Raw genomic sequence first — 57,671 nt, forward strand, 5'->3', positions numbered from 1 at the left:
ATCAAAACTACATGTTGTAGAGTTTCCATTAGCATCAGTAACTTCAAAAGTATTCGTTGTAGTACCTACAGGGAATAATGATCCAGAAGGTAAACCAGCAATTTGCGTTGTTGTTACAGTTCCCGAAGCATTATTATCAGTTCCTACAGGGGCAGTATAGTTTACTACAGCACCATCGGTACCCGCATCCACATTTACGTTTATAGGATCAGGACATGTAATTGTAGGATCTTCGGTATCCGTAACAGTTACATCAAAACTACATGTTGTTGTATTACCGGCAGCATCTTCTACTTGAAAGGTTACAGTTGTTGTTCCAACAGGAAACAGCTCGCCAGACGCAATGCCATTAGTTCTTGTTGTAGTTACATTAGGACAATTGTCAGTGCCCACAGGTGCGGTATAAGTTACAATAGCACCATCCGTACCAGTATCCACATTTACGTTAATAGGATCAGGACAGGTAATTGTAGGATCCTCATTATCAACTACTGTAATAGTTTGTGTACAACTTTCAGTATTTCCTGAATCGTCTGTAACAATCCAAGTAACGTTAGTTTCGCCTATTTCAAACTCGAATGTAGCAGGATCAATATCAGTACCATCTACCTGCGCCACAACAGTAGCTACCGAACAGTTATCATTAGTAGTTGGTGTACCAAGTGAAACAGAAGTAGTACAATTTCCTATGGCATCATCTGAAGTATTAGCTGTTATATTAGCAGGACAAGAAATAGTAGGATTCTCATTATCTCCTTCATCAGTTATTGTTGTACTTACTGAGGTAGTACAATCTAGGTCGTCAATAATTGTAATTGTATAATTTCCACTAGCTAAATTAGAGAAAGTTCCAGAAGACTGAAAATTTACTCCATCAATAGAATAAGAATATGGAGCAGTACCATCTACACCCTCAGCAATTATTTCACCTGAAGATGTACCTATACAGGTAATATTAGTTTGAGAAGAAATATTACCAGAAATTAACTCAATTAATTCTACAGTATTCGAGTTTTCTGATACATTTGGTAAAATACAACCAGTGCCATATGTACCTGTGTACGTTAATGTTGCAGTAAAACTCCCTTCAAAAGGAGCAGCTGCTGTATAATCAAAAGTACCATTTAATGTATTTGAGGTTCCAACCGAATTACCATTTAAAAAGAATTCCCAAGCGTAAGAGTCTGCCATTGATGAACATCCACCTTGATCTACAGTACTTGAGTAGTCAATACTTGTACATCCACTTTGAGATATTGTAGGAGCTATTTCTGGACACGGTAAACAAATTGTAGGGTTATTAAAATCTATTGAAGCTGTATTACAAGATGAATCTTGATAATTAATAGTCGATGTTCCTGAAGGGTTAACACCACACACAGTTGCATTACCTTCAATAGTATAATTTAATGTTATAGTTTCATTAGATACACTGTTAAGATCCCAAGAAAGTGTTTGACCTGAAACAGAACCAGAACCTCTACTAGTTGTTATAGAACCCGGAACAACGGTATAACCACTTTGGATAATATCTGTAACTAAAGCTTGATTAGGTAATTGTGTAGCAGCGGCAACTAACTGACCTAAGATTGTGTTATAAATGGCTGTTAAATCTGCGTTATTTTCTGTAGTAAAAGCACCAGCATTTTGCATTTGGTCAAGAGTACTAACACCAATAGCTTCGGTAGTTCCACTTACACCGCCAATTAAACCTATGGTATAAAAATTTTGATTAAAAACTTCACCACCAACGGTTGTTGTCCATGAGTTTTGAGCAGCTTGAATTGCATCAGTTTGACATTCGGTAACAGTTGTTATGCTAGAACAAAAGTTAAGATCATTATCATAAGTTGGAACACCATCAGATAGTAGAATAATACTTCTACTTGTTTTACAATCAAAAGTACCGTTATTTGTTAGTTCGTTATCAGCAACAATTACAGCTTGCTCAGTGTTAGTGAAACCTGTTGTTATGATAGTATTTATAGAAGTTTCAAGGGCAACCTGTCCACTGCTATCAACTAAAGGCACATCTAAAGTAGCGGTTGTTGCATAAGTAACCAGTGCCAGTCTATTAAGTCCTGTTGGGTTATTAGCAGGCAGAAAGAAACGATTTATGAAATCTAAAGCAGCATCTTGTGCGGCTTCAATCGGTAATGGCGTTGTTGGATCACCATCATCATCATCCATACTACCAGATCTGTCTATAACAAGAATAACTTCTTGAGGTTGTGTAGGCGGATTACCAATAATTTCTAAAGTAATATCAAATTGATTACAATTATCTGCGTTCTCAACAGCGTATTTATTTACTATAACCTCTTGCGAAAATATTGAGTTTATTGAAAGAACAAAACACATTACAATAAGCCACTGTAATGGATTTTTTTTGGGGATTCTATGAAATAGTAATTTATTTTTCATAAAGCTTTTTTTAAAGTCTTTAAATATATAACTGGTAGTATATTTAATTATTCTTCAGATGGGTTAGATATATAAGCGCTTAAAATAGTTTCCGCACCATTAGAAGTACAACCTTCAGATTTTGCATTAATCTTTAAACACGTCCATGTGTTGTATGGAGTTCCATTTGGAACTTCAACTTTAACATAGAGTTTTTGAGAGCTACCACTATTAACTGTAACAGAAATTTCTTTTAAATTTGAATTAAGATTTTCCGGTGTTAAAAATGTAACATCTAAGTCAGGACTTATATTTATTCTTTTTGAATTAACAATATTACTTTTTTTGCAGGGTTGTTCTGTTTTGTTTGAAGTAATCGTGTAAGTTTTTGAAGTGTTAGAAGTGTTTTTTAAATCTAAAGTGAAAAATGTGCCATTTTCTCCAATAGATTTTACACTTCTGTTTTTCTCAACGCTAAGTTCTGCGTTACAATCCGCTATATTTTGTGAAAAACCTTTGTTGCTATATGCGATTAAGCTTATTAAGCATAGTAATAGAGTTGTTGTTTTTCTCATGACTATATTTTGTTACTTATATTAAATTTTTTATTTTTTGATAATTAACCAAAAATTAACCATAATAGTTGGTACTAAACCTACTATTCAAAACAAAAGTCGTAACGTTTTTGAGGGAAAAACAATGTGAAGTAATCGAAACTATTAAAGCCTCACTACAGTTTGAAATTTGATTTGGGGTCATTTTTTCTAATTTATAGGTCTCGCAAATAGACATATATCTACAATGTTTTTCAAAAAAAAATGTCAAAGCACTGTTTTATTCGATAAGTTGATTTTTATTTCCTTCTTACCGACGATATGCACCATTTATCGATTAATAGAATATATAATATTCTTATATTTAATAATAAAGGTACAGTTTTGCTTTACTCATTAACTTATGTTTATTTAATTAGCAAAGAAATTGAATTTAATCGATAAAAACAACATTTTATCGAATAAAAACGCTTTTAATCGAAATCAAATGAAAACAATTATAGTCGTAAGACATGCAAAATCTTCATGGGAGTATGATGTAATCGACCATCAAAGACCATTAAAGCAAAGAGGAATTAATGATGCAAACTTAATTGCTAATAAGTTGGCAACGTTAAATCTTGATATTGATAGTGTGATAATAAGCGACGCCACAAGAACTAAATTAACTGCAGATATTATATTACCAAAACTAAAAGTTAAAGAACATATAGTGTCTTTCTCCCATAAGTTATATGATTTTTCAGGAAATAATCTATTAGAGGTTATTAAAACTTGTAAGAGTTCTATTGATACTTTAATGATTTTTGGACATAACCACGCAATTACGACTTTTGTTAATACTTTTGGAGACACTTATATAGATAATGTGCCAACTTGTGGAGTTGTAATTATAGAATTTAATATAAATAAATGGTCAGCACTTAGTCCTGGAACTACACTAAAAACTATATACCCTAAGAATTTAAGAGACTAACTACTTTTTCTAAACCTAAATACCATACTTGATATAGCCTAAAACTTAACCAAATTTTAATAGGTATTGATTAATATTTTACCCCTAAATAGAATATATTTGTTAATGAAATAACTTCATACAAATGACCAAATTAGAAAATCCTGAAAATAGATATATCAATAGAGAAATTAGTTGGTTACAGTTTAATGCTAGGGTTTTACAAGAAGCAAGTGATACTGGAGTACCTCTAATAGAACGATTACGCTTTTTAGGAATTTTTTCTAATAATTTAGATGAATTTTTTAAAGTAAGGTATGCTACAGTAAAACGTATTGTAGAAGCTGGTAAAGGCGGAAAAAATGAATTAGGTGGTATAAAAGCAAAACAACTACTTGAAATTATAACTCAAATAGTAATTAATCAGCAGGCTGAAAGTATTAGGGTTTTAGATGAAATTGATACCTCTTTAAAACAAGAATGTATTTACATTATAAATGAATCAAAACTCAATGAAAATCAGAAAACTTTTATTAGAGATTATTATTTTCAGAATATCAGTACAGCACTTGTTACTATCATTTTAAATGATTTAGTCGTTTTACCAAATTTAAAGGATAGTGCCGCATATTTAGCAGTAAAAATGGAAATGAAAGATAGCACAAAACAATTTGCGCTTGTTGAGATTCCAAAAACGGTAGATCGTTTTGTAGTTCTCCCTAGTGAGGATGAGAAAAGTTATATTATAATGGTTGATGATTTATTGAGGTATTGTTTAAGCGATATCTTCAATATTTTTGATTATGACACGATTTCTGCTCACATGATCAAAATAACACGTGATGGGGAATTAGATTTTGATAGTGATTTAAGTAAAAGTTTTGTAGAGAAAATTTCTGATAGTGTAAAGCACAGAGAAGTTGGAGAGCCTGTAAGATTTGTATACGATAAAACTATTGAAAAAGATACACTAGAGTATCTTATGCAAAAAATGGGTATTGATAATACCGATAGTATAATTCCAGGTGGGCGATATCATAATAAGCGAGATTATATGGGCTTTCCAAGCCTAGGTAGAAAAGATTTGATGTATGATAAAATTACACCTTTAAGAGTTAAAGGATTAAGTTTAGAGACTAGTATTTTTGATGCTATCTCTAAGAAAGATTACATGGTGCATGCTCCTTATCATACATTCTCATATATAGTTAAGTTTTTAAGGGAAGCTGCTCTAGATCCTAAAGTTAAAACCATAAAGATTACCATATACAGGCTTGCTCAAATTTCACATGTTGCCAGTTCTTTAATTAACGCTGCTATTAATGGTAAAACTGTTACAGTATCTATCGAGTTACGTGCTAGATTTGATGAAGAAGCTAACATCCATTACGCGCAACAAATGAAAAAAGAGGGCGTTAATTTAATTTTTGGAGTACCGGGTTTAAAAGTACATTGTAAAATGTGTGTGATTGAACGAGAAGAAGGCAAAAAACTTAAACGTTATGGGTTTATAAGCACAGGTAATTTTAATGAATCTACTGCAAAAATATATACTGATTATACGCTGTTTACATCAAAATCATCGATATTAAAAGAAGTAAATAAGGTTTTTAATTTTTTTGAAACCAATTACAGAATTTATAATTACAAACATTTAATTGTATCTCCTCATTACACAAAATCTGGGTTCTTTAAGCTAATTAATCAACAAATTGAAAAAAGTAAGAATGGCGAAGGCGGTTATATAAGGCTAAAAATGAATAGTTTGTCTAGTTATGATATGGTAGATAAGCTTTATGAAGCTAGTAACGCAGGTGTGAAAATTGATATGATTACGAGAGGTATTTGTTGCTTAATTCCAGGAGTAAAAGGACTTAGTGAGAATATTAGAGTGATAAGTATAGTGGATAAGTTTTTAGAGCATCCTAGAGTGTATATTTTTGGGAAAGATGAAGATATTAAAGTATATATCTCCTCAGCAGATTGGATGACCCGAAATATTGAAAATAGGGTAGAAGTGAGTTGTCCCATCTATAATGAGGAAATTAAACAAGAAATAATTGATAATTTTGATTTATGCTGGAGTGATAATGTAAAAGCTAGATTAATCAACACAGAAAATGAAAATGAATATCGTGTAGATGATAATCCAAAAGTAAGGTCGCAAATTGCATTGTATGATTATTATCTTGAAAAGTTAAAGAATTAGTATGCTTTCAATAAAAAAATATGCAGCAATTGATATTGGTTCAAATGCTGTGAGACTTTTAATTTCAAACGTTATTGAAGAAAAGGGCAAACCCGTAGTTTTTAAAAAAAACTCATTGGTTAGAGTGCCTATTCGTTTAGGAGCAGATGTGTTTATAAAAGGTAAAATTTCTAAAGAAAATACCTTACGTATGCTAGATACCATGCTAGCTTTTAAACTACTCATGAAATCTCATAAAGTAGTAAAGTATAAAGCATGTGCCACTTCAGCAATGCGAGAGTCTAAAAACGGTAGCGAAGTTGTAAATGCTATTTTAGAACATTCTGGTCTTAGTATCGATATTATTAATGGAGAGGAAGAAGCAGCTATTATAGCTGCCACAGATTTAAATAAATTTATTGATCCAGAAAAAATTTATTTATATGTTGATGTAGGTGGTGGTAGTACAGAGTTTTCAGTAATTAGAAACGGAGAACAAATAGCATCTCGTTCTTTTAAAATTGGAACAGTTCGTTTATTGAACGATATGGTAAAAAAAGAAGCATGGTCTGAGCTTAATCAATGGATAGATGAAAATACCAGTCAATATGAAAAAATAAGTGTTATCGGTTCTGGTGGTAACATCAATAAAATATTTAAGGTGTCTGGTAAAGCTTTAGGTAAACCACTTACATACTTTTATTTAACTACGTATTACAATACGCTTCAAAGTTATTCTTACGAAGAACGCATTACAGAATTAGCATTAAACCAAGATAGGGCAGATGTTATTATTCCAGCAATGAGAATCTACCTATCTGCTATGAAGTGGAGTGGTGCTAAACACATCTATGTACCAAAAATAGGATTAGCCGATGGTATCATTAAAAGCGTATACTTTAATACGGTTTCTAGTAATACACAGTAAAATTTTGCAATTCAACTACAATTTCTATGGTGTTTTAAATTTATAATATATATTCGTACGCATATATTTATTACAAAATATAAACCCAAAACTATTAAAAATGAAAAGATTAGCACTATTAGCTTTTTTACTTAGCCTCTGCTTACAAGGATATTCACAAGCTGGAACTTACGGTATTCGTGCAGGTTACACCATCTCTAATTTAGATTTTAAAGATGCGCCAACTATGGATAATAAACATAGAAACAGTTTTTATATTGGTTTTTATGGTGATTTTAGATTGTCAAATGCTATTTCAATTGTACCAGAACTTCAGTTTTCTCCAGAAGGCGCAAAAGCTGAAGTATTACATTTAGATTTAATACAAATGCCAGTATTTTTTAAATTTAAATTAAATGAAAAATGGCGCTTAGGTGCTGGTCCACAAGTCGCATTAAAATCTCATAAAACTGATGATGGTTTTAGTAACTTTCACTATTCAGCCATTGGTGGATTAGAATATAAATTTAACCAGATGATATATGTAGATGTTAGATATAGCTACGGCTTGTCTAATATTTTTGATGACAATTTAGGTATTGAAGCTATTAATACAAATATTCAATTAGGTATTGGTTATCAGTTTTAACCATGTATCGTTTCTGAAGTTCCAAGATTAGACATGATTTTAGCTTCATAATCAAGAAGTTGCTGCCATTTGGCGTCAACTTCTTTTTTATTACCATATTGTCTCGCAAATCCCAAAAACATAGTGTAGTGGTTAGCTTCACTCACCATTAAGTTTCTATAAAAAGTACTTAACTCTTTATCTTCTAGCTCTTCTGATAATAGTCTGAAACGCTCACAACTTCTCGCCTCAATTAATGCAGCATAAAGTAATCGGTGTACCAGTTGTGTGGTTCTACTTCCACCTTTTGGAAAAAACTTTAAAAGCTCAATTACATAGTAATCTTTTCTATCTCTACCCAAAGTCCAACCGCGCTTAATTATGATGTCGTGTACCATTTTAAAATGGCTAATTTCTTCTTTTACTAAAGCTGTCATTTCCTGAACCAAATCGGTATACTCAGGGAAACTTACTATTAAAGATATAGCAGTACTCGTTGCTTTTTGCTCACAAAAGGCATGATCGGTTAAAATATCTTCAATATTTTTTTCTACAATATTTACCCAACGTGGGTCGGTTGGTAATTTAAGTCCTAGCATCATCTATCGTTTTAAAATTAGAATTTCCGTGTGCATCAATACTTATCTTATAATATGTTTTTTTATCACTGCCAAGTACAGTATTAGAGGTAATTAATATTAGCTTACCTGTTTCTAAAGATGCTAATTCATCTACACTAATACCATTGTTTAAGTAGTGTTTTATATCCATTTTGTTGTGATAGTAATCCTCTAAAACCATAGACTTAATAACATCTTTGTAAATAAGTTTATCATCTTTATACACTGTAATTTCAGAGTCTACGCGTCTAAATTTGTGTAATATTTTAGTGGTTGTTAATTTTGGTGCATCTAGTAATGCATTCATATTCGTAAAGTTTTTAAGTTTTACGCGATAGCCATTACTTAAAATAGTATCATTTTCTACTTCAGCATAATGTTCTGGGAAAATATTTGTACTATTTAGGTGTTGTTCAGCGTTATTGAAAGCTTTGACCGATTTTTTTAAAGATTCTTGTTTTGTGAGTCTACCATCACAACTAAAAAACCAGATACATCCAATACAAACTAGTAATAAACTGTATTTCATAACTAAATATCTAAATCAAAAGTTTTTCTTAGCGCTTCAATAGCTTCATTTTTCTCCTTTAATTTCTCAAACTTGTCACGAGGTGTGTATGCATATTTTTTACTAACAGCCTCATTAACCGTAATAGAGAGTTTAATATCATAATTGTTAAGCGATTTTCTTAAAAACCCCATTAACTCGTATTGTTGGCGCTCTAATTCTACCTTATTGGTATCACTAGGAAATACTAGGTGTACTGTTGTACCTTCTACTTTAGGTGTATCAATGGCAAGTATAGAAGCTAAATTATGTTTGCCATCATTTTGCATTTTAGTGGTAAAAGCATTCCAGTATTCAATGAATGCACTTTCGGTAAAGTCTTCCTTTGGTAATTCTTTTTCATCAATAACAACCTCCATTTGTTTAATTTGATGTTCTTTTTTAGCACGAATGCTACTTAAAGATAAACCAGAAGTACGTTTGGTATCTTGCTTTAACTCAATCTTTGGAGGCGTTTTTACTTGAAATTTTTCTAAAACTTCGGCTTTTTTTGATGGAGATGGTGTAGTCTCAACCCTCTCTTCCTTTTGTATAGTCTCTGGGGCTGTAACAGTTGCCGTTTTAGGTGTACTTACAGGAATAGGTGTGATACCTTTTTTCTGAAAATAAGAAGCAGGAATTATGTAATGTTTACGGTTTTTTTTTTCTCCATCAAAAGTGATAGAGGCAAGCTGCATAAGGCATAATTCAACTAATAAGCGTTGATTTTTACTGGTTTTGTATTTGAGGTCGCAATCGTTGGCTAATGCTATACCTTTAAGTAAAAATTCTTGCGAGGCTTTTTGCGATTGCTCTAGGTACTTTTGTTTTATTTGATCGCCTACTTCTAGCAGCTCAATAGTGCTTTCGGTTTTGCTTACCAGTAAATCTCTAAAATGCGACGCTAAACCACCAATAAAATGATGTCCGTCAAAACCTTTTGATAACGTGGTATTAAATTGAATTAATAATTCGGGAATTTTATTCTCTAATATTAAATCTGTACTTGTAAAATAGGTTTCGTAATCTAGTACATTTAAATTCTCTGTAACGGCTTGTCTGGTTAGGTTTTTGCCCGAAAAGCTAACCACACGATCAAAAATAGAGAGCGCATCTCGCATGGCGCCATCGGCTTTTTGTGCAATAATATGTAGCGCATCATCCTCGGCAGTAACCCCTTGTTCTTCGGCAATATATTTTAAATACGCTTTAGCATCTTTTACCGTAATACGTTTAAAATCAAAAATCTGGCAACGCGATAAAATAGTAGGTATTATTTTATGTTTTTCAGTAGTTGCTAAAATAAAAATACAGTGTTTTGGTGGCTCTTCTAGTGTTTTTAAAAATGCGTTAAAAGCAGCCTGAGATAGCATGTGTACCTCATCAATAATATACACTTTATATTTACCTACTTGTGGTGGTATTCTAACTTGATCGGTTAAACTTCTTATATCGTCAACCGAGTTGTTTGATGCTGCATCTAGCTCAAAAATATTGAAGGCAAAATCTTCATCTTCACTTTCGCTACCGTCGCTATTTATCATTTTTGCCAAAATACGCGCACAGGTCGTTTTACCTACACCCCGCGGGCCTGTAAACAATAAGGCTTGTGCTAAGTGATTATTTTCAATAGCATTAAGCAATGTATTTGTAATAGCCTGTTGCCCTACAACATCCTTAAAGGTTTGCGGGCGGTACTTTCTGGCAGATACAACAAAGTGTTCCAATTTTGCTTAATTTAAATCAGCATCTTATGATGCTAACGACTATGTAACAAATTTAAAAATTCAGTTTTTAAATATGAATTTTGAAGTCATAATTTCATAGATAGTTATTAACAAAAGGCGGGATTATAAAATGGATGCTTAGCTTGACTTTGTCAGAAAAAATGTCGAACTTCGTTTAACGTTGGATATAAGTTATTAAAACGGACGTATGTCCAGATAAGTTACAGGGCATTAAAAAAAGATACTACATATGAATAAAATACTGACAATATCTCTGTTTCTGATTGTCACTTTAAATTGCTATTCGACAGAACAGATATCGGATTTGCTAATAGTTGAAAATGATACGCTTTATTTGAAATCTTTTCCTCTTGAAAAACTCGATTTTGAAAAATCACCATTTTCATATGGAGAATTTAATTTTCCACATACTGGATGTTGGAGAGGGTATTGTGCGACTTGGAAAATCATTGATAATAAGCTGGCATTACTGGAAGTTGTGAAGGTTGATTCAACAAAACAAAAATTAGACCTCGTTGATTTCTTTAAACAAAACAATTATTCACCAAAATTTGTAAAAGGATATGTTTATGCTGATTGGTTTGACTCTAAACTTTTAATTTATTCATCGCCAGACTATTGTAGATATGCTGAATTGTATCTTGAAGAAGAATACGAATGGACAAAGAATAAGGATAATTTACAATTGGTATTTGAAAAGGGAATTTTGAAAGAGAATAATATAGTTGAGTTTGACTCTTATAAAATTGGAGACAATTTAAGCTTTGATTTTTCTCATTTTCCTCTTGGACTGATTAAAAAGAAATCGTTGAAACTAAAGGCAACAATAACTGAAGTGGGAAATGATATGGTTTCGGTTAAAATCTATTCCTATGACACCAAAAAGAGAAAAGAAATAGAGCAGATAAGAAAATTTTTTGAAAATATGGTGGATACCGATACCATACTGACCAATCCTAGATATTGGAAAAAACAAGAATAACGCCTTGTAACACCGTATAAAAATAATTGCGGTTTAGTTCCTTAATTAAAGGTCATTGCTTGTTTTGTTACGTCTGATTTTCCTTCGGAAAATTCTCGCATACAAACCCGCAACTATTCTTACACATAAACGTTAAACGAACCTCCCAAAAAAGTATAACATATAGAATTAAGCACAAACCATAGCAAATACACCCGCGTTAAGGATTGAAAGGTATATTTGAAATCCCCGACGTAGGAGGTTTGAGTAGTGAAAGCCTGACCCCGACGAAGGAGGGTAACCTGCCTGCGATACCGCAGGTAGGCAGGCGCCCAATTTTTTTTATTTATTAGGGTTTTAAATTATAGTAATTGTACTTTTGCGCATAAGTAAATCGCCTTATCGCTTTTGTACCGAATATATTTGGTACTTAAGAGGAAAGTCCGAACACCGAAGTGCAACGCAGTGGCTAACAGCCACCAGCCGAAAGGTTAGGAAAAGTGCAACAGAAAGTATGTACGGGTAATGCCGTAGTGAAACCAGGTAAACTCTGTGTGGTGCAATGCCATGTATACCAGCGTTTGAAAGCGGCACGCTTGATTGCTGGAGGGTAGGCAGCTAAAGTTTGCTGGCAACAGTAAATGTAGATAAATGATAGGGTATTCTTGTTTTTGTGTTAGGAGTACCTAAAACAGGTTCAGGATGAACAGAATTCGGCTTATAGATTTGCTTAAATATAATAAACCCTTCCCGATAATTTTGGGAAGGGTTTATGGTTAAAAAAGGGTTGGTTACTATATGTTTTATCCTTTTTCTGGCATGTATGATAAATCTGTTCGCATCATGCCTCTGTGTTCTACATATTGGTCTATATAACTCATTAGTTTGTTAAATACTTCGTAACGATCTGGACCTAAAACGTCTCTATTCATTTTAGATGTTGTGGCGCTATCTACTTCGTCTACAGCAGCTACAGATACTAAATAGTAGTTTTTCATGGTGCCAAATCCTGTATGGTATATATTGTAATATTCTTTTGAGTTTTTTTCTTCAAACATGGCTTTAATAGCTTTCATACTCTCTTTTACCTCGTCTTTGTTTTCTGCTTGGTAATGTAATTCGTACCATACACGATAGTTTTGATTAGAGGTATCTGTACCTTCGGGCGCTTTATAACTTAACTCATCTACACTATGTATTATATACGAACCATTTGCGGTGGTGTAGGATTCTATACGTTTAACCATATCTTTAAACGTATCTCCCATGGTTTCTACCATAGCAGCCATAGGTTTTTTGTCTAGTTCTGCCATATTATCTATGGGCGTAATGTAATAGTATGTAAAATCGTCTTGCGCTGCTGTAAGCCATTGTGTTTCTACATTATGTGTTTCACAGGCTTTATTAAATTCTTTTACAATTTTTTCGTAGGCCATTGCTTTTGATGGTTTTACATTGTCTTGAAATACTGTAAACATTTGTTGCGCTGTTACATGTAATGTAAAAACACTGATTACTACTAGTAATAAAATTGATTTGATGGTTTTCATAATTTATGGTTTTAAAAGTTAGAATTAAAAATTAAACCATAACTGTACTCAAAAAAAAATGTTTTTTGATTTTTTGAGCAAAGATTTTGTAGAGTACGGGACTCTTAAGGAGATGACTAAGTTACTGAAAAAAAGCTAATTATAGTTAACATATGTTAATTCTCAAACATTTTTAAAAAAACTAAATGCACTACTTCCATAGTTTTTTTGGTGCGAGAAGTGAGATAACTGCGATAAGTCTGTATGCTTAGAGTGTTCTATTATTAATATTCCTTCGTTGCCTAACATATTATTTTTAAAAATAAGTTCTGGTAGTTTTGCAAATTGCTCATCTGAGAAGTTATATGGCGGATCTGCAAAAATAATATCTGCTTGCTGTTTAGCGTTTTCTAAAAATTTAAACACATCACTTTTTATAGTGTCAATAGACATGTTAAATTTTTCGGCAGTTTCATTAATAAATTTAATGCAGCCAAAGTTTTTATCAACACAGGTAATACGTTTTGTACCTCTAGAGGCAAATTCGTAACTTATATTACCAGTACCCGCAAATAGGTCTAAAACTGAAATTTCATCAAAATAATACGTGTTATTTAAAATATTGAATAGGGATTCCTTAGCCATATCTGTAGTAGGGCGTACAGGTAATTTTTTTGGCGCTACAATTTTTCTACTTTTATGTGTTCCTGATATAATGCGCATTAAAAGCTATTTGCTATAATAAAATTAGAATATTTAGAATCTCTATCGTTGGGAATAGTAATGTTACCTTGGTGTAAAGAAATATTCCTGATGTATTTATAAGCGATGTTATATAAATCGTCTTCAAGAGCAACATTTCCTATTAAAACAAGATGTATAGTTTCGGGATTATACCCAAGCTGCTCTATTGTAAATAGCAGGTAATAGATAAAATCCTCTGGATTATCATACTCAAAAGTATTGTAAAGATTTAGCTTGTTGCGTTCTAAGGCAATTATTTCAAAATGATGCGCCGTTATGTGTGCATACACTTTGCTAGTGCTATTTTCTTTTTCAAGTTTAAGTACTTCTTCTACTAATAGTGTAGAATAGTGTTTAAAGGTAAATTCTCCAAAAGCTTCGTAAATGTAATTATTAACATTTATATAGGGTACGTATACATTTACACTATCATTTACTTCTAGAGTATCATAGCATAAGACATCAGATTTTAGAATCTTAGAATTAAATTTTAAATAATCGGCTAAATAGTCTGCATTAAATAAAGGTTTAGGTACTAGTGTAGATAATTCGTTTTCATGAATCACTAAAATATCATCAAATACAGTTTTAAGGTAATCTCTAATATCAAAATAATGCATTATCCGCTCTAGAGCTTCATAGGGATTATTTTTTTTATCAAAAGGGATATGCTCAAAATTTGTAATTGAGTTTGAAGCTGTATTTAGGACACAAAAAGAAAGTCCACTCAAACTAATTTGAATGGACAACTTTTTATCTGTAATTGTATCTAAACTTTTAGTCTTTTTTAGTGCCATAAGTTTTTGGCCAGTTACCTATAGTTTTTATTTCATCCATAGAACCAACTTTAATTTCATCTCCATTTACGGCTTCTACAGAAAGCACTTGGTTTTCTTGCATTACCAATTCTTTTGGTTGATCAAAAAGAATAATATCTTTTTTTACTGAAGCTTCAAAAACAGGAATATTAATGTCGTTTTGTTCTAAATAACCAGCTTGTAATTTAAACTTAGCGCCTGCTTCACCAACAGGAACATTCATCATCGTTTTGTACCTATCAGAATTTTTGAATATAGAATCTTTAACGGATCTTGTACCTAAAGTATCAATTATAACAACATCTTTAGTCATAGTAGTTAAACCAAACCTTTTATTCGCTTCTTTATCAATAATACTCGAATCTCTACGTTGTGTTAATGTAAATTCTGCAGTATCAATAAACTTTACTAAGTTATCCCAGTTGCCTTCAAATTTACCAGTAACAGTTTTATGGGCTAATTGTGCTTCTCTAATATCTTCTAAACTTTTAATAACTTCAGCATAACGCTTTTCTTTCTCTTGGTTAAAAAGAATAGGGTTGTAAATAGACATAAATGTTAAATACCCTAAAGCAAAAATACCTATCCATAACACAAGCATTAATACTGGTCTTAATTTGCTTGGTATAAATTTGTCAATAAGTTTTACTAATCCAATAGTAACAAGTATTACTGCAATAACTCCTATAATAAACATCATAGTCTTAAAATTTGTTTAAAGTTTTTTAATGGTCTCTCGCAAATCTACAATTTTTTTTCAATGGTTAAAACTATACTTAATAAAAATCATTTCTATATTTGAATAATTTCTAAATCCTTTTTTCTTTTTTATGACTTCGGCAGAATTTTATTCTCTAGTAAAACAACATTTTCCTTTTCAGCCTACCATAAAACAAGATATTGTTTTACAGCAACTGTCTCAGTTTATATTTAGTAAAGCATCAAATTCTATTTATTTGTTAAAAGGTTACGCAGGTACTGGTAAAACTACTATTGTGAGTACCATTGTTAATAATTTATGGAAAGCAAAAATGAGTGCGGTGTTATTAGCGCCTACTGGTAGAGCTGCTAAGGTAATTTCTAATTATTCTAAAAAAGAGGCATTTACCATTCATAAAAAAATATATTTTCCAAAAAAAAATTCTGGAGGTGGTGTAAAATTTGTGTTGCAACCCAATAAGCATAAAAACACCATTTTTATAGTAGATGAAGCTTCAATGATTCCCGATACGCCAGGAGATTCTAAATTATTCGAAAACGGTTCTTTATTAGATGATTTAATGCAGTATGTATATTCTGGTTTTAAATGCAAACTGTTACTTATTGGCGATACCGCGCAATTACCACCAGTTAAATTAGATATAAGTCCAGCTTTAGACGAGAATAAGTTGGCATTAAATTATAATAAAGAAGTCACTAAAATGGAGTTGGACGAGGTTGTGCGACAAGAGGCAGACTCTGGTATTTTAATAAATGCTACAGCCTTACGAGAAACCTTGGCTAGCAGTTTTTTAGATACTTTTAAATTTGAATTACAGGGGTTTACAGATATTGTACGATTAGTAGATGGTTACGAAATTATGGATGCCATTAACGACGCCTACAGTAATTTAGGTAATGAAGATACTGCTATTATTGTACGTAGTAATAAGCGTGCCAATATGTATAACCAACAAATACGAAGCAGGATTTTATTTAATGAGCATGAGCTAAGTTCTGGCGATTACTTAATGGTAGTTAAAAATAATTATTTTTGGATAAAACCTACTACAGAAGCTGGTTTTATAGCAAACGGCGATATTGTTGAAGTACTAGAAATTTTTAGTATTGTAGAATTATATGGTTTTCGCTTCGCGGAAGTAAAAGTACGTATGGTAGATTACCCAAAAATGAAACCTTTTGAAACCGTATTGCTTTTAGACACTATTACTGCAGAAACACCATCTCTATCTTATGAGGATTCTAATAGATTGTACCAAGAAGTAATGAAGGATTTTGAAAACGAAACCAGCAACTATAAAAAATTTTTAAAAGTAAAATCCAATAAACATTTTAATGCATTACAGGTTAAATTCTCGTATGCAATAACTTGTCATAAATCGCAAGGTGGACAGTGGAATACGGTTTTTGTAGAACAACCTTATTTACCCAATGGTATAGATGTTGATTATTTACGATGGCTTTACACCGCAGTAACTAGAGCAAAAGAAAAATTATATCTTATAGGATTTAAAAATGATTTTTTTGAAGCGTAAAATAATTATAGATTTTAGTAGCAGTAAAGAGTTTGTATAGTTCTTATTAAGTTTAGTAATTACATTTAAAATATTTTAATGCGTTGCTAAAAATTGGGCTTTTTACTTTATCAAAAAAATAGTTGTAGATTGGTTTACACAAAAATTAACAAAATAAAGTCCTCTTTAAGGATTTAGTAGTTTATGACACCAGAAACAGTACTTAGTATTTGCTTAGGCATTGGGTTATCAGCTTCCGTCGGTTTTCGGGTGTTTTTACCTTTATTCGCATTAAGTTTAGCAGCTTACTTTAATGTTTGGCAGCTTAACGAATCTTGGCAATGGGTAGGAGGGATACCAGCACTTATTACATTAGGTGTTGCAACCTTAGTCGAAATTTGTGCCTATTTTATTCCTTATATTGATAACTTATTAGACAGTATTGCAGTGCCTTTGGCTGCCATAGCAGGTACAGCTGTAATGTTATCTACAGTTGCAGATTTAAGTGAAGTTACCACTTGGGCTTTAGCTATTATAGCAGGTGGTGGTACTGCAGCAGCTATTGCAGGTACATCAGGCACCACACGATTAGCATCTACAGCAACTACGGGTGGTTTAGCAAATCCTATTGTAGCAACACTAGAAACAGGTTCATCGGTAGTAATGTCTACCCTTTCCATTTTTGTACCTATTGTGGCTATTATTCTGGCAGTTGTTATTTTAGTTGTTATTTTTAAATTTTTTATCCGTTTCAAAACAAAGAAGAAACCAATTGGATAAATATTTGGTATTTTTGATATTTCAATTTATAACCGTTACATGAAAATTATTTCGATGATTCCTGCGCGTTATAGCGCATCTCGATTTCCAGGTAAGCTCATGCAAGATTTAGGAGGTAAAACTGTAATTCTCCAAACGTATCAAGCTACTGTGGCCACCAATTTATTTGATGATGTTATTGTAGTTACCGATAGCACTGTTATTTATGATGAAATTGCTACTAATGGAGGTAAAGTAATGCTTAGTAAAAAAGAGCATGATTGTGGCAGTGATAGAATAGCAGAAGCTATTGAGCATCTAGATGTTGATGTTGTGGTTAATGTACAGGGAGATGAGCCATTTACCGACGAGGTTTCTTTACGAAAATTGATAGCTGTTTTTAAAGAAGACACTAAGAAAGAAGTGGATTTAGCATCTTTAATGGTACACATTTCTAATGAAGATGAGATTAAAAACCCAAACACGGTAAAAGTAGTTTTAGATAATAAAAATTTCGCGTTGTATTTTTCTCGAAGCCCAATACCATATCCTCGTGATACTTCGGTAGCTGTTAAATATTACAAGCACAAAGGTGTGTATGCTTTTAGAAAAGACGCACTTTTAGACTTTTATCGTTTACCAATGTTAACCCTAGAAGCTTCAGAAAAACTTGAACAATTACGATATTTAGAATACGGGAAACGTATTAAAATGGTAGAAACATCTGTAGAAGGTGTTGAAATTGATACGCCTGAAGATTTAGAACGCGCAAAGAAACTATGGAAATAGATTACAGTACTATAAAAGTAATTGGTTTTGATGCCGATGATACACTTTGGGTAAACGAAACGTATTTTCGTGAAGCAGAGCTTGAGTTTGCTAAATTACTGTCTGGGTTTGAAACGCCAAATAAGATAGACCAGGAGCTTTTTAAAAAAGAAATCGGAAATTTACCATTGTATGGTTACGGTATTAAAGCTTTTACTTTATCTATGGTAGAGTGTGCTTTAGAGCTTTCAAACTATACATTACCAAATGCAACTATTGAAAAAATTCTGAATATTGGTAAAAACATGTTGAATAAGCCTGTAGAATTACTTGATGGTGTAGAAGAGGTTTTAGAGCAATTATCAAAAAAATATAGATTGATTTTAGCTACCAAAGGCGATTTGTTAGACCAAGAGCGTAAGTTGGAAAAATCTGGTTTAACTACTTATTTTCATCATATTGAAGTTTTAAGTGATAAGCAAAATGCTAACTACTCAAAGCTTTTAAATCATTTAGATATTAATCCTTCAGAATTTTTAATGGTAGGAAATTCATTAAAATCTGATGTTTTACCGCTAGTAAATATTAAAGCTAAGGCTATACATGTTCCCTTTCATAACACATGGGCGCATGAGATGGTTACCCAAAAAGAAACAAGTGGAAAAAAATATGAAACAATTAACACCTTGCGAGACCTTTTAAAAATGGTGTAGCAAACAAAATAATAGAATACTTTAAAAAATTTTAAATACGTAAATTAAAATAATACTATTTTTACGTTTTGTAAAAGCAACAATACTAAATGAGTTATAAAAACTTTCCAATGGTGCCAAGAGTTATTTTTGGCAGAGGTAGTTTCAATCAGTTAAGTGAATTATTATCCCCAAATCGCTTAAGTAATGCTGCACCATTTATCTTTTTGGTAGATGATGTTTTTAGAACTGAAATTAACGTAACTTCTAGAATACCTATTTCTTATCAAGATAGAATTGTGTATGTATCTACAAAGGAAGAACCTAAAACATCTCAAGTAGATGCGTTGGTAGAAGATATCATATTAACTTCAAAAGAAAGACCGTCAGGTATTATAGGAATTGGAGGAGGTTCCATTTTAGATTTAGCTAAGGCCGTAGCTATAATGTTAACTAATGAAGGTAATGCTGAAGACTACCAAGGTTGGGATTTAGTAAAAAATAAAGCCATATATCATGTTGGTATTCCAACAATTTCTGGAACAGGTGCAGAGGTTTCAAGAACCACAGTTTTAACAGGGCCAACGCGAAAGTTGGGTATAAATTCTGATTTCACCCCATTTGATCAAGTCGTCTTAGATCCAGAAATGACAAATGGCGCTCCTAAAGAACAATGGTTTTATACAGGAATGGATTGTTTTATTCATTGCGTAGAGTCATTAAAAGGTACTTACCTAAATGCGTTTAGTAGAACCTATGGAGAGATGGCTTACAACATCTGTAAAGAGATTTATTTAGATGGTAAATTATCAAAAAAAGAAGCGCAAGATAAGTTAATGATGGCCTCATGGCATGGCGGGATGAGTATTGCATATTCTCAAGTAGGTGTAGCGCACGCCATGAGTTATGGTTTATCCTATTTATTAGGTACTAAACACGGTATCGGTAATTGTATTGTTTTTAATCATTTAGAAGAGTTTTATTCTGAGGGTGTAAAACTTTTTAAAAAAATGGTAGAAATTCATAATATAAAGTTGCCAACAGGAATTTGTGCAGATTTAAGTGATAAAGATTTAGATACTATGATAGGTATTGCTTTAAGTTTAGAACCATTATGGGAAAATGCTGTAGGTAAAAATTGGAAAAAAATAATTACGCCTAAAAAACTCAAAGCACTTTATATAAAAATGTAGTATGAAGCAAAGGCTGGCTAAATTTATTTATTTCAAATTACTGGGTTGGCAAGTTGATGGACACTATAAAACATTTCAAAACGATATTAAAAAAGCAGTAATTATTGCTGTACCTCACACAAGCTGGCACGATTTCTATATTGGAGTTCTAGTTAGAGAAGTATTAGGTATAAAAGTGAATTTTATAGGTAAAAAAGAACTTTTTATGTTCCCTTTTGGTTTTTTTTTTAAAGCCTTGGGCGGTATACCTGCAGACAGACAAAACCACCAAAATAAAGTAGAGGCTATTGTAAAATTATTTAAAGAAAATGATACATTTAGAATTGCTTTAGCACCAGAAGGTACAAGAAAAAAAGTAGATAAATGGCGTACAGGCTTCTATTACATTGCTAAAGCAGCTAAAGTGCCAGTAGTGATGTTTACTTTAGATTTTAAAAATAAACGAAACACGTTTTCAAAACCATTTTATCCCACTGAAAATGTAGAGTGTGATTTTAAAATTTTAGAAGGATTTTTTAAAGACGTAAAAGGTAAAATTCCAAAATATTCTTAATTAAAAACAAATAGTGGCATACATTTTGATTTATAAATTGTGAGGTTAATGAAACATAAAGTAAACAATTAATTGTCCCTAAAAAGAAACATAAACCTATTGTAAAAAAGCTACTTTTATTTAAGGTAGCTTTTTTAGTATTTATAAACTATAACTTACAAAATTGTTTTTATAAAGAATTAGCTTTGTTATTAAACTAAAAAAGCTGATGAATAGTCATCAGCTTTTTTTGTAGCGAGAGGGGGGCACGATCCCCCGACCTCCGGGTTATGAATCCGACGCTCTAACCAACTGAGCTACCTCGCCATTTTGAGGTTGCAAATATATAAACAATATTAATGTACACAAACATAACTCGTGTAAAATATTATGAAAAATAATTGTAAAACTTACCAATTAATGTATATATTGAGCAATACAAAATTTAAACACTTTCATGGACGATAAAACAAAATTTGAAATAGAATTTCCTATACAAGCATCCCCTCAATTATTATATCAATACATATCTACACCATCGGGTTTATCAGAGTGGTTTTCAGACAATGTTAATTCTAGAGGCGAGTTATTTACCTTTATTTGGGATGACAGTGAAGAACAAGCAAAATTGTTAAGTAAGAAAAGTGGAGAGCGTGTAAAATTTAGATGGGTAGCTGATGAAGAAGACGGTGCATCTTGTTATTTTGAAATAAGAATTCAAGTTGATGAAATTACAAAAGATGTATCCTTAATGGTAACTGATTTTGCGGAAGATGATGAGGTTGATGAAGCAAAAATGCTTTGGGATAATCAAATTTCTGACTTAAAACAAGTGTTAGGTTCTGCATAAAAAACATTATTTTAATTTTATATTTGTCTCGAATTTATTTCGGGACTTTTTTTATGGTAAATTTTAACGGAACACTATTAGAGAATACTACAAATATTTCTATAAATAATCGTGGATATACTTACGGTGATGCACTTTTTGAAACGTTAAAAGTGGTTAATGGAAAAATTCTTTTTTGGGAAGATCATTATTTTAGATTAATGGCTTCAATGCGTATTATGCGTATGGAAATACCGATGAATTTTACGATGGAGTTTTTGGAGCATCAAATTTATGATACTTTAGAAGCTAATCATTTAGAACAAGATAATGCAAGAGTTAAACTTATTGTTCATAGAAATGAAGGCGGTTTGTATTTACCAAAGCAAAACGCTATAGGTTACAACATAAGTGTTAAGCCGTTAGAGGATGCTATTTATAATTTAAGTGAAACTACCTATGAAGTAGACCTCTTTAAAGACTATTATGTTGCACCTACATTACTTTCAACTTTAAAAACAAATAATAAAGTTATTAATGTTGTAGGAAGTATTTTTGCTAATGAAAATGGATTTGATAATTGTTTATTGTTAAACACAAATAAAAATGTAGTGGAGGCATTAAATGGAAATTTGTTTTTAGTTAAAGATAATTACATAAAAACACCACCACTAATTGATGGCTGTTTAAAAGGCGTAATGCGAACTCAATTAATTAAGATTATAGAAAAAATGGAAGGTTTTGAATTTTCAGAAACATCAATTTCTCCTTTTGAGCTTCAAAAAGCAGATGAACTTTTTATAACAAATATTATTACAGGAATTCAGCCTATTTCAAAATACAGAAAAAAGAGTTTTAAAATTGAAGTTGCAAAAACATTACTTACTCGGTTAAATACTGCAGTAAGGTTAGCTTAATTATAATTTGGATTTTCTGGTGCATTAGACCAAATGCTATATTCGCCACCAAGCTCTAACATTTTTTCTTTCCAAAATGATGCATAATCTTTTTCAATGATATTTTTTTCGTAAATATTTTCTGAAACTAGCCATGAATTGGCTTTAAGCTCATTATCTAACTGGTTAGAATCCCAACCAGAATACCCTAAAAAGAAACGAATATCATTTTCATCGATTGTATTATTAGTAATTAATTCTGCTACTCTTTTAAAATCGCCTCCCCAGAAAATACCTAAAGAAATTTCTATACTATCGGGAATAAGCTCTGGTACCTTATGAATAAAATAAAGATTGTCTTGCTCTACAGGGCCACCATTGTATACTTTAAATGCAGCTTCTACTTCAGGTATTAGGTCGTTTATAGTATACTCTAAAGGCTTGTTTAATATAAAACCTATAGAACCTTCTAAGGTATGATCTGCTAATAAAACTATAGAGCGATTAAAAGAAACATCTCCAATTATAGCTGGTTCTGCAATTAACAAATCGCCTTTTTTGGGGCTAGTGCTCGTCATATGTTAATTATTTAATAAACTAAAACTAACATTATTTTATTAAAAAAGCAACTTTTCTAGTATGGATATAAAAAAAATGCTTCCCATTATGGAAAGCATTTTTCTATTTTTCTAAACTAATAATTAGTTTACAGCACTTGATAAATCAGATCCAGCTTTAAACTTAACAACGTTTTTAGCTTTAATTTTTATTGTAGCACCAGTTTGTGGGTTTCTTCCTTCTCTTGCAGATCTTTTAGAAACTGACCAAGAACCAAAACCAACTAAAGAAACTCTATTTCCTTTTTGTAAAGCACCTTCTATTTCTATAAGTGCACATTCTAAAGCTTTCTTAGCAGCTGCTTTAGTGATTCCTGCGTGTTCTGCCATTGCATCGATTAAATCTGTTTTGTTCATAATTTAAATTTTAATTATTAATAAATTGGTTAAACTTTATTGTTAAATCCTATACAAATTTATACGGATTATGCTTTCATGCAAGTAATAGCAAGGGAAATACAGGGTTTTGTTGATAACTTATAGCATTTGTTAATAAAGGATGTGTTATTTGTCGATTTTTTGTAAAATCAGTGATACAAAGGGATTAGCGCATTTTAGCATCGGTTTCAAATTTATACCCATTTAGGAGTGCTTTTACATCCATAAGTTTTTTTCCTGGAAGCTTAAGTTTTGTAATATTAATAAACCCTTTTTTAACAGCTACTTTTAAAGTTTTCTTGGTAGAGATTATGGCTCCTACTTGGTAATCATGCTGCTCAATTTCTTTTTCAGCCTCATATATCTTAATATTTAGTAGTTCAGTCCCATTTATTAATTCGCACCACGCTGCAGGATAAGGGCTTAATCCTCTAATTTTATCATAGATTTTAGTAATAGTATCACTCCAGTCTATCTTACAATTGTCTTTATTAAGCTTATAAGCGGTTTTAATGTCGCTATTATCAATTTGCGGTGTAGTTGTAGCACTATCATCTTTTATAGCTTCTACGGTTTTTAAAACTAGTAAACTACCCAAATGCATTAATTTATCATGAAGACTTCCTGCGTTTTCATCTGGTGCAATAGATATTTCATTTTGAAATATCATGGCACCAGTATCAATCTTTTCATCAATAAAGAATGTAGAAACACCAGTTTTTGTTTCACCATTAATAATTGCCCAATTAATAGGAGCTGCACCACGGTAATTTGGCAGTAATGATGCATGCAAATTAAATGTACCATATTTTGGCATTTCCCATACCACCTTTGGTAACATTCTAAAAGCAACAACTATTTGTAAATTTGCGTCTAGAGCTCTTAATTCACTAACAAAATCTTTGTGTTTTAGATTAGTGGGTTGCAATATGGTTACTCCTTTATCCTTAGCATATTGTTTTACAGCACTTTCATTAAGTTTTCTTCCGCGTCCTGCAGGTTTATCTGGTGCTGTAATAACACCTACTATATTATATCCTTTTTCTACAAGTGTTTTTAGAATGGTAACCGCAAAATGTGGGGTTCCCATAAACACAATTCTCAAATCTTTCATTAGGTTTTATATTATAAATGACTTAATTTATATGTATTAGTTGTTGTAATTGTAATAATTTTGTGTTCTAAAAGTAGTTTTAAAACATGTTTAGTTTCGCTATCCTCACAAGCAACCAGTTTGGTAATTTCTCGTGATGATTTATCTCCATTTTCTAAAAGTTTAATAATAGCATCTTTTAAATTTTCAGATTTTTTATTAGGCGTTGTTTTGTTTTCAATACAAACTGTGCAAATGCCACAGGGTTTAGTGTTTTTTTCTCCAAAGTAATTAAGCAATTGCATGCTTTTACATACATAGGTATCATTAATGTAGTTAATTACCGCATTTACTTGAGTTTCTTTAAGTTTATTTTGTTGTTTGATAATATGTGCAATTCTATTTATGGTTTTATCATCTTCTCTGGGTTCTATAAACGTGATTTGAGCATCGGTTTTTGAGTGATTTAGCCTAATAAGATTATCTTTTTCTAATTGTTTTAATGTTTGTATAAGTTGATGCTCTGAGATAGATGCTTTTTCTGCAATTTTTGACGTACTGATATCTACATCGTGATCAAAAATGCCGCCATAAGAGCGAAGTATAGATTTAATAGTTATACTATATTCAGGATGTTTTTCTATATATTTAAATATGGTAACGTTAGTACTTGTAAATTTAATTGCAACTTTATTTTTAAATTTTTTAGACATTGCTATAATGCTATTTCTATCTAAAGCCAGTAACGAATTATAACAAAGGATGGTATTAAAATTATAAGTTTTACAAAAATGACCAAAATCAAAATCAAAAGTTAAATGTATACCTTCACCATAAGATATCTGGAAGTAGTTACAAAGTTTTCTGTAAACATGTTTTATAGTATCTACAGATGCTAACACGTTTAAAAACTGATTTTTCACAAGATTCTCATCGTTATTGTTTTTCAAAATAATAGCAAAAGCGCGTTCTCCATTTCTCCCAACTCTTCCAGCTTCTTGAAAGTAACTTTCTATACTTTCAGGTAAATTTAAATGAATAACCGTTTTTACATCAGGTTTGTCTATACCCATACCAAATGCATTGGTAGCTACCATAACTTGTTTTTGGTTAGTCATCCAACTGTTCATATTGGTATCTTTCTCGGTATTATTAAGGCCTCCATGGTAATACGTAGCTTTTATATTTTTTGTGTTTAAAAATGTACTAACCTCAATTGTAGCTTTTCTACTTCTTACGTAAACAATAGAAGGGTTTTTATATTTTTTTAAAATGCGCTCAAGACGATAATATTTATCTTCTTCATGTAAAACCATATAGCCTAAATTAGGTCTATAAAACGATTGTTTATACACTTTAGGTTTTATAAAATCTAGCTGCTTAATAATATCATCAACAATTTTAGGTTTTGCGGTAGCAGTTAAAGCTATAATATTGGCAGAAGGTTTTAATTCTCTAATTTTTATGATATTACCGTACGAAGGCCTAAAGTCATTTCCCCATTGCGATATACAATGTGCTTCATCAACCGCTATAAGGTTTACTTGCATTTGTCGTATGCGGTCTTGCACTATTTCCTGTTGTAAACGTTCGGGCGATAGGTACAAAAATTTATAGTTGCCATAAATACAATTGTCTAAAAGTGTGTCTAATTCTTTTTTTGATATACCGCTAGTTATTGCTAAGGCTTTGATGCCTTTAGAGTTTAAATTTTCTACTTGATCTTTCATTAAAGCTATTAATGGCGAAACCACAATACATATACCATTTTTAATCAGTGCCGGTATTTGAAAACAAATAGATTTACCACCACCTGTTGGTAATAAAGCAAACACATCATCACCTTCTAAGACAGCATTAATAATAGCTTCTTGGTTTTCTCTAAATGCAGTAAATTTCCAATAGCGTTCTAGTATGTTTATAGGGTGTAAACTCACTATATACTTAAGGTTTTTAAAATAAAATCTGTACGTGCTTCAACAGTTCCAAAAGGGACATTAATAGGTGTGTAATCTAAATTTTTATAGGTTTGTAACAGGTAATCATGAATTTTTTCGGCTTGCGAAAAACTTTCATAACGTTCATTATCAATTTTATATATAGCTTCCCAAGGTTTTAGTATAAAAACACTGTTGTAGGTAAGCGTTTTAGAGGTTGTAATAAAATTATCTGGATAAGTATCTCCAATGTAGTCCATGTAGGCTAAAACATCAGGAATACCTCGGTCAAAAAAAACTGTCTCAGTATTCAGTATTTCAGAGGTGTTATATTGATTAACTCTACCTTTTAATAGTAATTCGCTAAATAACAAAGGATTAGTTAAAAAAAGTTGATCTATACCTTCCTTTTGTGCATCTAAAATAACTTGTCTGGAAATTTCTTCTAAACAGTTATAATTTCTTTTTATGAGTTCATTAATAATTGTAGATTTTCCTGTTCCAGGTCCACCTGTAATAACAATCTTTTTTGGATTCAATATGAATTATATTTTAAATGTAAAATTCGGAATTTAACTGCTATAAAAAAAATGGAAATGAAACCTTATATTTGCAGCTCAAAAAAATGACGATGAGCGAGACTCCTAATCAAGACGAATTTTACAAAAAACTTAAAACACAATTACTTGATACTACATTGTGGCCTAGTGAGTATTTATATAAATTTATAGTGAAAACTAATCCAACAGAAATTAAGAAGATTGAAGGGTTATTTAATAATATTGGTGCAGTAATTAGCACTAAGGTGTCTAAAAATGGAAAATATACAAGTATTTCTATAAATGTTAGAATGAAAAACCCAGACAATGTTATTGCTAAATACAAAGAAGTTGCCGAAAAGGTTGAAGGTGTTATAAGTTTGTAATTTTTTTAAGCAACCTTACATGAGTTTTTGCATCTAACTAAAAACATCAATCATGAAAAAAATTATTTTAGGCTTTGTTTTAATTCTTTTTAGTTTTAGTTGTGAATCTACAGACGGAGTTTCTGATGGTGAATACTCCATAGATTTAGACACCCGTGAAATAGGAGATGTAAGCGTTCCAGATCCAGGTAATGGCAATGGAAATAATACACCTGCTGGGAAAATAACTGCTGGTGAGTGGAATGATCTTTCTAATTGGGAATTTTGGAATACGTTAATTAACTCTCAAGATTACAATAAATATAAAAATAGTTGGAGTTTTAATACAGCTCAAAGAATTGCAGTAAAGGTTTTGAAAACTAATCAAAACCCTTTTAATAATGCTAGAGTTTCTCTTTATAAAAATGATGAATTGCTCACTGAAACAAAAACAGATAATTTAGGGGAAGCAAATTTTTTTATCAATATGTTTGATTCTTCAGGAGAATCAACTAAACTTATAGAATACTCTATCAACATTAACGGTATAGCACAAGAAACTGTTTTAAGTTTTGGTGAAAGTGTACATACCTTTATACTAAATAAAAAAGATGACGCTATAGAAAATAAAATAGAACTTGCTTTTATGGTAGATGCTACGGGATCAATGTCTGACGAGCTTGAATTTTTAAAAAATGATTTAACCGATGTCATCAATAAGGTTAAAAATAGTAATGAAGGTAGTACCATTAATACAGCAGCTGTATTTTACAGAGATCATGGAGATGCTTATGTTACAAAGCGCTCTGATTTTTCAGCATCAATTAAAACAACTTCACAGTTTATTAAACAACAGTTTGCGAATGGAGGTGGAGATTATCCCGAAGCTGTTGATGAAGCTTTGCTTGAAACAGTTAATGATTTACAGTGGAGTAATACCTCTAAAACTAGAATTGCATTTTTATTACTAGATGCGCCGCCACACGATAATATACAGGTTAGTGCAAACCTAGAAAATGCAATTAAAGCATCAATAAAAAAAGGGATAAAACTTATTCCTATTGTGGCAAGTGGTATAGATAAAAACACTGAATTTTTAATGCGATATTTTGCTATTGCTACTAATGGTACCTATGTTTTTATAACTGATGATAGTGGTATAGGAAATGATCATTTAGAACCAACTATAGGAGCATATAAAGTTGAGTTTTTAAATGATTTATTAGTGCGTCTTATTAATAAATATGCTAAATAAGTATTAACATTTTTTTTGTGTAGTCTGTTTTTTCGTATTTTGCGGCTTACTTCATAGAATTTTAATACTACACTTTTATTTTGATAGATAATTTAGAATACAATACTGAGCGAGAACATTTAATTATTCCTGAATATGGGCGTCATCTTCAAAAAATGATAAACCATGCAAAAAGCAGAGAAACTAAAGAAGAGCGCGAAAAATTAGCAAAAGCCATTATATCTGTAATGGGTAATTTGCAACCACATTTACGAGACGTTGCAGATTTTCAACATAAGCTATGGGATCAATTATTTATTATGTCTAATTTTGAATTAGATGTAGATTCTCCATACACAAAACCATCAAAAGAGGTGCTTTCTGAGCGTCCACAGCCCTTAAAATATCCGCAAAACCATCCTAAATATCGTTTTTATGGCAACAATATAAAAACGATGATTGATGTTGCAAATACATGGGAAGAAGGCGAATTAAAAGAAGCCTTGCTGTATACCATTGCAAACCACATGAAAAAGTGTTTTTTAAATTGGAACAAAGATACGGTGGAAGATATTGTAATTTTTAATCATTTATACGAGCTTTCTAATGGTAAGATAGATTTGAGAAATTCAGAAGAGGATTTATCAGATTCTAATAGCTTAATGCGTTCTAAAAGTAAGTATAGTAACAATAATAATAAAAAGAAAAAGAATTCTAATAATCGTCAAAGAAAACGCTACTAAAACTACCTATGGGAACATTTAAAATTGAAGGAGGTCATAAGCTAAAAGGCAGCATACAACCTCAAGGAGCAAAAAATGAAGCACTTCAAATTCTTTGCGCAGTTTTACTTACGCCAGAGCAAGTTACCATAACTAACATTCCTGATATTATTGATGTAAATAAGCTTATTAGTTTGTTAAAAAAATTGGGCGTTAAAGTTGAAAAACTATCAAAAGGCACATATACTTTTAAAGCTGATGCTGTAGATTTAGATTATTTAGAATCTGATCAATTTAAAATTGATGGTAGAGGTTTACGAGGTTCTATAATGATTGTTGGCCCTTTATTAGCAAGATTTGGCAGAGGTTATATTCCAAAACCAGGTGGTGATAAAATAGGGCGTAGACGTTTAGATACTCATTTTGAAGGCTTAATAAAACTAGGCGCTAAGTTTGGTTACAGTAAAGAAGATCAGTTTTACGGGGTAGAAGCAAAAAAACTAAATGGCACTTACATGTTACTTGAAGAAGCCTCAGTTACTGGTACTGCAAATATAGTTATGGCTGCAGTTTTAGCCCAAGGGCAAACCACAATTTACAATGCTGCCTGTGAGCCTTACTTACAACAGCTATGTAAGATGCTTAATAGAATGGGGGCAAAAATTAGCGGTGTTGGCTCAAACATGTTAATTATTGATGGTGTTGAAAGTTTAGGCGGTACCGATCATAAAATGCTTCCTGATATGATTGAAATAGGCAGTTGGATAGGTTTAGCAGCAATGACGAAAAGTGAGCTTACTATTAAAAACGTAAGTTGGAATGATTTAGGAGTTATACCAAATGTATTTAGAAAATTAGGAATAACTGTTGAAAAACAAGGAGATGATATACATATTCCTGCACATACAGATGGCTACGAAATTCAAAGTTTTATAGATGGATCTATCTTAACGATTTCTGATGCTCCATGGCCAGGGTTTACACCAGATTTACTAAGTATAATTTTAGTAGTAGCTACACAGGCTAGAGGTAGTGTATTAATACATCAAAAAATGTTTGAAAGTCGTTTGTTTTTCGTGGACAAATTGATAGATATGGGCGCAAAAATTATCTTGTGCGATCCTCATAGGGCAACCGTTATTGGTCATGATTTTAAATCAACCTTAAAAGCTACTACAATGACGTCTCCCGATATTAGAGCAGGAGTATCACTGTTAATTGCTGCATTGTCAGCAAAAGGTACATCTACCATCCAAAATATTGAACAGATTGATCGTGGTTATGAAGATATTGATGATCGTTTAAGAGCTATTGGTGCAAAAATAGAACGTGTTAACTAAAATTTTAAACCCATGAAAAAAATAGTAACGGTACAATTGCTATTATGTATAATGTTATTTTCTTCTTGTATTGATAAAAAAGAAACACAAAAAGAAAATGTATCTAATAGTCGTATAAAATCACCTTCTCTGGAACTAATTTGGGAAACAGACACTTTACTTACTACTAGCGAAGCTGTTTTATATGATGCATCATCACAAATTATTTATGTAGCAAACGTTAATAATGCCCCGTGGGATAAAGATGATAATGGTTTTATTTCTACAATAAATACCAAAGGAGAAATAATAAATTTAAAATGGATAGAAGGTCTAAGTGGGCCAAAAGGCATGGGTATCTTAAACGGGAAACTTTACGTAAATGATATAGATCGTGTTGTTGAAATAGAGATAGCTACAAAAAAAGTTACTAATACTTATACTGTTGAAGATGTGCCACACTTAAACGATATTACCACCTCAGATAATGCGGTATATGTGTCTGGTTCAAACTCTGATGCTATATATAAAATTGAAAATAGTGAATTGAATGAAATTGCTACAGATAGTTTAGGACGATTAAATGGATTATCCTACCAAAAAGAAGGGATTTACTATGCTACTTCTAGCACACATAATTTTGGTATTTATAGTGAAACCAACAATACATTTAAAACACTAGTTAATGGTGTAGGCCATGGTGATGGTGTTATTAAATTAGAAAATGATGATTTTATAGTATCTAGTTGGCAAGGAGAAATTTTTTATATTCATAGTAAAGATTGGAGTAAAACACAGCTTTTAGATACTAGAGCACAAAAGATAAATGCAGCAGATATTGCATATATACCAGCTACCAAAACACTGTTAGTGCCCACATTTTTTCATAATACAGTAATGGCATATAAAGTTATTACTCATTAAATTGTGATTAAGAAAAAGATATTCTATGTTTAAATGTATATCTTTGTAGTAAAGGTTTAGCATTATGCTAACATAATTAGGAATCATGTGTAAATCATGAGCTGTCGCGCAACTGTAAGTAGTTATTAATCTATAACTATAAGTCAGACACTAGCCTTTTTAAATTGACAATTTGCTTTCGCGATAAAAAGCCAAGTCTAGACTGTATACTTTCCTTTAAGGTAACTTAGTGCAGATAAATGCTTGCCTATTTTTTATTTCGAATAATAAAAAGAAATAAGATGAAAACAATAAAATTACAAAGAGGTCCTCTTTTATGTTGGGATATCTACTCTGGATATCTAGCACAACAAGCTAAAAATTTTAATAGGCAATTAGAATTAGATTTTTTAAAGTCTCTAAAACGGCAATATAATTTATTATTAGACTTCGATTTACTTTTAGAAAACAGAGACTTTGATGCTTTAGTATTAACTAATGCTAATCAAGAAATTTGTTGGGTTAATAAAGGATTTACTAAAATGACGGGTTACTCCACTAAATATGCTGTTGGAAAAAAGCCTAATTTTTTGCAAGGAGAAGCTACATCGAAAACTAAGGTGGATAACATACGAATGCACATAAAACGAGGTATTGCCGTTAAAGAAAATGTTATTAATTATCGCAAAAATGGCGAGGCTTATCATTGTGAAATTCACATTCTTCCTTTAAAAGATCAACATCAAAACATAACACATCTTTTAGCCTTAGAAAATGTGGTAAATAACTAAATACCTCTTTGTTGCAAAATAAAATTTCATCTATTATTTTAAGGTATAGTATTTAAATAACTATTGTTAGCTTAAATTATTTTTCTACATTTTAGTCATCAATATAGTTACATCTTTATTCAATAGTATCAAGGTTATATTTTAAATCCATGTAATTTAGTTGCTCTTGAATTTAAGTATGAAGAAATTGATTTTGTCTATTAGTATCGTCCTTATTTTGTGTATTAATTTAGTGTATTGGTCTACGCATACTACATCAAAAACCTTTGATACTTGCAGTTTACTTGATGGCAGAAGCATGGATACAATAGATTTTAGAAATCACGATTCTGTTTTACTTATTCCCAATGATTTATATAAAAGTGATATTGTTAAAAACCTTATTCAAGGAGAACAATATAGAGCGGCATGGGCTACACCTGTTAAGTTTCCAATTCTCTTTTTAGATACATTAAAAGGAGGTGTTAATGTAATTGAAGAAGGCGGGGGAAAGCAAACACACTCCCTTGATGTAAAGGATGAAAATGGTATTTTATACTCACTTAGAAGTATAAATAAAAACCCAAAGCCCTTAATTCCTGATGTATTAAAAATTTTAGGTTTAGAGAATATAGTAGTTGATGGTATATCATCACAACACCCATATGGCGCACTTTTAGCGGCTAAACTAGCTGATGCTGTAAATATATACCATACCAACCCCAAGGCTTATTTTTTACCAAAACAATCAACTTTAGGCAACTACAATCAAAAATATGGTAACCGACTATTTCTTTTGGAGTATGAAACTGAAGGTGAAATAAATTGGACATTATATAAAAATGTGTTAGAACTTCTAGATACTGATGATTTACAAGAATTTAAAGTAAAACATAAAGATAAAATCTCTATTGATAAAGCAGAATATATAAAGGTGCGTTTATTTGATATGGTAATAGGTGATTGGGACAGGCATGCCAAACAATGGGGTTGGGCTATTGAAGCGATAGATAATATGTATTTAGCACACCCGATAGCAGGAGATAGAGACAATGCTTTTTTTGATATTGAAGGTATAATACCAATGATAGCATCATACAAACACATAACTCCTAAACTTAGGCCATTTGCTTCTGATATTGATTTTTTTACAGGTTTAGTGTATGATATAGACCGCTATTTTTTAATAGGTACAGATATCCATTTATTTATTGAACAAGCAATTGAAATTCAAAGACACCTTACAAATATTAAAATTGATGAAGCATTTATGGTATGGCCAAGGCCAATATCTAAATTACATAGAAAAGAAATCTCAGATAAAATTAAAAGCAGGCGTGATAATTTGATAGAATACGCCAAAACTTTTAAAAAGACAATAGATAAACTTGGTGTTTTAGATGTGTCTATAAAAGGCTTTGAAGATTTAAATTTACCAGAGGAATTGATAAAATGTTTTGATTGCTAGAATTTACGTAGAAGTACGTATTTTTTTTAATACGGAAAAACCATAATTTCGTTTACAACGTATAATGAGTAATTATTACTGATGCATGCAACAAAAAAGTAGTAACCAACCACTATTAAACTAACTTAACTCTACAACAAAATGACACTATTTAGTAAAATTTTTGAAACTAAAAATAGTAACATACAGATAACATTAATTTATCAATATTTCTCTTCAAATAGTGGAATTTTGTGTAAAATTACGTACTAATAGGTACGCTTTTTATTGTTTTATATGTTAGTTTTACGTTTTAGTTTACATCGTCTTATTCTTCCTTTTATCAGATAATTAATAATGTATAATGCTTTTGTGTAATTTAATTTTAATATATTGATTATGAGTGTTTTAGATAATATTTTCGTTAAAAAAGTAGTTAAGTCAAAGCAAATTTTCCCTAACCGTGATTTAAAATTACATTGTAAACCTATTGCAGAAAACGGGAGATTTTTAGCGCTAGAATTTGTAAAACTCATTAAGAATGCTGAGGGCATAGACTTAAATTTTAAGATTGAATCTTTAAAGTTTGTAGATGAATTTCTTGAAAGGTATAGTGGAAAAGAAGATGTGAATAATTTTGCCGAAATAATCTTTACAGCTGGTTGTTACTGTGGACAAGTTATGGTAGAAAATGCTAACGGTATTTGGACTAATGTTAGTGAAAAAGATATGCCAGTAAAATATAAAATGATGCCATTAGTCATTAAATTACCCAATGGGATTATTTGTGACCCAATACGAAAAGCGTTTAAAAGATTCGCAAATGGACAGTTTGATAGTATTTCTTATTTTTATAAAGTGTTTACGCATCAAAAAGTTTACTGATAGATTTTGTTTAAGTAGTTTAAACACAAATGCGTAAAATTATTACGAATTAACACAGACTAAATGCTTAAGAAGTATATAGTTTTAAGAAACTACCATAGCAGGTGAGTGCGTTAAGGATAGTATTGGAAAGCCCACAGCGACGTAGGAGCGAGGACTTGGAAAGGATAGCCTGACCCGATAAGGGAACGCCAAAAAAAATTAAATAAACTTTGCAAAAACACTTTGTTTAATATCCTGCCACTCATCTTTTAAAATGCCATAACAACAAGTATTTCTTTTAAAACCATCTAACAGTAAAACATTTTTTCTTAGCAAACCTTCTAAGGTGCCGCCAATTTTTTCAACGGCTTTTCTTGAGGCAATGTTGCGTTCGTCTATTCTAAATTCCACCTTTTCAAAATTCATTTTTTCAAAAGCGTATTGTAGCATTAAAAACTTCATGTTTGTATTTAATCCTGCGCCTTGAAAACTTCTACCTATCCACGTAGATCCAATTTCCAGTACACTATTATGATGGTTCATATTCATATATCTAGACGTGCCAGCATAAGTATTTACTGTTTTATCAAATACAATAAATGGTAATGCGGTATTATTACGCTGCTTTACTAAAGCTGTTTGTACGTAAGCTTTTAAGTCTTTTGAGGTATTTACTTTAGTGGGAGAATATTGCACTAGCTTAGGTTCTTTACCTATTTTTATTAAATGCTGGTAGTTGTTTAGTGTAAGAGGTAATAATTTTACTCTTGTATTTTCTAGTATAGTTGGCATTTTTGTATTTTTACTCAATAAATAAGGTTAATTTTTAGATGATAATTAGTGTTTAAAAATTCTTTAAGGTTACATTTATTATTTGTTTGCACATTGCAAAAATATAAAAGATATCTATGCAAATTTCGAAGGAGGATGTATTAAAGCGCGCAAATGCTATCACCAAAAATACACTAATGGAAACATTGGAGATTGAGATGATAGATTTTGGTGATGATTTTGTGATTGGGCGAATGCCGGTTAACAAAAGGGTTTACCAACCAGATGGTGTGCTTCATGGTGGTGCTACTGTGGCTTTAGCAGAGACTACAGGTAGTTTTGCAGCTGAATTGTTTTTAAATCGTAACGCGTTTTTTGTTAGAGGTATAGAGATAAGCGCAAACCATATAAAGAGTGTAAAGGATGGTTATGTTTATGCTACTGCAAAATTTATCCATAAGGGAAGAACCACTCAATTGTTTGAAATAAGGGTTACTGATGATGATGATAACTTGATTTCGATATGTAAATTAACAACTGTTTCATTACCCAAAAAAAAATAAAGACTTGCAAGATTTTTTTGATTGCTTAGCTAAGCAATATTCCGATAACTTACCTTTTGTTGTTTATAGAAAGCCTAATACCTCTGAGATAAAAGCAGTACTACAAAATGATGATACAATTCATGTAACAAATGATTTTGAAACTACAGGATTTGTATTTTCACCATTTGATAATGCATTTGAAACTGTGATATTACCTTTGGCACATTCTAAAATGCTATCTACGATATATACTTTTAATCATGTAGATGAATTATTGAAAGATGATATAGATGCTTTAAAATCCAATAAACAAGCACATGTAGATCTTGTTAAAAAAGCTATAGAACATATAAAAACAAGCGATTTACAAAAAGTTGTAGTATCTCGTAAAGAGATTTTAGATTTAGAGGATATTAATATATTTTCAATATTTAAAAAACTTTTAGCATCTTATAAGTCAGCATTTACATACTGTTGGTATCATCCTAAAGTAGGGTTATGGTTGGGGGCAACTCCAGAAACGTTATTGAAAATTGAAGGGAGACATTTCTCTATGATGGCTTTGGCTGGTACGCAGGATTATAAAGGTACTTTAAATGTAGAGTGGCAGTACAAAGAATTGCAAGAACAACAGTTTGTAACCGATTTTATTTTAGATAATATAGCAACTAGCGTAAGTAATATAACGATTTCTGATGTAGAAACTGTAAAAGCGGGGAATTTGTTACACCTACGAACTTTAATTAAAGGACACTTAAATTTACAAAATTTAAATCTAAAAAAACTGCTTAATAATTTACACCCAACACCCGCAGTTTGCGGTTTACCTAAAGAAAAAGCAAAAGTATTTATATTAAAAAATGAAAACTACTTGCGTGAGTTTTATACTGGTTTTTTAGGTGAATTAAATTTTGATGTTAATATAAAACCTAGAACCGGAAAAAGAAATATTGAAAATAGAGCTTATACGATACAAAAAAGAAGTACACAACTTTATGTAAATCTACGCTGTATGCAGATTAAAGATAATACAGCACTTGTTTATGTTGGTGGGGGTATAACTGAAACTTCAAACCCAGAAAGCGAGTGGTTGGAAACTATATCTAAATCTAAGGTCGTTAAAAAGGTGTTATAGGCAAATACTTTTGTTTAGCATTTCCGTATTTTTGTAATAAGATTTATGCTAAATGATATATCCTAAAATACCGCTTGCGCAAACCGTTATTCAATTGTGTAAAGCAAAACATATTAAACATATTATTATCTCTCCTGGTAGCCGAAGTGCGCCATTAACTATAGGATTTACAAATGATGATTTTTTTAAGTGTTACAGTATTGTAGATGAGCGTTGTGCAGCTTTTTTTGCTATGGGTATAGCTCAACAACTAAAGGTGCCTACAGCTTTGGTATGTACATCTGGTAGTGCGTTATTAAATTATTATCCAGCGGTAGCCGAGGCATTTTATAGTGATATTCCATTAGTGGTATTATCTGCAGATAGACCCAAACATTTGGTAGGGATTGGAGATGGACAAACCATTAATCAAAAAAATGTATATGATAATCATATTTTATATTCTGCTAATTTAAAGTTGGATATAACTGATGAAAAAAACATACCTAGTTATGATGAGCTACCCATCATGAAAAACTTAGAGAATAAGTTGGAGCGTTTTTTAGGTTTGCAAGAAGATATACAGTCGTATAATGAGCAAGAAATAAATAAAGCAATTAATATATCTAAGTTAAAAAAGGGACCAGCACATATAAATATTCCTTTTGATGAACCGCTTTATGAAACGGTAGATACACTTACAGTAGCACCAAAAAATATTGAATTTACACCTTCTGAAAATAGTATAGATACTTTTGATTTAAAAACGCGTATTAAAGATTGGAGTACTGCATCTAAAAAAATGATTTTAGTTGGTGTACACCAACCCAATGAAATTAATAACCAGTATTTTGAAGAATTAGCTAAAGATGATAGCGTTATTGTTCTTACCGAAACAACATCTAACATACACCATGAAAGTTTTTTTCCTAGTATAGATCAACTCATTGGGCCATTATCAGAAATAGAACAGCAGCAATTGCAACCTGATATTTTATTAACTTTTGGTGGTTTAGTTGTATCAAAAAAAATTAAAGCATTACTTAGAAAATTTAAACCCAAAGCACATTGGCATATAGATGAGAATAAAGCTAATGACACCTTTTTTTGTTTAACGCACCATATAAAAGTTACGCCACAATTATTTTTTAAATCATTTATACCCAAGATTACGCGTTATAAAAAAAGTAGTTATAAACCATTATGGCTTAAAGTGAAATCTCACCGTTTAACCAAACATAAAACATATATACAAGATATACCTTTTAGTGATTTTAAAGCTTTTGATACAATTTTAAAGTTGATACCCAATAATACCATTTTACAAGTAGGTAATAGCTCTGCAATTAGATATACACAGTTATTTTCTATTAATAAAACGCTGGAAGTTTTCTGTAATCGTGGTACTAGCGGAATAGATGGTAGCACATCTACAGCAATTGGTTGTGCAGTGGCAAATACTAAAGCAACCACATGTATTACCGGAGATTTAAGTTTTTTTTATGATAGTAATGCCCTTTGGAATACTTACATACCTAATACGTTTAGAATTATACTAATAAATAACGAAGGTGGTGGTATTTTTAGAATATTACCTGGGCACAAAAACACTGACAATTTTAATACTTATTTTGAAACCAGACATCATTTAAATGCAAAACATTTATGCCAAATGTTTAATTTTGAATATGTTACTGTAGCCGATAATGATACGCTTAAAAATGAGTTGTCGAGCTTCTTTAAGCCCTCTAAAACCCCAAAGCTTTTGGAGGTTTTTACACCACAGGATATTAATGATGAAATTCTTTTAGACTATTTTAATGCTGTCAAGTGATAGAATGTGACTTAACAAAAGTTTATGTGTCTAAAAATTGATTATATTTAGTAAATAATTATTAACTTAAAAATACAATTTTATCATGAGTAAACGTGACGAACTTATTACAAAGTATGCTTCGGATTTAAAAGAAAAATGTGGTGTAACTGCAGACATGGATTTATTAAAAAAGGTAACTATTGGTTGTGGTCCATCAATTTATAATGCTGATGCCTCTACGGTATCAGGGTCTGATGCTTCTGAATTAGCTACAGTTAAAAACAACTTTTTAATTAAGAAATTAGGATTAAGCGATGGTCCTAAATTAGACGAAGCTATTGCTTCTGTTATGGAAACTTATGGAAAATCTAATCGTAGTAAATACAGAGCTGTAGTGTATTATTTATTAACTAAGCACTTTGGAAAAGAGTCTGTTTACTAGAATATGACTTATTTTAATATTTAAGCGTTGCATTATTGTAGCGCTTTTTTTTTGCTCTAATTTTTATAGGATACACGCTTTAAAAGCGGTTATAGTAATAGTGTTAGCAGGTAGTTGCGCAAGGGATAGAACGGCATGTTTGAAATCCCCGACGAAGGAGGGATTGAGTAGTGAAAGCCCGACCCTTTAGGGTTGCGCCATAATAATAAAATGTTACCTTTGCTAACTATGAAATTAGGAGAAATAAATACCTTAGAAATACTTCGAGAAACAGACCACGGTGTGTATTTAATTGATGCAAATGATGAAGAAGTATTGCTACCCAATAGATATGTGCCTTCTGAATTTAAAATTTGGGATAAAATTGATGTTTTTGTTTATTTAGATAATGAAGAAAGGCTTGTAGCTTCTACTGATATGCCTTATATAAAGCGTAATGAATTTGCCTTATTACGGTGCAACCAAGTTACAGATTTTGGTGCGTTTTTAGATTGGGGATTAGTAAAAGAGTTGTTTTGCCCGTTTAGAGAACAAGCCTTTAATATGAAACCAGGTGGCTGGTATTTGGTGTATTGTTATTTAGATGAAAAAAGCGAGCGCCTTGTGGCATCTAGTAAAACAAATCGCTTTTTAGATAATAAAACCTTAACGGTTGCCGAGTTTGAAGAGGTAGATTTAATAGCATCTCATCCATCAGATATTGGGTGGAATGTTATTGTAAATAAAAAACATACAGGATTAATTTATAAGGATAATATTTTTAAGGATATTAGTGTAGGTGACACGTTAAAAGGCGTTGTTAAAAAAATTAGACCAGGTAATAAGCTTGATATTTCTTTAGAAAAAATGGGCTATAGAAATATTGAACCTAATGCACAACGTGTATTACAAGAGTTAGAAGATAATGATGGATTTATTAACCTAACAGACAAATCTAATCCCGAAGCTATAAAAACACAATTACAGATGAGTAAAAAAAGTTTTAAAAAAGCTGTTGGGACTCTATATAAACAGCGGCAGATAGTTATTAAGCCAGATGGTATACATTTGGTTTAATTATAAAACTCACTTTTAAATCTTAACATGTTTGTTCTATTGATTTAGTTGTGTTAGAGAAAATAAATTACTTTTTTTAACCTTGTGATACACATGGTTAATTGCATCATAAATAGTGTCGTAGTATATTTTTTCTGAAATGCAAAAGTCGTTTTCTATAATAGCATTCATCATAGAAATAGAGTCGTGGCCAACAACTCCATAAGATTGTAAGTTTCTCAGTTGCGCTCTGTATTTTTGAATGTTTTTAAAATCTATGGAATACGAATTTATTCTGTTAGCAATCACTCCAAATGGCTGTTTATCTCCAAAAAAAGATTTTAATTCATCTAAAATTAGATGTGCATTATTTATATTAAAATGTATACCTTCATTTAATTCTACTATTGCAATATGATTAAAAAAGAAAATATGTCCTAGATTGGTTTGAACAGATTTTACAATTTGACAAGAAAAATCAGATTCTGTTATTTTCATAATAAAATAGTTTACATCTTAGATAGATTTGAGCTTATTCTTAATTAAATAGCTAAATCATTTATTATTATGACACTTATATGATGATATAGTCACAACTATTTGGTTTCTCTTTCTTATCCTATTATTTTAATACATTTTTATAGTTTTAAATAAATACATTTCAAAATAGTTATTTTTGCAAAATGATATTAAAAGATACCATTGTAGCTTTGGCTACACCATCTGGTGCAGGAGCTATTGCAATTATACGTTTATCTGGAAAGGACGCAATTTCTATTGCAGAAAAGCAGTTTAAGTCTATCTCAGGAAAGCTTTTAAGTAAGCAACAAACACATACGATACATTTAGGGCATGTTATAGACGATTCTATTATTTTAGATGAAGTTTTGGTGTCATTATTCAAAAACCCTAATTCGTACACCGGAGAAAATGTTGTTGAGATTTCTTGTCATGGTTCTAATTATATTCAACAAGAAATTATTCAGTTATTTCTTAGAAAGGGCTGCAGAATGGCTAATGCTGGAGAGTTTACACTTAGAGCATTTTTAAATGGAAAGTTAGATTTAAGTCAGGCTGAAGCTGTTGCAGATTTAATAGCTAGTGATAATGCAGCATCTCATCAAATTGCTATGCAACAAATGCGCGGTGGGTTTTCTTCAGAAATAGCAAAACTACGCGTAGAGTTATTAAATTTTGCCTCACTTATAGAATTAGAATTAGATTTTTCAGAAGAAGATGTTGAGTTTGCAGATAGAACTCAGTTTAAAGCATTAATTACCCGTATTAATTTTGTTCTAAAACGATTAATAGACTCGTTTGCTGTTGGTAATGTTATAAAAAACGGAATACCAGTGGCTATTGTCGGTGAGCCTAACGTGGGTAAATCTACACTACTAAATGCTTTGTTAAATGAAGAACGAGCTATCGTTTCAGAAATTGCGGGTACTACAAGAGACACTATAGAAGATGAAATAACTATAGGAGGTTTTGGGTTTAGGTTTATTGATACTGCGGGTATACGTGAAACCGAAGATGTTGTTGAAAGTATAGGTATTAAAAAAACATTTGAAAAAATAGAACAGGCACAAGTTGTAGTTTATCTTTTTGAAGCTGATGTTATTTCGAATGATAGCGAGAAATCTCATAATATACAGCTTGAAATAGAAAAAATAAAAAACAAATATCCGCAAAAACCCTTGTTAACAGTAGCTAATAAGGTTGATAAAGTTGATGATACTAACTTAGCTAAGTTAAATACTGAAATAGAAGACATTTATTTATTATCGGCAAAAACAGGTTTGGGTGTGGAGCAATTAACCAATACACTACTAAATTTAATCAATACTGGGGCTTTACGAAATAATGAAACTATTGTCACCAACTCTCGCCATTATGATGCTTTATTAAAATCTTTTGAAGAAATACAGAAAGTTAAAGAAGGACTAGAAACAAACTTATCAGGAGATTTATTGGCTATTGATATTAGGCAAGCATTATACCACTTTGGAGAGATTACAGGTGAAATTACTAATGATGATTTATTAGGAAATATTTTTGCTAATTTTTGTATTGGGAAGTAACCGCATCTATCATAAATATTTTAAGTCAAATTTAAAATATTTAACGCTACTTATTGTTCCCTTTACAGCAAATGCGGCCTTATAACCTTTAGTAGTTTGAAAAGGTATAATACGCCATAAATCTTTCTCGTTTTCATCCCAAATAGTTTCATATAATTCAGCATTTTCATCTGTCTCAATTGATATAGAAAATGAATCTAATGGAAAAGATAACCCTTTAGATTTTGCTTTTACAAAAGCTTCTTTTCTTGTCCAACCTCTATAAAATGCTTCAGTTTGTAATGGCTTAGCAATTTTTTTAAGAGCCTTAATTTCATGTTTCGAAAAGTAATTATCTACAATATCTAAAATATCAAATGTTCTTTTAGTGTATTCTACATCAATACCAAAATCGTAATTATTTACAAAGCCAATAACAGCCAAATCTTCAGCATGCGATACGTTAAACTTTAATGTGGTATCCATATCAAAATATGGTTTACCAAATTCGCTATAAATTAAGTTAACGTCTTTAGGGTTTATTTTTAAATAATTACCAGATAAGTATCTTAAAACACCTCTAGTAATTATAAATTGTTGTCTATCCTTATCAAATCTAAATTTTGAAGCTTTAATAAGTTCTTCTTTAGATAAAATTTCCTTGAAAAATTGAATTTTGTTTCTTAAAGTATTAAGAGTTACTAACCAGACATGTATAGAATTATCAGATATAGTATAGTTTCTAGTATCTAAATAATTCATCTTAATTACAATTTAATTTTAACGGTTAAGCTATGCATTTATGCCTAATACAGGAGTTAATTTTTTAGCTTGGTATTCTTTTTGAATTTTATAAAATTTCTCCAAATTTTGAGAATACATATTTTCTTTTGTAAGTAAAGTGGTAATAGCCGTTTTTATATCTTCAGGTGTATCATTTTCTTTTTCCCTAACTAAAGCAATTTTGTAGTATTTCATTCTTGCAGCAGTACCGTCTTTATCCACTCTATGCCATGAATAAATTAGCATTGGTGTTTTATTAATAATACATTCATTTATGGTATTTATACCTGCATGATTTATGCAACAGTCTACGTGTTTTAATAATTCTGGCTGAGAAACCCAATTAAACAGTTGTACATTATCAGGAATAGTATAAAGTTCATTTTTAGTTAAAAGTCCACCAAGAGAAACTATTAAAATCCATTCTGAGTTATTTCCAACAGCTTCTAAAAGTTTATTTAAAAAGGGTAAATCACCTTTCTCCATAGAGCCCATACCACAATATATCAACTTTTTATTATCCTTAATTTTAGCTTCTATAAGTTGATTTAAGCGAAAACGATCATTTTCAGGGTAATTAGCATCAATTCTATTTTGATAAACCATTAAGCCTAAATAGATAAGATTGTCAGGGTTTTTATGTGGAAACTCCATTTCTTTAAGAGTTAGTGTAAGAATTGGAAGTTTGTTATAAATAAAATGAGAAGGAAAATTTCTTAATATTAAATGTTTAGTGTTAAAACCTACGCTTTTGGCATATTTTTTTAAAATAGATCTTCTGTAGTTTCTAAATGTTAATATATCAGAAATATATCTTAAGTATATTTTTGCTTTTAATTTAAGCCAATACTTCTCAATTTCAATCGTGCTTTTAATTGAATTTTTAATCGGAATAATAGGTGATTTAATTGAAGGCAAACCCGCTATTTTTCTCATACAAAACCAAGGGCTTAATAATTTAAGCGGTATTTTTAAACCATAGGCAGCAAAAATTATTTCATGAAGCTGCATATCACATATTACTAAATCTGGCTTTATTTTTTTTAGAGTTTCAATATAAACGGGTATGTGTAATTCTTTCTTTAAAGTTTCAAATCCTAGATCTCTGCTTGTAAAATGAGTTTTAAATCGCTCTTTCCAAGAATTTTTTTTAACAGCATTTGGTTTGTACCAAAATTTTATAGGCGGTACTTCTAAAAACTTAAAACCTTCGTTTTCAATTAGGTTCTTTACATCAATAGGGCAGAGGAATGTAATTGAGTGTCCTTCAGATTCTAATCTTCTAGCTAACTCAAAAGAAGCATATAATAGTCCTTTTAATTTTGAAGTACATATTGCAATATGAGCCATGTTATAGTATTAGTTTTCTTTTATCGCCTTTTCAATTTGTTTTGCAAGTTTACCAGCATAAGGTACATCAAAAAGTTGGTGGTGTTGTCCTTCTGTATATAGTAAATCAATATCATTAGTTGTCACACTTTTCCAACCATTAATATATGTCGGGTTTAAATTTTTGTCAGGCTTTTCAGTAAGAATAAGCGTGGTGGTTCCAGAATGTTTTTTTTGCCAACTATATTTTTTATAAATGTGTACTAAATTACGTTTTATTTTATCTAGATTTTTTTTGTGTGATGTGGCAAATAATTTTATGATTATTGATTTTAAAAATCGGTCGTAATTATTTCCAATCATTAACTTTACAGCATTTAAGGGATTAGTAGTTAAACGATTAAAAAAACCAGATATACGCATTTTTACTCGAGTTGGGTCGGTAAAATCTTCTTGGTCTATAATACTATCTATTACTATTAGGTTAGTAGAGTTACCATATTTTTTTAATTCTTCTGATATTTCTATACCAACAGCAGAACTAAAACAATACACTAGTAAATTATAAGGACCTTCGGGTTGTATATCTTTAATTTCTTTAGCATAGTCTTTAGCCATATTTTCTATGCTATCATGTGTGTTTTCGTTGCTACTTATACCAGACGGTTGTATTGCATAAACTGGTCTGTCAGCATCTAAACCATTTGCAATAGGGTTAAAGAAAAATACAAAACCACCACCTCCATGGATACAAAATAAAGGTGCTTTGTTTCCTGAGGATCTTATTGGTACAACATATTTCCAAGCTTTAGTATCTTCTTTGTTTAGAATATAATCGCTTAATGATGTTATAGTGGAGTGTTCTAAAAGCGTAATAGGAGGTATTTTTAATTTTAGTTTCTTTTCAATTAGCGAAAACATTTTTATAGCTAATAATGATTTTCCACCAATTTTAAAAAAACTATCAGTTGTACTAATAGCTGTTTTATTTAATAGTGACTCCCAAATTTTCAAAAGTTCTAATTCTGTTTTATTTTTAGGAGCAATAATCTTAGTATTCTTAACTATTTTATCTGTAGTGTCATTATTCGTTGATATAATTTGTTTTGGAATAGGTGTAATGTTTGCTAATACATTATCAATGTCTGAATCAAAATTTGTGTTTAGTAATACAATAACCTCTTCAAATCGATTTAAAATCCAGTTGTTTATTTCTGAAGAAAAAAGTGTAGCGTCACTTTTTAAATATATACCAATTTCTTCATCAGTTTTTATGATTATCGTTAAAGGATAAGTTGTAGTAATTCCGCTTTCTGAACTATGAACTTTAATGTTACCAACCTCAATATCATCCCAAGGGTAATTTTCAAAAATAAAAAGATTATCTAATAATGAGGTTTTATCATAATCTAACCACTCAGAAATTTCAGAAATAGAAAACTGTTCGTATTTTCTAGATTCTAATTGGTTTTGTTGTATGTGTTTTAGCCAATTTTTGATACTAGAATCTTTTTGTAATACTGTTCTAAAAGGTAATACGTTCGCAAACATTCCTGAGATTAGGTTAATGTTTGGAAAGTTTCCAGAACGTCCAGAAACAGTATTACCAAAGGTTATATCTTGTCTATTGGAATATTTTGAAAGTATAAGAGCCCAAATACCCTGAAAAAGCGTGTTAGGTGTAACTTGATACGATTTAGCTAATCCGTTGGTCATTGACGTAATGTTTTCACTAAGTTTTAAAGCGTTAGTTTCTATGGTATCAACATCATATTGTTTTTTATTGAATAAAAACGGATTGTTAAAATTCTTAAAGCTAGCTCTCCAGAAGTCTTTAGCTGCTTCTGTGTCTGTTTTTTTTAGCCAATTTAAATAGGATTTTTTATTTGGTACTATGGGCAGTTTAGGAGTAGTATTATTTAATAAATTCTCATAAACTATAAATAAATCTTTAATGATGATACTCGTGGACCAACCATCTAAAAGTAGATGATGACAACTCCAAACAAAATAGTGTGACGTGTTTTTTGTTTTTATTAAGCGCATTTGTGATAATGGCGCTTGTTGAAAATTTATACCTTTTTCTCTATTACTTTGCTTAAGTACTTGTAGTTCATTTTCCTGCTTTAAGCGTGTGTAACTAGACCAATCTAAAACTTCTAGATTAACTGTAGTTTCAGTTTGTATTAGTTGAATTGGTGTTTCCAAGTTTTTCCAATGTATTGAGGTTCTTAAAACCTCATGCCTTTTTACTACTAAATGCCATGCTTTTTCAAAAACTACTATATCTAAATTACCATCAATAGTACATTTTACATTAAGAAAGCCTTGATCGTATTTAGAAGTTAAATGATGAAACAGGATACTCTGTTGCATAGTACTTACAGGAAATATATCCTCAATACCATTTGTGTTGCTTTGGTGCTTAATAATGGTATCTAGCTCTTCTTGTTTTAAATTAACCTCAGGAAAATCTGATGGTGTATACTTTGGTTTTGTATCTAAACAATGAGTTACTATAGCTTTTAAGGTCTCGTTAAAATCAGCAATCAAACTTAAAATAACATCCTCTTTTATTATGGTATTGGCATATATCCAACTTATTTCTAAAATACCATTTTTAATAAGCGCATTTATTTCCAAAGGATATTGCCTTTCAGTTAGAGGATGTATTGTGTTTTTTGAAATAAACTCTATACTACTATCTCCAGTATTTTGTTTACCTAAAAAATTAAATACAATTTCTGGCGCATATGTAGTGCTTAATTTTGAAGTTAAATAACGTAATATTCCATAACCTATACCGCCATTTGGTATACGCCGCATATCTTCTTTAGTAGCTATTATTTTTGAAGCTATACTAGTTGTTATATCATTATTAAAACGTTTTGGATAAAACGAGGTAAACCATCCTACGGTGTTAGATAAATCTATAGCTGTGTGTTGTGTTTCTCTGCCATGTCGCTCTAAAGCAATAGTGATGTTTTTACGTTTTGTATGTTTGCTAATAGCTTCTATTATAGCGGTTAATAGTAGCTCATCAGTTTTTGTAGAGTAGGTATTATTTGCTTTATTAAGTATATTACTAGTAATGTAATTCTCAATATTGTACTTGATAACACTTACATCTTTTTGTTGTATAGGCTCGTTTACTTGATCTTCTTTAAGAAAAACTGGTTTTATAGAAGTTTGAGATTCCCAAAAATTTACTTCTTTTAAAATTGTTTTAGAATTGGCTAAATCTGTGATATGATTATTCCAAGTTTTTATTGAAGCTGTTTTAGCATTTGGTGTACTAAATTTTTTGTGTTGTATTGCATCTGTATAACTATTTATAATAATTTGCCATGAAACAAAATCTATAACTAAATGATGCGCTAAAAGCACAATAATATCAGTAGCAATAGTTTCGGTTTTAAAATAAATACATTTAAAAAGCGAACCAAACTCTAATGATGTATTGCTTTGAATAGTTTTTAACTTTGTCTCAATGATAGTGTTATAATTTGAAGATGACTCCCTAGAAATATCTATTACCTTAAATGCATCTATGCTATCTGGTTTTAAGACTTTTGCTTTCCATTTTTCTTGAACTTTATAGAAACTCAAACGCAACGCATCATGAGTTTTTACAATATATGTTGTGATATCTTTTAATGTTTTTTCATTAAAAGTAGTTGGTAAATCTTTTATTTTGAATGCTTGATTCCAGTAGTTTGGTACTAATTTATGGGTTTCAAAAAACCATTTTTGAATAGGGGAAAGCGGTATTTCTCCAATAACGATGTCATAATTTTTTTTGAGATCATTATTTTCTAATGAAACAAACATAGCTAACTCTGCAATAGATTGATGCTCAAATAATTGGTTTGGAGCAATAGCAATTCCAGCTTTTCGTGCTTTTGCAATAATTTGAATACTTGTAATAGAATCTCCGCCAACTTCGAAGAAATTATCAGTTGTACTCAAAAGCTTTATATCTAAAATATCCTTCCAAATATCAAGCAATTTTTGCTCAATGTCATTTTTTGGTTTTTCAACAGGTTGTGTTTCATTTAATTTAGAAACCACTTCAATTTTACTTAGTGCAGTTTTATCTACTTTCCCATTTGGTAAAAGTGGTATTTCATCAACCCTTATAAAACTACTGGGTACCATATAATCTGGCAAAATATTTTTAAGACTATGTTTTAATTTTTGCTCATCAAATTCGGTTTCTGGTTTTATATAGGCAATTAATCGTTTGGGTTTACCCTCGTTATGGGTTACTAAAACTACAGATTGCTTAACTAAAATATTCTTATTTAAAGTGTTTTCTATATCATCTAATTCTACCCTGTAGCCTCTTATCTTGATTTGTTGATCTACTCTTCCTAAAAAATCTATACTACCATCATTCCTATACTTTCCTAAGTCACCAGTTTTATAGAGCCTTTCTTTTGGGTATGGTAAATTATCAATAAAAGCCTTTTTGGTTAAATCTGGTCTATTTAAATAACCGTTTGATAATCCTTGACCTCCTACATAAATTTCCCCTACAACTCCAAAAGGCACTTCTTTGTTATCAGTATCTAAAATATAAATTTTTGCATTAGCTACTGGTTTACCAATAGGTACGCTTTTTTTATCTATATCTTCGGGTACAATTTTATGCGCAATACACCAAACTGATGCTTCTGTTGGTCCATATTCATTATATAGTGACGATTTTGGTAATATTTTAAAATGGGTGTCACATAGTGATGGTGTACACGCTTCTCCTGCAACAACCACTGTATTTAAACTTTTTAATTTATTAGATTCTACATTATTTAATATAATGTGATATAAGGATGGTAGCATTAGCGTATGGCTAATATCATATTGTGCTATAGTATTAGCAATTTTTATAATATCTTGTTCTATGCGTTTTTTAGTAATAACTAAATTTCCACCCGTACAAAGTGTCCAGAAAATTCCAGCCTTAGAGCTATCAAAAGAGATAGAAGACATTAGTAAAAAAGCAGAAGGATTTTTATCATAAAAATTTAATCTACCTCCTGTAGAATTTATAATATTTTTATGAGTTATAGGTACGCCTTTAGGCTGTCCAGTACTTCCAGAGGTATATATAATATAGGCTAAATCGGTTTCTTTTACAATTGGTAACCCAATTTGAGTATTGTTTTTAGAATAATCTATTTTATCTATAACAAGTGCATTTGCATCAAACGCTTCAAATAAATTATTTAAAGTATGCTGTGTTACAACAGTATCAACTTTTGCATCTTTTAACATAAATTCTATACGCTGTGTAGGGTAGTCGGGGTCTACAGGCAAGTAGGCGCAACCAGATTTTAAGATGCCCAACATACCAATTATCATATCTAAAGAGCGATCAACACACAATGCTACAATTTTATTGTTTTTTGAGGTGCTTTTTAATAATTCGTGGGCAATACTATTTGCTTTTTCATTTAGTGTTTTATAAGTTATAGATGTATTTTCAAACGATAATGCTATAGCATCTGGATAAGTTGTAGCAATAGCCTCAATACAATGGTGAATACCACTATGTTTCTTTAATAGATTGGTTTTAGGTGTATTATTTTTATCTAATAGTACTTTGTCTGCTGGTGTTAAACTAGTAATATTATTTATAGTATTATTGATGTTTTCAACAATATACTCCAAAGTTAGTTTTAGATAATTTTGAAACCTGTTTATAGTATTTTCTTCAAATAAATCTGTAGCATATTCAAAATGAGATGATATTTCTCCATGCGCTTCGGTTACAAAAAGTGTTATATCGAACTTTGAAACTTTTGTAATATAATTTGAGTGATTAATTAGTTCTAAATGTTCTCCAAACGAAGGTGATTGTGATTTTGAAGAATAAACAAACATTGTTTGAAAAAGCGGGTTTACAGATAAAGATCTTTCAATATTTAAGGATTTAACTATAACATCAAATGGAATATCTTTATGGGTAAGCGCTTCTGCAAAAACATGTTTTACATTTGTGATAAATTCTTGTAAAGTAAAAGATTTGTCAATTGATGTTCGTAATACTATGGTATCTATAAAAAGACCAAATACGTTTTCTAACTGGCTGCTGTTTCTATTAGCAATAGGCGTTCCTATTACTATATCGTCTTGATTAGTAAAGGTGTTTAATAACAAATAATATGCTGATAAAAATAAAATAAATGGTGTTACCTCTAGCGTTTTTGCTGTATTTAGTATTTTATGTGATGTTTCTTTATCAAATTTTAATACTAGGTTTTCTCCTTTATAAGACGGGGTTTTGGGTCTCTTATAATCTATTGGCAAGGCTAAAACAGGAATGTTACCAGATAATTTTTGTTTCCAATAAGCTATCTGTTTTTCAAAAGTTTGGTGTTTATTTTGCCAATAGGCATAATCTTTAAAACTAATAAGATTTGCTTTTGAATTTATAGGTATACCCTCTGAAAGTTGTTTGTAATTATTTGCTATCTCGTTTTTTAAAATAGCCATAGACCATTGGTCTGTAATTATATGATGAAACGTAAGTAATAAAATATGTTTAGTTTCTTCAACCTTTATTATAGAACCTTTAAATAATGGTGAAGACGATAAATTAAAATTGAAATTGGCTTGTTTATCCATATAGGATTTTAGCCTTGATTGTCGTTCTTTAATATTGTAGTTTGTAAAATCTTCTACAGTAAAATTTGGTGTTATTTTATTGTTTATTTTAAAAATTGGGGTTCCATCTTCGGTAGGGTAGTAAGATTTTAAAACCTGATGTTTATCAACAAAAGCATTTAAACATTCCTTTAAATTTTTAATATTTAAAATACCTTCAAAGGTGTAAGATTCTGATAGGTTATAAAACACATTTTTTGGATACATGTGTTGCAAAAACCACAATCTTTTTTGCCCGTATGACAGTGGTACTTTTGCGTCTACAGGTGCAATATTAACAGTATTTGGTAATTTTTCTCTTTTTTCTTTACTTTTCCATCTATCTAGTAAAGACACTTTTGTTTTGTCTTCTTTCAAAATTTATAACTAATTTTTACAAGCTTTTTTTTAAAATTACCTTAAACCAAGCCATTGTGCAAATTTAAACCCATAAATCCTGATATAATCATCTAATAAAAAGTTTGTGTCTAATGCACGCTCTGTAAACCAAAAGAGTGAAATTAAAATTAAAACCACAGAGGTAATAACTAAGAATTTTGGATATATTTTGCGTTTTCTCATGAAATATAAAATAGGAAATATTGCAGCTATTATAGCTAGCTGTCCTATCTCTACACCTATATTAAAACCTAGTAATGATAGTGTTAAAAACTCTCCTGTCATTCCTAAATCACTTAAAACACTTGCAAAACCAAAACCATGAAATAACCCAAAAATGAAAGCAATTACCCAATCTTTCATTTTAAATATAGGTTTTATATTATGGTATGCAGCCAAACCTATGGAGAATGCTATTATAGATTCTACTAATTGAGATGGTAAAATTACAATTTCTAAAGATGCTAGTGTTAATGTAATTGTATGTGCAATAGTGAAAAATGATACTACTTTTACAATATATATAAATGCTGATTTAAAAGTTAAAACGGGTTCCCAACCGTAAATGCTATTATTTTTTCTTTTAACTACTGCTGGAAGTATTAACGCCAATAAAAACAAAATATGGTCTATACCTATCCATATATGCCATATACCTTGTTTTATCATACCAATAAAACCAGTTAATATTGACGATTCATTTAAAGCTAAAGTATTATCTGGCGCAGAAGGGGAAAAATCAAGAGCAATAACAGACTCATTATTTATCATACCCGCTTTCCAGTTATACTCAATAACTAAATAGCCTTTATGAGTTTTATCTTCATTAAAACCAATATTATAATGTATGTTTAGATTATCTGGTAATGTTTTAATTTCTTCTAAATGAAAATAAAACTGCATAAAGTTTCCGTAATTAATTGGCACAAAACCTAATTCTTCAAAAACAACTTTATAATTGCTTAATTCTGAGCTAAAATTTACATTATTTAAAATATATTTTTGAATAATATCCTTGTAAGGAGTTATATCCTCAATGGTAGCGTTTTTAGGTAGGTTTAAATTTAGATAACTGTTTAATTCTGTCGCATTTATTTCAAAACGTCCTTCTATACCGTCATTTTCGTATATTCTTAAATAAATATAGCTATTATTTGGAGCGTGTGAAAACCCATAATTTGATAGTAATACAAAACATATAGTAATGAGTTTAAAGTAAATATTTTTCATTGGTTATTTTAGTTAGATACTTTGTTTTTAGAAAAAAATAATGTGAATGTTTCCAATTATAAGGATAAATTACATCTTTTAACAATTTTGTCGGTGAAAAGCCAGAAAACATACAAGCTTGAAATTTAAACGATTTAAAAAGTTTAATATCGATAGTTTTTGTAAAATGAATTATATTGAGTTTATTTCACTAAAAAACATATAAAATTGAATTTTAACCCAACTCCAAATCAATTAGAACTAAAAAAAAAATTTAGTTTTTTTGCAAAAGCCAATTTAAATAAATCCATTCAAGAAAGAGATAAAACATGTAGTTTTTCTAGAGAAGATTGGAAAACATGTGCTGATTTTGGTATACAGGCCATAGCAGTTCCACCCCAGTACGGAGGCGACAAACGTGAGCTAGATTTATTGAGTTCTACTATAGCCATGGAAGGTTTAGGTTATGGTTGTTTAGATAATGGTTTGCCATTTGCATTAAGCGCCCAAATGTGGACTGTGCAATTGCCAATTGCTGAATTTGGTACAGAATTACAAAAAAGTAAATATTTACCACTGCTTTCTTCTGGAGAAAAAATTGCGTGTCATGCACTTACAGAACCAAATGCTGGCTCTGATGTATTTAACATGAAAACTTCTGCAACAAAGGTTGATGGTGGTTATATTTTAAATGGTGAGAAATGTTTAATTACACTAGCACCAGTTGCAGATATAGCCTTAATTTTTGCTGTAACAAACTCAAAATTAGGAAAATGGGGAATTTCTGCTTTTATAGTGGAAATCGATACCTTAGGTTTTTCCGTAAGTACTAATAAAGAGAAAATGGGCTTAAGAACTGTACCTATTGGAAGTTTATATTTTAAAGATTGTTTTGTGCCAGAAGAAAATAGATTGGGTAAAGAAGGTGCCGGTTGGAGTATTACAAATCACTCTTTAGAACATGATAGGTGTAGTATTTTGGCAAGCCAATTAGGAGCTATGGAGTATCAGCTAGAACAATCTATCGCATACGTTAAAAAACGACAACAATTTGGTACAGCAGTTGGAGCGTTTCAATCTGTTTCTAATAGGATAGCTGATATGAAATTGCGTTTAGAAACATCACGTTTGTTATTGTATAATGTAGCTTGGATAAAAGACCAAGGAAAATCTGCAATGTTAGAGTCTGCACTTTTAAAACTCCAATTAAGCGAAAGTTACGTAGCATCAAGTTTAGATAATATACGTAACCATGGCGGATATGGTTATTTATCTGAAAACGATATTGAGAGAGATTTAAGAGATGCAGTTGGAGGTGTAATTTATGCAGGAACTTCAGATATACAAAGAAATATAATTGCTAAGCTTTTAGGGCTATAAAAAAAGAAAAATTGATATTTAATTTAGTTCAAATAATTGAGAATTCTGCTAAAGAATTTCCAGATAAGCAGGCATTTAAATGTCTTGATGCGTCAATTACATTTTCAGAATTGAATGTTAAGGCTAATCAATTGGCTAAATACTTAACAACACAAGGTGTAGAAAAAGGAGATCGTGTTGGCATACTTATGCATAGATGCTTAGAAACCGCTATAGCAATTTATGGCATTATGAAATCTGGTGGAGTTTATGTTCCTATAGATCCATTTGCACCTGTAGATCGTATTAAATTTTTAATTAATGATTGCCAAATTAAGCACTTAGTAACTACCGAGAAACAAAATAAAAAGATAAAAAAACTATTAGTTAACGATTGTAATTTAGAAGTTATTATAGGTGCTTCTATTATTACAGAAACTATAGCTATCTCTTGGAATGAGATATACTCAACACAAATTCATGATTATAATCCTGTAAATATATTAGCAGAAGATTTAGCTTATATACTATATACTTCTGGTAGTACTGGAGTACCCAAGGGAATCATGCATACTCACGCAAGTGGTTTGGCTTTTGCTAAATTAGTAGTAGATCTTTATGGCTTTAAAAGTATTGATATTGTTGCAAATTCTGCACCATTACATTTTGATGTTTCAATTCTAGGATATTGTTCAGCTCCTTTAGCGGGAGCAACCACAGTAATTGTTTCAGATGCTCACTTAAAATTTCCTGCTAGTTTAGCAGACTTAGCATCAAAAGAAAAAGTAACTATTTGGTATTCTGTACCATTGCTTTTAATAGAGCTATTATATAAAGGTGGTATTGAAAATAAAGATTTTACCAATATGCGTTGGGTGTTATTTGCAGGAGAAGTTTTTGCAACAAAACAACTTCGTGCCTTAATGCAACTATGGGAACATGCAACCTTTAGCAATATATATGGGCCAACAGAAACAAACCAATGTACTTATTATAATTTAACAGAACCACCAAAAGGAAACGACCCGATACCTATAGGATACACTTGGGCAAATACTGAGTATAAAATTTTAGATGAAGAAGATAAGAAGGTTAAAAAAGGCAATGAAGGACTTTTAGTTATAAGATCTGCCACTATGATGAAGGGGTATTGGAATAACCCAGCTTTAACAGAAGCTTCACTTTATAAAGAAAAAATAGCCTCTGGTTATCATCACATATATTATAGAACAGGTGATTTGGTTAAGCTAAATGAAAAAAATGAGCTACTGTTTTTAGGTAGAAAGGATAACCAAATAAAGTTTAGAGGTTTTAGAATAGAAATTGGAGAAATTGAAAATACGTTATTAAAACATAAAGATGTAATAGAAGCTGCAGTTTTATTTGTAAGGTTTAAAGAGGAAAACCAACTTATAGGAATTGTTTTAGTGAAACATAAAAAAATTGCTATTGAAAATCTCATGACGCATTGCAAAAATAACTTACCAGCTTATGCTGTACCAAGTAGTATCCAAATATTAGATGATTTACCAAGAACTAGTTCGGGAAAAGTAGATAGAAAAAAAATTGAACATACAATTAAAAATGCTTAGATGGAAGAAAAGATTATTTTGCACATAGAACAAGTATTAACTAATGAAGATATCGAAGATGGTTTAGAAACTACCGATGATCTTTTAGGTAGTGGTATATTAGATTCTATAGGTATGATGAAGCTTATCACTTTTATAGAAGAAAGTTTTGATATAAAAGTAGATCCAGAGGATATGGTGATCGAAAATTTTATGACAGTAGAAAATGTAGTAGATTTTATTAAAACGAAAAAATAGATTTGCTTATAAGCTATGAAGCATTATAACAAAATACCATTAACTCAAAATCAAGAATTACTATGGTTGGGGCAGGAACTAAATCCTGAGTCTCCTATGTATAATATGGTAATGCGTTATGATATTAAAGCAGAGGTATCTTATCCAAGCTTTAATTTAGCTTTTAGCAAGTTAGTTGCCACTAATGATGCTTTGCGTTCTACGTTTGAATTAGATAACGGTATTCCCACTCAAAAATTCTCAGAATTTATAAATGTTACTGTACCTCTAATAGATTTATCAGATGAAGATCATCCAGAAACAGCATATCAAAATTGGGAAAATAATAAAGTTAAAAATATTTTTGATTTAACTAAGTGTTTGTTTGATACCGCACTAATAAAAATATCTAACACACATTTTATTTGGTATATAAACCAGCATCATTTAATTACTGATGGTTGGAGTACTACTATTATGTTTTCCCAAATGTCTAACCTTTATCAAAAAATCGTAACTAATAGTGATGTTGTTTTAAATCCGCCATCTTATAAAGATTTTATAACATATACTCAAGAATGTAAAAAGAGCGATACGTTTAAAGATATACAAAACCATTGGAAAGCTAAACAAGAAAAATTTCCAAGTGCTCCAAATTTATATTACAAAAAAAATACCCTTTTAGATACTAAAGCAAAACGTCTACATATTAATTTGGGGAAAGCGCGTACTGATAAAATACACCAACTAGCAACCATAAGAGGCATAAAAGGGTGGGGTTTAGATTTAACACTTTATAATATTTTTTTAACCACACTATTTGCATTTGCATATCGTGTTTCAGGACAACCACATTTAGTTATAGGTTCGCCAACGCACAATAGATTGACTAAAAATTTTAAAAACACTTTAGGGTATTTTGTAGAAACGTTTCCAATGGAAAGTGAAATTTCTGAAGATGAAACATTTATGTCTCTAATAAAAAAAGTAGCTTTAGAGAGTAATAGCTTTTTAAAGCATGCAAAGGTTGGTACGTCTACAGCAGAACTTAATAGAGATTTTAATCTTTTTTTTAATTACATAAATACAGCTATTACCAGTTTTAATGAAACTCCCGTTTTTACAAAATGGGTACATCCAGGACATCATGATCCTAGGCATCATCTACGATTACATGTGCATGATTTTGATCATACAGGAAACATACAATTGTATTTCGATTTAAATACTAATGTTTTTGATGCTGAAAAGCAACAAGAAGTTCCTCAGCATTTTTTAAAGATTCTAGATGCATTTATAGAAGATTACAATACTAAAATAGACCAGGTAGATCTTATTACAGAAGCTGAGGTAATTAAAATTAAAACGTGGAATGCTACAAGCGTAAACTTTTTAAAAGGAGAAACACTGTTGTATAAGTTTACAAATCAAGTAAAACAATCTCCAGATAGTACGGCTCTAATATTTGAAAATGAAAAATTAACCTATAAAGAATTAGATGCAGCATCAAATCAAGTTGCAAATTTTTTGTTAGAAAAGGGTGTAAAATGTAATGATATTATAGCTGTAAGTTTAGAGCGTTCTTTTGAAATGATGATTTATATCTACGGTATATTAAAAGCGGGTGCTGCATATTTACCTTTAGATACAGAAATAC

At 30.8% G+C, this 57,671-nt stretch carries 51 protein-coding genes, 1 tRNA gene, 1 other RNA gene and 1 riboswitch (1 of these 54 running past the window's edge); of the genes, 32 read left to right on the forward strand and 21 right to left on the reverse strand.

The features are described from left to right. The coding region (locus tag ACKGJY_RS00310) for an HYR domain-containing protein (protein WP_413971849.1) at window positions 1-2,424 on the reverse strand (2,424 nt) is incomplete at its 3' end. Window positions 2,425-2,471: 47 nt separating this feature from the next. Next, entirely contained in the window at window positions 2,472-2,978 is a 507-nt protein-coding gene (locus tag ACKGJY_RS00315) for an Fn3-like domain-containing protein (RefSeq protein WP_413971850.1), read from the reverse strand. A 466-nt stretch (window positions 2,979-3,444) separates the two neighbouring features. Here ACKGJY_RS00315 and ACKGJY_RS00320 point away from each other — a divergent pair, with 466 nt between their 5' ends. From ACKGJY_RS00320 to ACKGJY_RS00335, 4 genes are all read left to right on the forward strand, one after another. Continuing rightward, the gene (locus ACKGJY_RS00320) at window positions 3,445-3,933 is read left to right on the forward strand and encodes a SixA phosphatase family protein (protein ID WP_413971851.1); all 489 of its coding nucleotides are present in this window, start codon (window positions 3,445-3,447) and stop codon (window positions 3,931-3,933) included. Between the two features lie 124 nt (window positions 3,934-4,057). Then, window positions 4,058-6,121, forward strand: a complete 2,064-nt coding sequence (ppk1, locus tag ACKGJY_RS00325) for a polyphosphate kinase 1 (RefSeq protein WP_413971852.1) — start codon at window positions 4,058-4,060, stop codon at window positions 6,119-6,121. Window position 6,122: 1 nt separating this feature from the next. Further along, window positions 6,123-7,028: a Ppx/GppA phosphatase family protein gene (locus ACKGJY_RS00330; protein WP_413971853.1), complete on the forward strand. Its 906-nt coding sequence runs from the start codon at window positions 6,123-6,125 to the stop codon at window positions 7,026-7,028. A 100-nt stretch (window positions 7,029-7,128) separates the two neighbouring features. Beyond that, window positions 7,129-7,656: a porin family protein gene (locus ACKGJY_RS00335; protein ID WP_413971854.1), complete on the forward strand. Its 528-nt coding sequence runs from the start codon at window positions 7,129-7,131 to the stop codon at window positions 7,654-7,656. Here the strand turns inward: ACKGJY_RS00335 and ACKGJY_RS00340 are convergent. Genes ACKGJY_RS00340 through ACKGJY_RS00350 form a run of 3 tightly spaced genes read right to left on the reverse strand, consistent with a single transcriptional unit; the run spans window position 7,653 to window position 10,529 of the window. Next, the gene (locus tag ACKGJY_RS00340) at window positions 7,653-8,234 is read right to left on the reverse strand and encodes a tRNA-(ms[2]io[6]A)-hydroxylase (protein WP_413971855.1); all 582 of its coding nucleotides are present in this window, start codon (window positions 8,232-8,234) and stop codon (window positions 7,653-7,655) included. The genes ACKGJY_RS00335 and ACKGJY_RS00340 overlap by 4 nt on opposite strands. Next, window positions 8,221-8,784: a hypothetical protein gene (locus ACKGJY_RS00345; protein WP_413971856.1), complete on the reverse strand. Its 564-nt coding sequence runs from the start codon at window positions 8,782-8,784 to the stop codon at window positions 8,221-8,223. The genes ACKGJY_RS00340 and ACKGJY_RS00345 overlap by 14 nt, the downstream gene beginning before the upstream one ends. 2 nt (window positions 8,785-8,786) lie before the next feature. Beyond that, the gene (locus tag ACKGJY_RS00350) at window positions 8,787-10,529 is read right to left on the reverse strand and encodes a DNA polymerase III subunit gamma/tau (protein ID WP_413971857.1); all 1,743 of its coding nucleotides are present in this window, start codon (window positions 10,527-10,529) and stop codon (window positions 8,787-8,789) included. 250 nt (window positions 10,530-10,779) lie between these two features. On the opposite strand from ACKGJY_RS00350, the gene ACKGJY_RS00355 reads away from it, so the two are divergent. Then, the gene (locus tag ACKGJY_RS00355; RefSeq protein ID WP_413971858.1) at window positions 10,780-11,532 is read left to right on the forward strand and encodes a hypothetical protein; all 753 of its coding nucleotides are present in this window, start codon (window positions 10,780-10,782) and stop codon (window positions 11,530-11,532) included. A gap of 365 nt (window positions 11,533-11,897) precedes the next feature. Then, an RNA gene (rnpB, locus tag ACKGJY_RS00360) (RNase P RNA component class A) lies at window positions 11,898-12,248 on the forward strand. A 66-nt stretch (window positions 12,249-12,314) separates the two neighbouring features. On the opposite strand, the gene ACKGJY_RS00365 is transcribed toward rnpB, so the two are convergent. The 4 genes from ACKGJY_RS00365 to ACKGJY_RS00380 all read right to left on the reverse strand — a co-directional run bounded on the left by ACKGJY_RS00365 (window position 12,315) and on the right by ACKGJY_RS00380 (window position 15,302). Continuing rightward, window positions 12,315-13,061, reverse strand: a complete 747-nt coding sequence (locus ACKGJY_RS00365) for a hypothetical protein (RefSeq protein WP_413971859.1) — start codon at window positions 13,059-13,061, stop codon at window positions 12,315-12,317. Window positions 13,062-13,223: 162 nt separating this feature from the next. Beyond that, complete coding sequence (rsmD, locus tag ACKGJY_RS00370) at window positions 13,224-13,763, reverse strand: 16S rRNA (guanine(966)-N(2))-methyltransferase RsmD (RefSeq protein WP_413971860.1); 540 nt, start codon at window positions 13,761-13,763, stop codon at window positions 13,224-13,226. Next, the gene (locus ACKGJY_RS00375) at window positions 13,763-14,581 is read right to left on the reverse strand and encodes a DUF3822 family protein (protein WP_413971861.1); all 819 of its coding nucleotides are present in this window, start codon (window positions 14,579-14,581) and stop codon (window positions 13,763-13,765) included. Before ACKGJY_RS00375 ends, rsmD begins: the two co-directional genes overlap by 1 nt. Next, entirely contained in the window at window positions 14,562-15,302 is a 741-nt protein-coding gene (locus ACKGJY_RS00380) for a hypothetical protein (RefSeq protein WP_413971862.1), read from the reverse strand. Before ACKGJY_RS00380 ends, ACKGJY_RS00375 begins: the two co-directional genes overlap by 20 nt. Window positions 15,303-15,432: 130 nt before the next feature. Here ACKGJY_RS00380 and ACKGJY_RS00385 point away from each other — a divergent pair, with 130 nt between their 5' ends. The 6 genes from ACKGJY_RS00385 to ACKGJY_RS00410 all read left to right on the forward strand — a co-directional run bounded on the left by ACKGJY_RS00385 (window position 15,433) and on the right by ACKGJY_RS00410 (window position 20,801). Next, on the forward strand, window positions 15,433-16,857 hold the full coding sequence (locus tag ACKGJY_RS00385) for an ATP-dependent DNA helicase (RefSeq protein ID WP_413971863.1): 1,425 nt from the start codon (window positions 15,433-15,435) through the stop codon (window positions 16,855-16,857). 183 nt (window positions 16,858-17,040) lie between these two features. Then, window positions 17,041-17,616, forward strand: a complete 576-nt coding sequence (locus ACKGJY_RS00390) for a DUF4126 domain-containing protein (RefSeq protein WP_413971864.1) — start codon at window positions 17,041-17,043, stop codon at window positions 17,614-17,616. A 39-nt stretch (window positions 17,617-17,655) separates the two neighbouring features. Then, complete coding sequence (gene kdsB / locus ACKGJY_RS00395) at window positions 17,656-18,384, forward strand: 3-deoxy-manno-octulosonate cytidylyltransferase (protein WP_413971865.1); 729 nt, start codon at window positions 17,656-17,658, stop codon at window positions 18,382-18,384. After that, window positions 18,375-19,076, forward strand: a complete 702-nt coding sequence (locus ACKGJY_RS00400; RefSeq protein WP_413971866.1) for an HAD family hydrolase — start codon at window positions 18,375-18,377, stop codon at window positions 19,074-19,076. The genes kdsB and ACKGJY_RS00400 overlap by 10 nt, the downstream gene beginning before the upstream one ends. 89 nt (window positions 19,077-19,165) lie before the next feature. After that, window positions 19,166-20,248 (forward strand): iron-containing alcohol dehydrogenase family protein, encoded by a 1,083-nt coding sequence (locus ACKGJY_RS00405; RefSeq protein ID WP_413971867.1) that lies wholly within the window; start codon window positions 19,166-19,168, stop codon window positions 20,246-20,248. A gap of 1 nt (window position 20,249) precedes the next feature. Then, window positions 20,250-20,801, forward strand: coding sequence for a 1-acyl-sn-glycerol-3-phosphate acyltransferase (locus ACKGJY_RS00410; RefSeq protein ID WP_413971868.1), 552 nt, complete (start codon window positions 20,250-20,252; stop codon window positions 20,799-20,801). 232 nt (window positions 20,802-21,033) lie between these two features. Here the strand turns inward: ACKGJY_RS00410 and ACKGJY_RS00415 are convergent. Next, window positions 21,034-21,107 (reverse strand) — tRNA-Met (locus ACKGJY_RS00415). Between the two features lie 130 nt (window positions 21,108-21,237). Between ACKGJY_RS00415 and ACKGJY_RS00420 the strand changes: the two genes are divergently transcribed. Both ACKGJY_RS00420 and ACKGJY_RS00425 read left to right on the forward strand, forming a co-directional pair. Beyond that, window positions 21,238-21,630, forward strand: a complete 393-nt coding sequence (locus tag ACKGJY_RS00420; RefSeq protein ID WP_413971869.1) for an START-like domain-containing protein — start codon at window positions 21,238-21,240, stop codon at window positions 21,628-21,630. A 53-nt stretch (window positions 21,631-21,683) separates the two neighbouring features. Continuing rightward, window positions 21,684-22,526: an aminotransferase class IV gene (locus ACKGJY_RS00425; RefSeq protein WP_413971870.1), complete on the forward strand. Its 843-nt coding sequence runs from the start codon at window positions 21,684-21,686 to the stop codon at window positions 22,524-22,526. On the opposite strand, the gene ACKGJY_RS00430 is transcribed toward ACKGJY_RS00425, so the two are convergent. The 5 genes from ACKGJY_RS00430 to ACKGJY_RS00450 all read right to left on the reverse strand — a co-directional run bounded on the left by ACKGJY_RS00430 (window position 22,523) and on the right by ACKGJY_RS00450 (window position 27,069). Further along, entirely contained in the window at window positions 22,523-23,083 is a 561-nt protein-coding gene (locus ACKGJY_RS00430; RefSeq protein WP_413971871.1) for a YqgE/AlgH family protein, read from the reverse strand. The two genes, ACKGJY_RS00425 and ACKGJY_RS00430, sit on opposite strands and share 4 nt — an antisense overlap. A 123-nt stretch (window positions 23,084-23,206) precedes the next feature. After that, window positions 23,207-23,479, reverse strand: coding sequence for an HU family DNA-binding protein (locus ACKGJY_RS00435; protein WP_130935332.1), 273 nt, complete (start codon window positions 23,477-23,479; stop codon window positions 23,207-23,209). A gap of 187 nt (window positions 23,480-23,666) precedes the next feature. Next, window positions 23,667-24,614, reverse strand: coding sequence for a methionyl-tRNA formyltransferase (gene fmt / locus ACKGJY_RS00440; protein ID WP_413971872.1), 948 nt, complete (start codon window positions 24,612-24,614; stop codon window positions 23,667-23,669). 11 nt (window positions 24,615-24,625) lie between these two features. Next, the gene (locus ACKGJY_RS00445) at window positions 24,626-26,530 is read right to left on the reverse strand and encodes a RecQ family ATP-dependent DNA helicase (protein WP_413971873.1); all 1,905 of its coding nucleotides are present in this window, start codon (window positions 26,528-26,530) and stop codon (window positions 24,626-24,628) included. Further along, complete coding sequence (locus tag ACKGJY_RS00450; protein ID WP_413971874.1) at window positions 26,530-27,069, reverse strand: AAA family ATPase; 540 nt, start codon at window positions 27,067-27,069, stop codon at window positions 26,530-26,532. Before ACKGJY_RS00450 ends, ACKGJY_RS00445 begins: the two co-directional genes overlap by 1 nt. Window positions 27,070-27,161: 92 nt before the next feature. Between ACKGJY_RS00450 and ACKGJY_RS00455 the strand changes: the two genes are divergently transcribed. The 8 genes from ACKGJY_RS00455 (at window position 27,162) to ACKGJY_RS00490 (ending at window position 34,714) form a co-directional block, all read left to right on the forward strand. Beyond that, entirely contained in the window at window positions 27,162-27,455 is a 294-nt protein-coding gene (locus ACKGJY_RS00455) for a DUF493 family protein (protein WP_413971875.1), read from the forward strand. A 52-nt stretch (window positions 27,456-27,507) separates the two neighbouring features. After that, window positions 27,508-28,689: a hypothetical protein gene (locus ACKGJY_RS00460; RefSeq protein ID WP_413971876.1), complete on the forward strand. Its 1,182-nt coding sequence runs from the start codon at window positions 27,508-27,510 to the stop codon at window positions 28,687-28,689. A gap of 80 nt (window positions 28,690-28,769) precedes the next feature. Next, window positions 28,770-29,411: a DUF4290 domain-containing protein gene (locus ACKGJY_RS00465; RefSeq protein WP_413971877.1), complete on the forward strand. Its 642-nt coding sequence runs from the start codon at window positions 28,770-28,772 to the stop codon at window positions 29,409-29,411. An 8-nt stretch (window positions 29,412-29,419) separates the two neighbouring features. After that, complete coding sequence (gene murA, locus ACKGJY_RS00470; protein WP_413971878.1) at window positions 29,420-30,730, forward strand: UDP-N-acetylglucosamine 1-carboxyvinyltransferase; 1,311 nt, start codon at window positions 29,420-29,422, stop codon at window positions 30,728-30,730. 12 nt (window positions 30,731-30,742) lie between these two features. Next, complete coding sequence (locus tag ACKGJY_RS00475) at window positions 30,743-31,633, forward strand: YncE family protein (RefSeq protein ID WP_413971879.1); 891 nt, start codon at window positions 30,743-30,745, stop codon at window positions 31,631-31,633. A gap of 35 nt (window positions 31,634-31,668) precedes the next feature. After that, a riboswitch (cobalamin riboswitch) is annotated at window positions 31,669-31,807 on the forward strand. A 107-nt stretch (window positions 31,808-31,914) separates the two neighbouring features. Further along, on the forward strand, window positions 31,915-32,403 hold the full coding sequence (locus ACKGJY_RS00480) for a PAS domain-containing protein (RefSeq protein ID WP_413971880.1): 489 nt from the start codon (window positions 31,915-31,917) through the stop codon (window positions 32,401-32,403). A 178-nt stretch (window positions 32,404-32,581) separates the two neighbouring features. Beyond that, the gene (locus tag ACKGJY_RS00485) at window positions 32,582-33,850 is read left to right on the forward strand and encodes a hypothetical protein (protein ID WP_413971881.1); all 1,269 of its coding nucleotides are present in this window, start codon (window positions 32,582-32,584) and stop codon (window positions 33,848-33,850) included. A 378-nt stretch (window positions 33,851-34,228) separates the two neighbouring features. Next, window positions 34,229-34,714, forward strand: coding sequence for a hypothetical protein (locus ACKGJY_RS00490; protein WP_413971882.1), 486 nt, complete (start codon window positions 34,229-34,231; stop codon window positions 34,712-34,714). A 201-nt stretch (window positions 34,715-34,915) separates the two neighbouring features. Here the strand turns inward: ACKGJY_RS00490 and ACKGJY_RS00495 are convergent, their stop codons facing one another. Next, window positions 34,916-35,488 carry a GNAT family N-acetyltransferase gene (locus tag ACKGJY_RS00495; protein ID WP_413971883.1) on the reverse strand — a complete coding sequence of 191 codons (573 nt, stop codon included), beginning with the start codon at window positions 35,486-35,488 and terminating at the stop codon, window positions 34,916-34,918. 116 nt (window positions 35,489-35,604) lie between these two features. Between ACKGJY_RS00495 and ACKGJY_RS00500 the strand changes: the two genes are divergently transcribed. The 5 genes from ACKGJY_RS00500 (at window position 35,605) to ACKGJY_RS00520 (ending at window position 40,440) form a co-directional block, all read left to right on the forward strand. Then, window positions 35,605-36,030 carry a PaaI family thioesterase gene (locus ACKGJY_RS00500; RefSeq protein WP_413971884.1) on the forward strand — a complete coding sequence of 142 codons (426 nt, stop codon included), beginning with the start codon at window positions 35,605-35,607 and terminating at the stop codon, window positions 36,028-36,030. 4 nt (window positions 36,031-36,034) lie between these two features. Further along, window positions 36,035-37,147: a chorismate-binding protein gene (locus ACKGJY_RS00505; RefSeq protein WP_413971885.1), complete on the forward strand. Its 1,113-nt coding sequence runs from the start codon at window positions 36,035-36,037 to the stop codon at window positions 37,145-37,147. A gap of 52 nt (window positions 37,148-37,199) precedes the next feature. Further along, on the forward strand, window positions 37,200-38,960 hold the full coding sequence (gene menD, locus ACKGJY_RS00510) for a 2-succinyl-5-enolpyruvyl-6-hydroxy-3-cyclohexene-1-carboxylate synthase (RefSeq protein ID WP_413971886.1): 1,761 nt from the start codon (window positions 37,200-37,202) through the stop codon (window positions 38,958-38,960). Window positions 38,961-39,045: 85 nt separating this feature from the next. After that, complete coding sequence (locus ACKGJY_RS00515) at window positions 39,046-39,384, forward strand: DUF2853 family protein (RefSeq protein ID WP_413971887.1); 339 nt, start codon at window positions 39,046-39,048, stop codon at window positions 39,382-39,384. A gap of 228 nt (window positions 39,385-39,612) precedes the next feature. After that, the gene (locus tag ACKGJY_RS00520; RefSeq protein ID WP_413971888.1) at window positions 39,613-40,440 is read left to right on the forward strand and encodes a S1 RNA-binding domain-containing protein; all 828 of its coding nucleotides are present in this window, start codon (window positions 39,613-39,615) and stop codon (window positions 40,438-40,440) included. A gap of 36 nt (window positions 40,441-40,476) precedes the next feature. Here the strand turns inward: ACKGJY_RS00520 and ACKGJY_RS00525 are convergent, their stop codons facing one another. Further along, complete coding sequence (locus tag ACKGJY_RS00525) at window positions 40,477-40,917, reverse strand: hypothetical protein (protein ID WP_413971889.1); 441 nt, start codon at window positions 40,915-40,917, stop codon at window positions 40,477-40,479. Between the two features lie 185 nt (window positions 40,918-41,102). Between ACKGJY_RS00525 and mnmE the strand changes: the two genes are divergently transcribed. After that, complete coding sequence (gene mnmE, locus ACKGJY_RS00530) at window positions 41,103-42,500, forward strand: tRNA uridine-5-carboxymethylaminomethyl(34) synthesis GTPase MnmE (protein ID WP_413971890.1); 1,398 nt, start codon at window positions 41,103-41,105, stop codon at window positions 42,498-42,500. A 9-nt stretch (window positions 42,501-42,509) separates the two neighbouring features. Here mnmE and ACKGJY_RS00535 read toward each other — a convergent pair whose 3' ends face one another. The 4 genes from ACKGJY_RS00535 to ACKGJY_RS00550 are packed head-to-tail and all read right to left on the reverse strand — an operon-like array spanning window position 42,510 to window position 52,868. Beyond that, window positions 42,510-43,241 carry a 4'-phosphopantetheinyl transferase family protein gene (locus tag ACKGJY_RS00535; RefSeq protein WP_413971891.1) on the reverse strand — a complete coding sequence of 244 codons (732 nt, stop codon included), beginning with the start codon at window positions 43,239-43,241 and terminating at the stop codon, window positions 42,510-42,512. Between the two features lie 30 nt (window positions 43,242-43,271). Further along, window positions 43,272-44,612, reverse strand: a complete 1,341-nt coding sequence (locus tag ACKGJY_RS00540) for a glycosyltransferase (RefSeq protein ID WP_413971892.1) — start codon at window positions 44,610-44,612, stop codon at window positions 43,272-43,274. 9 nt (window positions 44,613-44,621) lie between these two features. Further along, on the reverse strand, window positions 44,622-51,617 hold the full coding sequence (locus ACKGJY_RS00545; RefSeq protein WP_413971893.1) for an amino acid adenylation domain-containing protein: 6,996 nt from the start codon (window positions 51,615-51,617) through the stop codon (window positions 44,622-44,624). A gap of 36 nt (window positions 51,618-51,653) precedes the next feature. Further along, window positions 51,654-52,868, reverse strand: coding sequence for a HupE/UreJ family protein (locus ACKGJY_RS00550; RefSeq protein WP_413971894.1), 1,215 nt, complete (start codon window positions 52,866-52,868; stop codon window positions 51,654-51,656). A 207-nt stretch (window positions 52,869-53,075) separates the two neighbouring features. Here ACKGJY_RS00550 and ACKGJY_RS00555 point away from each other — a divergent pair, with 207 nt between their 5' ends. The 4 genes in view from ACKGJY_RS00555 to ACKGJY_RS00570 are tightly spaced (at most 18 nt apart) and all read left to right on the forward strand, a layout consistent with a single transcriptional unit that may run on beyond the window. Then, window positions 53,076-54,227, forward strand: coding sequence for an acyl-CoA dehydrogenase family protein (locus ACKGJY_RS00555; protein WP_413971895.1), 1,152 nt, complete (start codon window positions 53,076-53,078; stop codon window positions 54,225-54,227). Window positions 54,228-54,238: 11 nt separating this feature from the next. After that, complete coding sequence (locus ACKGJY_RS00560) at window positions 54,239-55,798, forward strand: amino acid adenylation domain-containing protein (protein ID WP_413971896.1); 1,560 nt, start codon at window positions 54,239-54,241, stop codon at window positions 55,796-55,798. 18 nt (window positions 55,799-55,816) lie between these two features. Further along, window positions 55,817-56,035: an acyl carrier protein gene (locus ACKGJY_RS00565; RefSeq protein WP_413971897.1), complete on the forward strand. Its 219-nt coding sequence runs from the start codon at window positions 55,817-55,819 to the stop codon at window positions 56,033-56,035. Between the two features lie 15 nt (window positions 56,036-56,050). Continuing rightward, window positions 56,051-57,671: the 5' portion of a non-ribosomal peptide synthetase gene (locus ACKGJY_RS00570; RefSeq protein WP_413971898.1), read on the forward strand. It continues 1,502 nt past the right edge of the window; 1,621 of the gene's 3,123 nt are visible here — the first part of the coding sequence; it begins with the start codon at window positions 56,051-56,053; the stop codon falls past the right edge of the window.

The organism is Hyunsoonleella sp. 2307UL5-6 (assembly GCF_047345485.1).
Classification (GTDB): Bacteria; Bacteroidota; Bacteroidia; order Flavobacteriales; family Flavobacteriaceae; genus Jejuia.

Bases quoted from the DNA above. Each gene is read 5' to 3' on its own strand.
- ACKGJY_RS00525 (WP_413971889.1), bottom strand. From the start codon at position 40,917: ATGAAAATAACAGAATCTGATTTTTCTTGTCAAATTGTAAAATCTGTT.
- ACKGJY_RS00345 (WP_413971856.1), bottom strand. From the start codon at position 8,784: ATGAAATACAGTTTATTACTAGTTTGTATTGGATGTATCTGGTTTTTT.
- fmt (WP_413971872.1), bottom strand. From the start codon at position 24,614: ATGAAAGATTTGAGAATTGTGTTTATGGGAACCCCACATTTTGCGGTT.
- ACKGJY_RS00330 (WP_413971853.1), top strand. From the start codon at position 6,123: ATGCTTTCAATAAAAAAATATGCAGCAATTGATATTGGTTCAAATGCT.
- ACKGJY_RS00380 (WP_413971862.1), bottom strand. From the start codon at position 15,302: ATGATGTTTATTATAGGAGTTATTGCAGTAATACTTGTTACTATTGGA.
- ACKGJY_RS00460 (WP_413971876.1), top strand. From the start codon at position 27,508: ATGAAAAAAATTATTTTAGGCTTTGTTTTAATTCTTTTTAGTTTTAGT.
- ppk1 (WP_413971852.1), top strand. From the start codon at position 4,058: ATGACCAAATTAGAAAATCCTGAAAATAGATATATCAATAGAGAAATT.
- ACKGJY_RS00485 (WP_413971881.1), top strand. From the start codon at position 32,582: ATGAAGAAATTGATTTTGTCTATTAGTATCGTCCTTATTTTGTGTATT.
- ACKGJY_RS00500 (WP_413971884.1), top strand. From the start codon at position 35,605: ATGCAAATTTCGAAGGAGGATGTATTAAAGCGCGCAAATGCTATCACC.
- ACKGJY_RS00535 (WP_413971891.1), bottom strand. From the start codon at position 43,241: ATGAATTATTTAGATACTAGAAACTATACTATATCTGATAATTCTATA.
- ACKGJY_RS00405 (WP_413971867.1), top strand. From the start codon at position 19,166: ATGAGTTATAAAAACTTTCCAATGGTGCCAAGAGTTATTTTTGGCAGA.
- kdsB (WP_413971865.1), top strand. From the start codon at position 17,656: ATGAAAATTATTTCGATGATTCCTGCGCGTTATAGCGCATCTCGATTT.
- ACKGJY_RS00490 (WP_413971882.1), top strand. From the start codon at position 34,229: ATGAGTGTTTTAGATAATATTTTCGTTAAAAAAGTAGTTAAGTCAAAG.
- ACKGJY_RS00520 (WP_413971888.1), top strand. From the start codon at position 39,613: ATGAAATTAGGAGAAATAAATACCTTAGAAATACTTCGAGAAACAGAC.
- ACKGJY_RS00385 (WP_413971863.1), top strand. From the start codon at position 15,433: ATGACTTCGGCAGAATTTTATTCTCTAGTAAAACAACATTTTCCTTTT.
- ACKGJY_RS00400 (WP_413971866.1), top strand. From the start codon at position 18,375: ATGGAAATAGATTACAGTACTATAAAAGTAATTGGTTTTGATGCCGAT.
- ACKGJY_RS00340 (WP_413971855.1), bottom strand. From the start codon at position 8,234: ATGCTAGGACTTAAATTACCAACCGACCCACGTTGGGTAAATATTGTA.
- ACKGJY_RS00480 (WP_413971880.1), top strand. From the start codon at position 31,915: ATGAAAACAATAAAATTACAAAGAGGTCCTCTTTTATGTTGGGATATC.
- ACKGJY_RS00540 (WP_413971892.1), bottom strand. From the start codon at position 44,612: ATGGCTCATATTGCAATATGTACTTCAAAATTAAAAGGACTATTATAT.
- mnmE (WP_413971890.1), top strand. From the start codon at position 41,103: ATGATATTAAAAGATACCATTGTAGCTTTGGCTACACCATCTGGTGCA.
- ACKGJY_RS00410 (WP_413971868.1), top strand. From the start codon at position 20,250: ATGAAGCAAAGGCTGGCTAAATTTATTTATTTCAAATTACTGGGTTGG.
- ACKGJY_RS00320 (WP_413971851.1), top strand. From the start codon at position 3,445: ATGAAAACAATTATAGTCGTAAGACATGCAAAATCTTCATGGGAGTAT.
- ACKGJY_RS00355 (WP_413971858.1), top strand. From the start codon at position 10,780: ATGAATAAAATACTGACAATATCTCTGTTTCTGATTGTCACTTTAAAT.
- rsmD (WP_413971860.1), bottom strand. From the start codon at position 13,763: ATGCGCATTATATCAGGAACACATAAAAGTAGAAAAATTGTAGCGCCA.
- ACKGJY_RS00515 (WP_413971887.1), top strand. From the start codon at position 39,046: ATGAGTAAACGTGACGAACTTATTACAAAGTATGCTTCGGATTTAAAA.
- ACKGJY_RS00430 (WP_413971871.1), bottom strand. From the start codon at position 23,083: ATGACGAGCACTAGCCCCAAAAAAGGCGATTTGTTAATTGCAGAACCA.
- ACKGJY_RS00335 (WP_413971854.1), top strand. From the start codon at position 7,129: ATGAAAAGATTAGCACTATTAGCTTTTTTACTTAGCCTCTGCTTACAA.
- ACKGJY_RS00475 (WP_413971879.1), top strand. From the start codon at position 30,743: ATGAAAAAAATAGTAACGGTACAATTGCTATTATGTATAATGTTATTT.
- ACKGJY_RS00495 (WP_413971883.1), bottom strand. From the start codon at position 35,488: ATGCCAACTATACTAGAAAATACAAGAGTAAAATTATTACCTCTTACA.
- ACKGJY_RS00390 (WP_413971864.1), top strand. From the start codon at position 17,041: ATGACACCAGAAACAGTACTTAGTATTTGCTTAGGCATTGGGTTATCA.
- ACKGJY_RS00425 (WP_413971870.1), top strand. From the start codon at position 21,684: ATGGTAAATTTTAACGGAACACTATTAGAGAATACTACAAATATTTCT.
- ACKGJY_RS00455 (WP_413971875.1), top strand. From the start codon at position 27,162: ATGAGCGAGACTCCTAATCAAGACGAATTTTACAAAAAACTTAAAACA.
- menD (WP_413971886.1), top strand. From the start codon at position 37,200: ATGATATATCCTAAAATACCGCTTGCGCAAACCGTTATTCAATTGTGT.
- ACKGJY_RS00420 (WP_413971869.1), top strand. From the start codon at position 21,238: ATGGACGATAAAACAAAATTTGAAATAGAATTTCCTATACAAGCATCC.
- ACKGJY_RS00315 (WP_413971850.1), bottom strand. From the start codon at position 2,978: ATGAGAAAAACAACAACTCTATTACTATGCTTAATAAGCTTAATCGCA.
- ACKGJY_RS00375 (WP_413971861.1), bottom strand. From the start codon at position 14,581: ATGGCACTAAAAAAGACTAAAAGTTTAGATACAATTACAGATAAAAAG.
- ACKGJY_RS00550 (WP_413971894.1), bottom strand. From the start codon at position 52,868: ATGAAAAATATTTACTTTAAACTCATTACTATATGTTTTGTATTACTA.
- murA (WP_413971878.1), top strand. From the start codon at position 29,420: ATGGGAACATTTAAAATTGAAGGAGGTCATAAGCTAAAAGGCAGCATA.
- ACKGJY_RS00435 (WP_130935332.1), bottom strand. From the start codon at position 23,479: ATGAACAAAACAGATTTAATCGATGCAATGGCAGAACACGCAGGAATC.
- ACKGJY_RS00365 (WP_413971859.1), bottom strand. From the start codon at position 13,061: ATGAAAACCATCAAATCAATTTTATTACTAGTAGTAATCAGTGTTTTT.